51 protein-coding genes and 3 pseudogenes are annotated in these 52,410 nt (G+C 66.3%); 27 read left to right on the plus strand and 27 right to left on the minus strand.

Features of this window, described 5'->3' with window-relative positions:
• The first annotated feature begins 292 nt into the window (after positions 1-292).
• Complete coding sequence (locus tag NVV99_RS23160; RefSeq protein WP_033098744.1) at positions 293-1,471, plus strand: tyrosine-type recombinase/integrase; 1,179 nt, start codon at positions 293-295, stop codon at positions 1,469-1,471.
• A 2-nt stretch (positions 1,472-1,473) separates the two neighbouring features.
• On the plus strand, positions 1,474-2,490 hold the full coding sequence (locus NVV99_RS23165) for a hypothetical protein (RefSeq protein WP_100167943.1): 1,017 nt from the start codon (positions 1,474-1,476) through the stop codon (positions 2,488-2,490).
• A 130-nt stretch (positions 2,491-2,620) separates the two neighbouring features.
• Here the strand turns inward: NVV99_RS23165 and NVV99_RS23170 are convergent, their stop codons facing one another.
• Positions 2,621-2,821 (minus strand): hypothetical protein, encoded by a 201-nt coding sequence (locus tag NVV99_RS23170; protein WP_006553262.1) that lies wholly within the window; start codon positions 2,819-2,821, stop codon positions 2,621-2,623.
• 182 nt (positions 2,822-3,003) lie between these two features.
• Positions 3,004-3,539, minus strand: a pseudogene (locus NVV99_RS23175) (HAD-IC family P-type ATPase); the annotation flags it as partial.
• A 15-nt stretch (positions 3,540-3,554) separates the two neighbouring features.
• Between NVV99_RS23175 and NVV99_RS23180 the strand changes: the two are divergent.
• Positions 3,555-3,791 (plus strand): annotated as a pseudogene (locus NVV99_RS23180) (arsenic resistance protein); the annotation flags it as partial.
• Positions 3,792-3,875: 84 nt separating this feature from the next.
• Here the strand turns inward: NVV99_RS23180 and NVV99_RS23185 are convergent.
• Positions 3,876-4,799, minus strand: a complete 924-nt coding sequence (locus tag NVV99_RS23185) for a cation diffusion facilitator family transporter (protein WP_039958313.1) — start codon at positions 4,797-4,799, stop codon at positions 3,876-3,878.
• 176 nt (positions 4,800-4,975) lie between these two features.
• Here NVV99_RS23185 and NVV99_RS23190 point away from each other — a divergent pair, with 176 nt between their 5' ends.
• From NVV99_RS23190 to NVV99_RS23220, 7 genes are all read left to right on the plus strand, one after another.
• Positions 4,976-7,018 (plus strand): cytochrome c oxidase assembly protein, encoded by a 2,043-nt coding sequence (locus NVV99_RS23190; protein ID WP_228045308.1) that lies wholly within the window; start codon positions 4,976-4,978, stop codon positions 7,016-7,018.
• A gap of 319 nt (positions 7,019-7,337) precedes the next feature.
• Positions 7,338-8,051: a M23 family metallopeptidase gene (locus tag NVV99_RS23195; RefSeq protein WP_225623919.1), complete on the plus strand. Its 714-nt coding sequence runs from the start codon at positions 7,338-7,340 to the stop codon at positions 8,049-8,051.
• A 36-nt stretch (positions 8,052-8,087) separates the two neighbouring features.
• Positions 8,088-8,450, plus strand: a complete 363-nt coding sequence (locus tag NVV99_RS23200) for a BlaI/MecI/CopY family transcriptional regulator (RefSeq protein ID WP_033098755.1) — start codon at positions 8,088-8,090, stop codon at positions 8,448-8,450.
• Positions 8,447-9,394, plus strand: coding sequence for a M56 family metallopeptidase (locus NVV99_RS23205; protein ID WP_006553269.1), 948 nt, complete (start codon positions 8,447-8,449; stop codon positions 9,392-9,394). The genes NVV99_RS23200 and NVV99_RS23205 overlap by 4 nt, the downstream gene beginning before the upstream one ends.
• A 111-nt stretch (positions 9,395-9,505) precedes the next feature.
• Positions 9,506-11,284, plus strand: a complete 1,779-nt coding sequence (gene ctaD, locus NVV99_RS23210) for a cytochrome c oxidase subunit I (RefSeq protein WP_039958315.1) — start codon at positions 9,506-9,508, stop codon at positions 11,282-11,284.
• A 40-nt stretch (positions 11,285-11,324) separates the two neighbouring features.
• Positions 11,325-11,855, plus strand: coding sequence for a hypothetical protein (locus NVV99_RS23215; protein ID WP_085989315.1), 531 nt, complete (start codon positions 11,325-11,327; stop codon positions 11,853-11,855).
• A gap of 148 nt (positions 11,856-12,003) precedes the next feature.
• Complete coding sequence (locus NVV99_RS23220) at positions 12,004-12,639, plus strand: hypothetical protein (protein ID WP_006553272.1); 636 nt, start codon at positions 12,004-12,006, stop codon at positions 12,637-12,639.
• 106 nt (positions 12,640-12,745) lie between these two features.
• Here NVV99_RS23220 and NVV99_RS23225 read toward each other — a convergent pair whose 3' ends face one another.
• Positions 12,746-13,375, minus strand: a complete 630-nt coding sequence (locus NVV99_RS23225; protein ID WP_006553273.1) for a vitamin K epoxide reductase family protein — start codon at positions 13,373-13,375, stop codon at positions 12,746-12,748.
• Complete coding sequence (locus NVV99_RS23230; protein WP_006553274.1) at positions 13,372-14,043, minus strand: thioredoxin domain-containing protein; 672 nt, start codon at positions 14,041-14,043, stop codon at positions 13,372-13,374. The genes NVV99_RS23225 and NVV99_RS23230 overlap by 4 nt, the downstream gene beginning before the upstream one ends.
• 173 nt (positions 14,044-14,216) lie before the next feature.
• On the opposite strand from NVV99_RS23230, the gene NVV99_RS23235 reads away from it, so the two are divergent.
• Complete coding sequence (locus NVV99_RS23235; protein WP_006553275.1) at positions 14,217-14,786, plus strand: copper resistance CopC family protein; 570 nt, start codon at positions 14,217-14,219, stop codon at positions 14,784-14,786.
• 123 nt (positions 14,787-14,909) lie between these two features.
• Complete coding sequence (locus tag NVV99_RS23240) at positions 14,910-16,145, plus strand: Nramp family divalent metal transporter (protein WP_006553276.1); 1,236 nt, start codon at positions 14,910-14,912, stop codon at positions 16,143-16,145.
• 34 nt (positions 16,146-16,179) lie between these two features.
• On the opposite strand, the gene NVV99_RS23245 is transcribed toward NVV99_RS23240, so the two are convergent.
• The 10 genes from NVV99_RS23245 to NVV99_RS23290 all read right to left on the minus strand — a co-directional run bounded on the left by NVV99_RS23245 (position 16,180) and on the right by NVV99_RS23290 (position 25,387).
• The gene (locus NVV99_RS23245; RefSeq protein ID WP_006553277.1) at positions 16,180-16,452 is read right to left on the minus strand and encodes a DUF4229 domain-containing protein; all 273 of its coding nucleotides are present in this window, start codon (positions 16,450-16,452) and stop codon (positions 16,180-16,182) included.
• Between the two features lie 59 nt (positions 16,453-16,511).
• On the minus strand, positions 16,512-17,249 hold the full coding sequence (locus tag NVV99_RS23250) for a DUF305 domain-containing protein (RefSeq protein WP_033098562.1): 738 nt from the start codon (positions 17,247-17,249) through the stop codon (positions 16,512-16,514).
• Positions 17,242-17,949: a DUF3105 domain-containing protein gene (locus NVV99_RS23255; protein ID WP_033098563.1), complete on the minus strand. Its 708-nt coding sequence runs from the start codon at positions 17,947-17,949 to the stop codon at positions 17,242-17,244. The genes NVV99_RS23250 and NVV99_RS23255 overlap by 8 nt, the downstream gene beginning before the upstream one ends.
• 202 nt (positions 17,950-18,151) lie before the next feature.
• Positions 18,152-18,991 (minus strand): M23 family metallopeptidase, encoded by an 840-nt coding sequence (locus tag NVV99_RS23260; protein ID WP_033098564.1) that lies wholly within the window; start codon positions 18,989-18,991, stop codon positions 18,152-18,154.
• An 84-nt stretch (positions 18,992-19,075) separates the two neighbouring features.
• Positions 19,076-20,548, minus strand: a complete 1,473-nt coding sequence (lnt, locus tag NVV99_RS23265) for an apolipoprotein N-acyltransferase (protein WP_226950135.1) — start codon at positions 20,546-20,548, stop codon at positions 19,076-19,078.
• Positions 20,549-20,722: 174 nt separating this feature from the next.
• A complete protein-coding gene (gene ccsB / locus NVV99_RS23270) occupies positions 20,723-21,700 on the minus strand; it encodes a c-type cytochrome biogenesis protein CcsB (protein WP_006554179.1) in 978 nt (325 codons plus the stop codon).
• 3 nt (positions 21,701-21,703) lie between these two features.
• Positions 21,704-23,320, minus strand: coding sequence for a cytochrome c biogenesis protein ResB (locus NVV99_RS23275; RefSeq protein WP_006554180.1), 1,617 nt, complete (start codon positions 23,318-23,320; stop codon positions 21,704-21,706).
• Entirely contained in the window at positions 23,317-24,132 is an 816-nt protein-coding gene (locus tag NVV99_RS23280) for a cytochrome c biogenesis CcdA family protein (RefSeq protein WP_033098587.1), read from the minus strand. Before NVV99_RS23280 ends, NVV99_RS23275 begins: the two co-directional genes overlap by 4 nt.
• A gap of 2 nt (positions 24,133-24,134) precedes the next feature.
• Positions 24,135-24,758: a TlpA disulfide reductase family protein gene (locus NVV99_RS23285; RefSeq protein ID WP_051121670.1), complete on the minus strand. Its 624-nt coding sequence runs from the start codon at positions 24,756-24,758 to the stop codon at positions 24,135-24,137.
• Entirely contained in the window at positions 24,755-25,387 is a 633-nt protein-coding gene (locus NVV99_RS23290; RefSeq protein ID WP_006554183.1) for a TlpA disulfide reductase family protein, read from the minus strand. The genes NVV99_RS23285 and NVV99_RS23290 overlap by 4 nt, the downstream gene beginning before the upstream one ends.
• 458 nt (positions 25,388-25,845) lie before the next feature.
• On the opposite strand from NVV99_RS23290, the gene NVV99_RS23295 reads away from it, so the two are divergent.
• From NVV99_RS23295 to NVV99_RS23330, 8 genes are all read left to right on the plus strand, one after another.
• The gene (locus NVV99_RS23295; protein ID WP_072740577.1) at positions 25,846-26,355 is read left to right on the plus strand and encodes an iron dependent repressor, metal binding and dimerization domain protein; all 510 of its coding nucleotides are present in this window, start codon (positions 25,846-25,848) and stop codon (positions 26,353-26,355) included.
• 109 nt (positions 26,356-26,464) lie between these two features.
• On the plus strand, positions 26,465-26,842 hold the full coding sequence (locus NVV99_RS23300) for a BlaI/MecI/CopY family transcriptional regulator (protein WP_033098566.1): 378 nt from the start codon (positions 26,465-26,467) through the stop codon (positions 26,840-26,842).
• Positions 26,839-27,756, plus strand: coding sequence for a M56 family metallopeptidase (locus tag NVV99_RS23305; protein WP_231782155.1), 918 nt, complete (start codon positions 26,839-26,841; stop codon positions 27,754-27,756). Before NVV99_RS23300 ends, NVV99_RS23305 begins: the two co-directional genes overlap by 4 nt.
• A 196-nt stretch (positions 27,757-27,952) precedes the next feature.
• Complete coding sequence (locus tag NVV99_RS23310; protein WP_006554188.1) at positions 27,953-28,552, plus strand: cadmium resistance transporter; 600 nt, start codon at positions 27,953-27,955, stop codon at positions 28,550-28,552.
• A 58-nt stretch (positions 28,553-28,610) separates the two neighbouring features.
• On the plus strand, positions 28,611-28,973 hold the full coding sequence (locus tag NVV99_RS23315) for a helix-turn-helix transcriptional regulator (RefSeq protein WP_081263498.1): 363 nt from the start codon (positions 28,611-28,613) through the stop codon (positions 28,971-28,973).
• Positions 28,970-30,928, plus strand: a complete 1,959-nt coding sequence (locus NVV99_RS23320) for a cation-translocating P-type ATPase (protein WP_033098567.1) — start codon at positions 28,970-28,972, stop codon at positions 30,926-30,928. Before NVV99_RS23315 ends, NVV99_RS23320 begins: the two co-directional genes overlap by 4 nt.
• Positions 30,925-31,440 carry a signal peptidase II gene (gene lspA / locus NVV99_RS23325; RefSeq protein WP_051121673.1) on the plus strand — a complete coding sequence of 172 codons (516 nt, stop codon included), beginning with the start codon at positions 30,925-30,927 and terminating at the stop codon, positions 31,438-31,440. The genes NVV99_RS23320 and lspA overlap by 4 nt, the downstream gene beginning before the upstream one ends.
• Positions 31,437-31,784, plus strand: a complete 348-nt coding sequence (locus tag NVV99_RS23330; protein ID WP_033098568.1) for a DUF3703 domain-containing protein — start codon at positions 31,437-31,439, stop codon at positions 31,782-31,784. Before lspA ends, NVV99_RS23330 begins: the two co-directional genes overlap by 4 nt.
• A gap of 447 nt (positions 31,785-32,231) precedes the next feature.
• Here the strand turns inward: NVV99_RS23330 and NVV99_RS23335 are convergent, their stop codons facing one another.
• The 6 genes from NVV99_RS23335 to NVV99_RS23360 form a co-directional block, all read right to left on the minus strand.
• Positions 32,232-33,044: an SURF1 family protein gene (locus NVV99_RS23335; protein WP_039958570.1), complete on the minus strand. Its 813-nt coding sequence runs from the start codon at positions 33,042-33,044 to the stop codon at positions 32,232-32,234.
• Positions 33,032-33,586, minus strand: a complete 555-nt coding sequence (locus NVV99_RS23340) for a DUF6308 family protein (protein WP_006554193.1) — start codon at positions 33,584-33,586, stop codon at positions 33,032-33,034. Before NVV99_RS23340 ends, NVV99_RS23335 begins: the two co-directional genes overlap by 13 nt.
• Positions 33,583-34,590 carry a hypothetical protein gene (locus NVV99_RS23345; protein WP_119274230.1) on the minus strand — a complete coding sequence of 336 codons (1,008 nt, stop codon included), beginning with the start codon at positions 34,588-34,590 and terminating at the stop codon, positions 33,583-33,585. The genes NVV99_RS23340 and NVV99_RS23345 overlap by 4 nt, the downstream gene beginning before the upstream one ends.
• 207 nt (positions 34,591-34,797) lie before the next feature.
• Positions 34,798-36,594: an arsenical pump-driving ATPase gene (gene arsA / locus NVV99_RS23350; RefSeq protein WP_006554195.1), complete on the minus strand. Its 1,797-nt coding sequence runs from the start codon at positions 36,592-36,594 to the stop codon at positions 34,798-34,800.
• A gap of 54 nt (positions 36,595-36,648) precedes the next feature.
• Positions 36,649-37,044 carry an arsenite efflux transporter metallochaperone ArsD gene (arsD, locus tag NVV99_RS23355; protein WP_006554196.1) on the minus strand — a complete coding sequence of 132 codons (396 nt, stop codon included), beginning with the start codon at positions 37,042-37,044 and terminating at the stop codon, positions 36,649-36,651.
• A 29-nt stretch (positions 37,045-37,073) separates the two neighbouring features.
• Complete coding sequence (locus tag NVV99_RS23360) at positions 37,074-37,490, minus strand: low molecular weight phosphatase family protein (protein WP_006554197.1); 417 nt, start codon at positions 37,488-37,490, stop codon at positions 37,074-37,076.
• Between the two features lie 64 nt (positions 37,491-37,554).
• On the opposite strand from NVV99_RS23360, the gene NVV99_RS23365 reads away from it, so the two are divergent.
• Genes NVV99_RS23365 through NVV99_RS23380 form a run of 4 tightly spaced genes read left to right on the plus strand, consistent with a single transcriptional unit; the run spans position 37,555 to position 40,215 of the window.
• Positions 37,555-37,962, plus strand: coding sequence for a helix-turn-helix transcriptional regulator (locus NVV99_RS23365; protein WP_006554198.1), 408 nt, complete (start codon positions 37,555-37,557; stop codon positions 37,960-37,962).
• 35 nt (positions 37,963-37,997) lie between these two features.
• Positions 37,998-39,038 (plus strand): ACR3 family arsenite efflux transporter, encoded by a 1,041-nt coding sequence (gene arsB / locus NVV99_RS23370; RefSeq protein WP_006554199.1) that lies wholly within the window; start codon positions 37,998-38,000, stop codon positions 39,036-39,038.
• A gap of 25 nt (positions 39,039-39,063) precedes the next feature.
• Positions 39,064-39,714 carry an arsenate reductase ArsC gene (locus tag NVV99_RS23375; protein WP_006554200.1) on the plus strand — a complete coding sequence of 217 codons (651 nt, stop codon included), beginning with the start codon at positions 39,064-39,066 and terminating at the stop codon, positions 39,712-39,714.
• 45 nt (positions 39,715-39,759) lie between these two features.
• On the plus strand, positions 39,760-40,215 hold the full coding sequence (locus tag NVV99_RS23380; protein ID WP_033098575.1) for an arsenate reductase ArsC: 456 nt from the start codon (positions 39,760-39,762) through the stop codon (positions 40,213-40,215).
• A 28-nt stretch (positions 40,216-40,243) separates the two neighbouring features.
• Here NVV99_RS23380 and NVV99_RS23385 read toward each other — a convergent pair whose 3' ends face one another.
• The 4 genes from NVV99_RS23385 to NVV99_RS23400 all read right to left on the minus strand — a co-directional run bounded on the left by NVV99_RS23385 (position 40,244) and on the right by NVV99_RS23400 (position 43,356).
• Entirely contained in the window at positions 40,244-41,221 is a 978-nt protein-coding gene (locus NVV99_RS23385; RefSeq protein ID WP_064061720.1) for an arsenic resistance protein, read from the minus strand.
• Between the two features lie 83 nt (positions 41,222-41,304).
• Entirely contained in the window at positions 41,305-42,072 is a 768-nt protein-coding gene (locus tag NVV99_RS23390) for a MerR family transcriptional regulator (protein ID WP_039586197.1), read from the minus strand.
• A 60-nt stretch (positions 42,073-42,132) separates the two neighbouring features.
• A complete protein-coding gene (locus NVV99_RS23395; RefSeq protein WP_006554203.1) occupies positions 42,133-42,450 on the minus strand; it encodes a hypothetical protein in 318 nt (105 codons plus the stop codon).
• 18 nt (positions 42,451-42,468) lie between these two features.
• Positions 42,469-43,356, minus strand: coding sequence for a metalloregulator ArsR/SmtB family transcription factor (locus NVV99_RS23400; protein ID WP_064061719.1), 888 nt, complete (start codon positions 43,354-43,356; stop codon positions 42,469-42,471).
• A 100-nt stretch (positions 43,357-43,456) separates the two neighbouring features.
• On the opposite strand from NVV99_RS23400, the pseudogene NVV99_RS23405 reads away from it, so the two are divergent.
• Together NVV99_RS23405 and NVV99_RS23410 are read left to right on the plus strand one after the other, a co-directional pair.
• A pseudogene (locus NVV99_RS23405) lies at positions 43,457-44,670 on the plus strand (NAD(P)-binding domain-containing protein).
• A gap of 176 nt (positions 44,671-44,846) precedes the next feature.
• Positions 44,847-45,230 (plus strand): hypothetical protein, encoded by a 384-nt coding sequence (locus tag NVV99_RS23410; RefSeq protein WP_065996612.1) that lies wholly within the window; start codon positions 44,847-44,849, stop codon positions 45,228-45,230.
• Positions 45,231-46,150: 920 nt separating this feature from the next.
• Here the strand turns inward: NVV99_RS23410 and NVV99_RS23415 are convergent.
• Together NVV99_RS23415 and NVV99_RS23420 are read right to left on the minus strand one after the other, a co-directional pair.
• A complete protein-coding gene (locus tag NVV99_RS23415; protein ID WP_052040179.1) occupies positions 46,151-47,128 on the minus strand; it encodes a hypothetical protein in 978 nt (325 codons plus the stop codon).
• Entirely contained in the window at positions 47,125-48,114 is a 990-nt protein-coding gene (locus tag NVV99_RS23420; RefSeq protein ID WP_006554208.1) for a hypothetical protein, read from the minus strand. The genes NVV99_RS23415 and NVV99_RS23420 overlap by 4 nt, the downstream gene beginning before the upstream one ends.
• Before the next feature lie 1,679 nt (positions 48,115-49,793).
• On the opposite strand from NVV99_RS23420, the gene NVV99_RS23425 reads away from it, so the two are divergent.
• Entirely contained in the window at positions 49,794-50,051 is a 258-nt protein-coding gene (locus NVV99_RS23425) for a hypothetical protein (protein WP_019287437.1), read from the plus strand.
• Positions 50,052-52,410: the final 2,359 nt, after the last annotated feature.

Raw genomic sequence — 52,410 nt, forward strand, 5'->3', positions numbered from 1 at the left:
ACATCGAGTGGGAACACCTACTGACATGGATGGGAAAACCCCAGCTCACGGCACTGACATCCCGATGGGAAGTCTCAAGTTAATCTGCCCCGTCCATCTCGCTAATCTTCGCCGCATCTCGACACAAACAACTGGATAAACCGGGCGGATTTTCGCCCTGGTGCTATGTCAGTCATGGTTTGTGCGGGGTCAGTGCCGATAATTGCCATTAGCGCACCATCGCCCCCGAAACACCTGTTGAGCGCCTTTTCCTGCTCGAGAGCGTCGGTGCGGGACGGTAGGCTCCTGTTTCGTGCCCGATGACCTGATCAGCCACCGTCCGGACGACGTTTCCGTGCCTGTGCCGACCGAGTCGGCCCCAGCTGCGCCGTCGGTGCCGGTGTTGCCGACCGAGACCCTCGTGCAGGTGGCCGGGACAGCGGGGCGGTCGCGGTCGGAGTCGACCCGCCGCAACTACGCCGCCGACTGGCAACGCTTCACCGCCTGGTGCCAGCGCGAAGGACACGCCCCGCTGCCGGCGCATCCGCTCACCGTCGCCGCCTACCTCCACGACGCGGCATCGACGGTGTCGGAGGTGGGGGAGCGGGCCTACTCACCCTCGACGTTGGCCCGCTGGGTCGCCGGGATCGGCTTCCACCACCGCCGCGCCGGCCACCCCGCCCCCGGAGCGGACGAGCTGGTCACCGCGACCCTGTCCGGGATCCGCCGGGACTATGCGGCGGCGGGGGAGCGGCCCCGCACCCCGCGGGCGCCGTTGCTCACCGCCGACATCGTCACCATCGTCGAGAAGATGCGCGCCGATACCGGCAGTTGGGCCGCGGAGGTCCTCGAACGCCGCGACTCCGCCATCTTCTTGGTGGGCTTCGCCGGGGCGTTTCGCCGCAGCGAACTCGTCGCGCTCACCTGTAGCGACGTGTCGCTGCACCGGCTCGACGGGCTGCACATCAAACTCCGGAAATCGAAGACCGATCAGGAAGGGCGGGGGAGTATCCGGGCCCTGCCGTTCACGCACAGCCACGTCAGTTGCCCGCCGTGTGCGTGGATGCGGTGGGCGCAGGTCGTCGCCGCCTTCGACACCGGGGGCCGCCCCGCCGTCATCCGGCTGCTCCGCACCGCCGAACCCTTCGAGGCGCACGTCTGCCGGGGATCGCGACCACGCATGGCGCCGTCCTCGCCGTGGTTGCGGGCGATCCGCAAGCACGGCAACCTCTCCGACACTGTCCTGTCGGGGGCGGCGGTACACAAAGCGATCCGGCGCCGCGCCGAACAGGCCGGCTACGACCCCGACATCGTCAAACAGCTCGGTGGTCATTCGTTGCGGGCCGGATTCGTCACCCAGGCCTTCCGCAACGGCGCCTCCGCGCACGCGATCATGCGCCAGACCGGTCACACCACCCCCGCCATGCTCGAGACCTACGCCCGCGAACACGCACCACTCATCGGCAACGCCGTCACCAATCTCGGCCTGTGACCGTGAGCGCCAGCGCCGGACGAGAGTTCTTCCGCAGCACCGATGTTCACGATGCCGACCTCGACCTGCGGATCCCCGCCCGCTACCGCCATGACTGGGCCCTGTTCACCGACTGGTGCACCGCCGCCGACCACCATCCCATCCCCGCCGCACCCGAATCCCTGGCGTTGTTCCTGCACGAGCACCCGGCCGTGGTCGCGACGCAGCGGCGCCGCTTGTCGGCGATCAACGCCGTCCACACCGGGCACGGCTATCCCGCCCCGGGGCGGACCGAGATGGTGCGCCGGCACCTCGACACCACTCGTGCTTCGCGTCTCGACCGGCTCGGGCGCCTTCTGGTGCAGCGGGCGGCCGAACTACCTGTCGAGGGATGGCCGAGCGGACTGTTCGGCCGCCGCGACGCGCTCCTGCTGGTCCTCGCCGCCACCGGCATGACCTTCACCGACCTCACCCGGCTGCGCCGCCGCGACCTCCGCCTCGACGGCAACACCCTCGTGGTTACCACCCGGACCGGCGAAAGATTCCGTCTCCCACCGGATTCCGAGACCGGGGACAACCCCGCGGTCGCGATCTACCAGCGGTGGGCGCAGATCCAGGCGTTCCTCGACCAGTATCCCGGCACCCATCTGCTGCGCCATCACCTCACCGACCCGAGCGAGATCATCACCGATCCGCTCGATGCGGAACAGGCTCGGCAACCGCTGTTGTGTCCGATCGACCGCTGGGGACACCTCCCACACGCGCAGCCGATGACCCCGCAATCGGTGTCGGCGCTGACCCGGGCGCACCTGTCCGGCCGGGCCCCGGTACGGAAGGTGTTGCCCGTTCCCCCGCAAGACGATGTCGACGCTTGGGTCGAGCCTGAGATCGACCTCGACGCCGGCTACTACGACCGCGGTACCACCGCCCGCCGCCGCGATCACCAGACCCTCGAAGACCTCACCGACGTCTTCGACGAGATCGAAGCCCGCACCGATGCGCTCCTCGAGGACCTGATGGGGGTGCTTGAGGGACTGTGAAGGGAGTCTGATGGAGTCGCCCGCTGGACGTGCACGCATGCCGTGCATTCATGCAGTTGTCGTCGGTCTTGATTCTCTCCGACGCATCCCACAGGAGTGCGCCAGAGCCACAGTTAACGAGCGCCGTCGATCAGGACAAGGCAGAACCGGATCCCGCCGAGCCGGTCGCCACGCCCGCCAACCACAGTGCAATGCACTCCGGCGTAAAGCGCTCCCACTTGCACAAGTTGAGGGCAGGCACGGGTGGGGCGGTGTCCGCAGCAGCGGTACCCATCGAACCCGCTCCGAGCGCGGCGGTCACAGCGGTCACGACGACGAACTTGCGCAGCATCAGGTGCCTTCCATAGACGTACATTCTGTGACATCGGAGATGGAGCACTTCGTTACCACAGTATCGATGCGGTCACCGAGGGAAAACCGATGCCATGCTCTTCGAAATCGGTGACCACCTGAAGCAGATGAGACAGGTGAGCGTCGAAGGTGGATTCGGCCAGATGACTAACGGTGGCGAGGTCACACGTGCGCAGCGGAACTGTGTCGGTCTGTGCGGACAGCACGGCGCCATTCGGTCTCTCGCAGCAATCGCAGTCCGTTGAGACCGACGAGGATGGTGGAGCCTTCATGACCCGCCACTCCCAGCGGCAGCGGCAGCGTGCCGACAAGGTCCCAGGTCACCAGGACCACGATGACCGAGGCGGCGATGACGAGGTTGGCGATGACCAGGCGTCGAGCCCTCCGGGCCAGGTGGATCACCGCAGGGATGGCGGTGAGGTCGTCACGGACGACGACCGCGTCGGCGGTCTGCAAGGTCAGATCCGATCCCGCGCCACCCATGGCGATACCGACATGCGCAGCGGCCAGCGCGGGAGCGTCGTTGATGCCGTCTCCGACGACGACCACTTTCGCTCCGTCGGCCTGCAGCGCGCGTACGGCGGCGACCTTGCCGTCGGGCAGCAGCCCGGCCTGCAGGCGCAGCGGCTCAGCGATCAGATCGGCGACCTCGGAATAGGTCTAGCTGCCGAAGAGCGTGTCGAACTGGCGAGTGCTGCCTCTGTCGACCGGCTGGGCCGTGGACGCTGTACGGGTTGCTGTTCACGATCGTGCTCCTATTCGCGCTCCAGGGCGAACAGATCACGTCGCAGCCATGGGACGTCGTGCGCATCGCTCTGCCTCTGCTCACCTATTTTGTCCTCATGTGGGGCGGCGGGTTCCTGTTCGGCGCCGCGATCGGTCTGGGCTACGAGCGCACCACCACCCTGGCGTTCACCGCCGCGGGCAACAACTTCGAACTGGCCATCGCAGCCTCGGCGACAGTGACCGTAGGATCGAAGGAGCTGCAGCGTGCGCCGTGTTCGTCCCAGGGACTCCTGGTGGGTCTGTGGAGGTCACCACGAGAGTTCGCGACAGCGTCCCTCGCCGTCGTGGGGTTCGACCTGCAGGGTGGCGTGTTCGAGGCCGAAGCGTTCCGCCAACAAGGTTTGTGCCGCTGTGAGCACGGCTGTGGAGTCCGCGTCGGATTCGGTGACCAGATGTGCAGAGGCCACTTCCATGCCCGAGGTAAGAGTCCAGACGTGCAGGTCGTGGGATTCATGGACTCCAGGAAGGGCATTAAGGGCGGCGTTGACCTCGGTGATGTCGATACTCTTCGGGGCTTGTTGGAGCAGTATGCCGATCGCGTGTCGGCCGAGATTGTAGGCCCGGGGCAGGACGAAGAGTCCGATGGCGACACCGATGAGCGGGTCGGCGTACCGCCAGCCGAACACGATGGTCACCACACCGCTGATAAGCACGCCGACCGAACCGAGCATGTCGGCCAGGACTTCGAGGTAGGCCCCGCGGACGTTGATGCTCTCCTTGGCGCCGGCGCGCAACAGGAGAAACGAAATGACGTTCATGGTGAGGCCGACCACGGCAACGATGGTGACGGGCAGGCCGGGGACTTCGGGTGGGGCGGACAGTCGTTGGAGGGCTTCGTAGAGAATCCAGAGGGCGACGCCGAACAGCAGGAGTGCGTTGAGCAGGGCGGCGAACACTTCGGTGCGGTACAGGCCGAAGGTCCGGTCCGGTCGGGTGCGGGCACGCTGGGCGACGGTGATAGCGGTGACGGCCATCAACACGCCGAACACGTCGGTGAACACGTGCGCGGAGTCGGAGAGCAAGGCCAGCGACGAGGTGGAGAGTCCGACGACGACCTGGAGCACAAAGGTCACCAGGCCCAGGGCCACGGCGATCCACAACCGTCGGACGTGTCGGCCGGAGGCGCTGGTGGCTTGGGCGGGCGAGAGGCCGTGTCCGTGTCCGTGGCTCATCGTTTTCCTTTCTCAAGACACCGACATCATATAGTCATATGCGCATGAATATATAGGATGGTCGCGAAAATTGGATCGGCACGATCAACTATCCTTCATAGTATTTCGGCGGCGAGGCGCGGCCTGCAGGTTCGGCCGGCGGGAACGGGCGAACAACGGACGAGGTGAGGTTTTCCGTGGCAGGTACCAGTAGAGCTGTAGTCGGCATGATGGTCTCTTGGACGGCAGGCGCGGCCCTGGTGGCGGCCGCCCTGGCGGCCGTGTCGAGCAGCGAGGTTCTGCGGTTGCTCGGGCTGCCGGATCCAGGAGTGCTCACGAGATACGGACTCCCGGCCGCCACCGCGATAGGGGAAGTGGCGGCGGTGGTGATGATCGGGTCGTTGCTGGTGGCGGCGGTGCTGGTACCACCACAGCGTTCCGGGCTGCTCGATGTCGACGGTTACCGCGCGGTGCGGACTGCGGGCGCGGCTGCAGCGCTATGGGCAGGATCGGCGCTGGTGCTGATTCCTCTGTCGTTGTCGGACACCTCCGGCCAACCACTGAGCACCGTGTTCGCCGATCCGGTTCCGTTCGTGCAGTCGGTGGGGCAAATCGAGGCATCCACCGCCTGGCTGTGGACCGCGTGTATGGCTGCCGCGGTGGGGCTGGGATGCCGCCTCATTCTGCAGCACCGGTGGACACCGTTGTTGCTGGTCCTGGCGGTAGGGAGCCTGATGCCACGCGCGTTGACGGGACATTCCGCCGGGGGCGGATCGCATGATCTTGCCACCAACAGCCTGATACTTCATCTGGTGGCGGCCGGACTGTGGGCCGGGGGATTGGCAGCGTTGGTGTTGCACGCCGTGCGTGGTGGCGGACATCTCGATGTCGCCACACGCCGGTTCTCCGCGCTGGCGACGGTGGCATTCGTGGTGATGGCTGCGTCGGGAATAATTAATGCTCTGGTGCGGGTTCCGCTTCGGGAGTTTCTGTCCGGCCCCTACGGACTTGTGGTCCTGGCCAAGGTCGTCGCACTCGGTGTAGTGGGGTGGCTGGGCTGGCGCCAACGGACGGTGGCGATCACGGCTCTGGCCGCCGACGCGTCGAATCGGGGGACGTTCATACGCTTGGCGGTAATCGAATCTGCGGTCCTGACGGCCACGATTGGACTCGGGGTGGCGTTGGGCCGTACTCCGCCGCCATTGGGCGAACGTCGCGAACCCAGCCTGGTCGACGAAGTCTTGGGGTACGGGTTCGATGGTGCCCCGACGCTGGGCAGGTTGCTGACGGAGTGGCGGTTCGATCTGTTACTGGGAACCGCAGCGGTCGTGCTGGCAGCGCTCTACCTGCTGGGAGTGCGGAGGCTACGTGCAGTGAGGCAGCCGTGGCCGGTCCGGCGCACCGTGTCCTGGCTTCTCGGCTGTCTAGTGTTGCTTCTGGTGACATCCTCCGGGGTCGGGCGCTACGCCCCGGCGGCGTTCAGCGTGCACCTGCCCGCATCCGCAGCGCTGGCGATCGTGGTGCCCATGTGCTTGGTTCTGGGCGCTCCGCTCACCTTGGCGGCCCGCGCGGTTCGCTCCGGCCCCAGCGATGCAGTTCCAGGAGCCCGCGACTGGATGCGGGCGATTTTCGCCAGCACCGCACTGCGATGGGTGACCCATCCCCTGGTGGCCGCGGTGGTGCTCGTGGGCACCTTCTACCTGTTGTATCTCGGAGGACTGTACGACGGCGGCTCCTACCCGGGACGCATGGTGCTCGATATGTGGTTGCTGGCGGTGGGGTTGGTCTTCTTCTGGGTCACCGTCGGGATCGATCCTGTCCCCGTGCCGCAGGGACCGTTGACGCGCGTGGGAGCAGTGGCGGTCGCGCTGGCCGGCTACGCGTTCTTTCTGGTCGCCCTGATCATGGCGGATTTTGTGATCGCCGCCGAGTTCTATACCTCACTGCAACTGGGTTGGTTCGACGACTTGGCTGCCAATCAGCGACTCGGTGGAAACCTGGCGTGGGCCGTCGGCGAGCTACCGCTGCTACTGGCCACCGTGCTCGCGCTCGTGCGATGGAGTTCGATCGAAAACCAGCGTGCCCGGAAGCGGAACGACCAGGTCGACCGCGAGGGAGATCGCGAACTGGCCGCGTACAACGCGATGCTGAACGGACTGCACCCACACTCTCGTACCGCGGCAGCAGCCGACGCCGCTGACTCCGGCCACGACCCCAAGCGCGAATCGGAGACCGGGTAACGATCCGGTATTGAAACTATGCAGAATAGTAGTAACGTGTCGGTGTCCGTCACCGTTTCGTTATCACGCGAGCGGGTGCCTTCTTGAGGATGCGATCTTGGCCCGACACCGTAAACCAGAGCCCCAACTCGTCGTTCCCCGCCGCTCTGACTGTAGTACTGCAGCGTGGCCTGTTCCCGAGCCGACCGATCCCATCGACGCAGGTCGCGATGACGCTGCTTTCCCGACGACAGTGGCTGTCCTGGACCCGGTAGAACGTCTCGATATCGAGCATCGGGATGCCCTTGCCGAGCATGCGGACGCCCTCGCCCCGAGGCCGATCCGAAGCAAAGGCGCGCATCGCCGAACGAGCCCAGGAACCAGCGGACGCGTGCTGGCCGTGTCGGTAGCGGCAGGCGCGCTGCTGGCAGCAACGACCTCGAGCGCCCATGCCGCCTCGGTCCCTCCCACGGTCAGCGACGAGATCGAGGCCGCGTCGCAACCCTCAGCCCCTACGGATGTGCTACCCCAGGCCCCCCAGGTGTTGCAGGCCGTGCAGGTGCCGATGCTGGCAGACTTCGCGGATCAACTCGACCGGGCACGGATCCGGGAGGAGCGCCGACTCATGCAAGAGGCCGAGGCGCGCCGCCCAAAAACGCTGATGCCTGTCAGTGGCACGCTCACGTCGAACTTCGGACCCCGCTGGGGCACGAGCCACTACGGGCTCGACATCGCCAACTCGATCGGCACCCCGATCGTCTCGGTGACCGATGGCACGGTACTCGAGGCCGGTCCCGCCTCCGGCTTCGGACTGTGGGTACGAATCCTGCAGGACGACGGCACGATCGGGGTGTTCGGGCACATCGATCAGGCCTTGGTTTCTGCAGGTCAGCGCGTGCGAGCCGGGGAACAGATCGCCACCGTGGGCAATCGGGGACAATCGACCGGGCCACATCTGCACTATGAAGTGTGGGGACCGGACGGCCAGAAGGCCGATCCCATGGCATGGTTGAACGCACGAGGGGTTCAGATCGCGTCAGATGCACGCACATAGATAAGGGATAATCGGCGAATGTCTGCGAGGGAAGCCATACACAGGTTGGGGGGTCTCGAAGCCGAGGTGATGAACGAACTGTGGTCGACCGACGAGCCACAGTCGGTCCATGGCCTGGTCGAACGGCTTCGCGATCGCAAGGAATTCGCCTACACCACCATTTTGACCGTGGTCACCCATCTGTATGAGAAGGGCTGGGTGCAGCGAGAAAAACGCAGTCGCGCCTACTACTATTCGCCCTCACGCAGCCGGGAGGAAGCCACCTCCGAGGCACTGCGCGCCCTGCTCGACAGCAGCACCGACCCCAGCGCGGTGCTGCTGCATTTCGCCAAGACGGTCAGCGACCGCGAATACGATGCCCTGCGCCGGGGCTGGACGGGCCGGGCCGCCGACCAATGACATTGGCCCTGGTCCTGTTGCTCGGCGCCGCCCTGATCTCGATGGCGGCCCCGCGAATGCTCGGTCCGCTCGCCGCCACCTCCGTGCCTCCCGGAGTCCTGCTGGCGGCGTGGCTGGGCAGCATAGCCGGGGCCTTGTTCTTCGGCGCCTCCGCGGTGGTCACCTTGGCCTGGCCCGACCATGCGCCTGCCGAGACCGCGGTCGAGGCCGTGGTGCGGTGTCTGTCCGCGGTTTCCCACGCGATGCAGCCGTGGATCACCGAAACCCTGGCCGCTACCGGAGCCCTGGCCCTGCTCACCATAACCGTGCGAGCCGTGATCCTGGGTCGGCGGTACACCAGAGAACAAACCCGTCTACTCGACTACCACCGTGATGTGGTCTCCATCGTCGCCCACTCCCGCGACGACGGTGTGATGTGGCTGGCGCACCCGATGCCAATGGCCTACAGCGTGGCCGGCCGACCCGGATTCGTGGTGGCTACCGACGGGCTCTCGCAGTGTCTGAGCGGTTCCGAACGCGATGCTGTCCTGGCCCACGAGCGGGCACACCTGCGAGGCAGTCACCACCTGATCGTCACCACATGTGACATCTTGGCCGCGGTGCTTCCGGCAGTGCCGTTGTTCGCCGCCGCCCCGGCCGCGGTCAAAACCCTGGTCGAACTGACCGCTGATCAGCACGCTGCCCGCGCCACCAGCACGGCGACGGTGTGCTCGGCGCTGACCGTGGTCTCCGCTTCGACATTGCCGCAGCCGGCCGGGACCTTGGGGTTGAGCAACGAGATCTCGCTGCGACTGCTCAAGCTGCGCGTGAGCTGGCGGACGCGGTGCCCGAAGGTGTCGTACGCCACAGCTGCGGCGTTGTCGATGGCTATGCCTGTCGCTACCGCGCTGGTCGGGCTGGCGGCGACCTCCGCGGCCGTGTGCCTGACCCTCGCTCAGGCATGATCCGGCACGGGCGACCGAACCGACCCTAATTACTATGCAGCATAGTAATTAGGTACGCTCGAGGGCGTCTCATCACCGTGCGCTCGCGCGAAACTTCGGATCGGACAGCACATGACCGCTCTCGCCCCGCCACCCTGGCCTGCCGCTACCCGCCCCATGCCGGCGCGGCGCGGCCCCAAGGGTGCGTTCATCCACAAAATGATCACCACGACCGACCCGAAAGTACTGGGTCAGATGTACCTGGTGACCGCGTTCGCGTTCTTCGCTATCGGAGGCCTGATGGCCCTGATCATGCGCAGCGAACTGGCCGCGCCGGGTCTGCAGTTCCTCTCGAATGAGCAGTACAATCAGCTGTTCACCATGCATGGCACGATCATGCTGCTGATGTACGCCACTCCTGTGGTGTTCGGCTTTGCCAACTACATCCTTCCACTGCAGATCGGCGCGCCCGATGTCGCATTCCCCCGGCTGAACGCCTTCAGCTACTGGCTGTATCTGTTCGGATCCCTCGTTGCAGTCGGCGGCTTCATCACCCCCGGCGGCGCCGCCGACTTCGGCTGGACCGCGTATGTGCCTTTAAGCACGGAAGTGCACTCCCCCGGCATGGGCGCAAATCTATGGATCGTGGGCCTGGCCATCTCAGGACTGGGCACCATCCTGGGCGCAGTCAACTTCATCACCACCATCGTGTGTATGCGAGCCCCCGGCATGACGATGTTCCGGATGTCGATCTTCACTTGGAACATTCTCGTCACCTCCATCCTGATCCTCATCGCCTTTCCGCTGCTGACCGCAGCGTTGATGGGGCTGCTATACGACCGGGTACTCGGCGGTCACCTCTTCGATCCCGCCACCGGCGGAGTGATGCTCTGGCAGCATATGTTCTGGTTCTTCGGTCATCCCGAGGTCTACATCATCGCGCTGCCGTTCTTCGGCATCGTCTCCGAGATTTTCCCGGTGTTCTCCCGGAAGCCGATCTTCGGTTACACCGGCCTGATCTACGCCACCCTCGGCATCGCGGCCCTGTCGATCGCGGTGTGGGCGCACCACATGTATGCCACCGGCGCGGTGCTGCTGCCGTTCTTCTCGTTCATGACCTTCCTGATCGCCATCCCGACCGGAGTGAAGTTCTTCAACTGGATCGGCACCATGTGGAAGGGGCAGTTGACTTTCGAATCACCGATGTTGTTCTCCGTGGGTTTTTTGATCACCTTCCTCTTCGGCGGCCTGTCGGGCGTGATCCTGGCCTCCCCTCCTATGGACTTCCAGCTGCACGATTCGTACTTCGTGGTGGCGCACTTCCACTACGTCGTGTTCGGCACCGTGGTGTTTGCGACCTATGCGGGTATCTACTTCTGGTTTCCGAAGATGACCGGTCGAATGCTCGACGAGCGCCTAGGCAGGTGGCATTTCTGGTTGACATTTCTGGGCTTCCATTCCACCTTTCTCGTCCAGCACTGGCTGGGCAATGAAGGCATGCCCCGCCGGTACGCCGACTACCTGCCCTCGGACGGATTCACCACCCTGAACACGATTTCGACGATCGGATCTTTTGTCCTCGGTGCCTCGGTGTTGCCATTCGTGTGGAACATCTTCAAGAGCTACCGCTACGGGCAGATCGTCACTGTCGACGACCCCTGGGGCTACGGCAACTCGCTCGAATGGGCGACTACCTGCCCGCCGCCGCGACACAACTTCACCGAACTGCCGCAGATCCGCTCCGAACGGCCGGCGTTCGAGCTGCACTACCCGCACATGGTCGAACGCATGAGGGCCGAGGCACACGTGGGTTTCGGTGGTGCGCCCAGGAGCACCGAAATCGCTAAGCGTGAGCTTGCCGAACCGCGGAGCACCGGCGAGGCCTCGGCACGCACCGATACGAAGGAATAAATCGTTCGCCGTCTCGGCGCCGAAAGATCGGAAAATACCGTTGAAGACCAACATGCCGGTGGTGACCGTGCCGGCAACAGACCGAGCCACCGCGGCATTGGCCGACTGGCTCATCCGAGACCTGACCGCCGTGACGCTCGAGCATGCAGGGCTTCCGGATCCTCAACGGTTACGTCGCCTGCCGCCGATCACCGCCGCGCACATCGGCAAGCCGGGTAAGTTGCGCCGACATGTGCGTGCGTTGGAACATGTTCTCGGGCAGGTGGATCGGCATCTTCGTGCCGGTGCGCACCTGCGCGAGCATGGCCTAGGAACCGAGTCGGTACCGGCCGTGCCGACAGAGCTCTTCGACGTGGCGGCGGACCTGGCCGGCACCGTCGTCGAGCGTGGCAGTCCGGCTGCGGCACTGGCCAATCGGGCGGTGCTGCTCGCGGCCGGAGTTATCGGCCGGGGGCTGGGGGTAGTCGATGCCTCCGCGACCTGGTCCGCTACCGCGGGGTCGTATTGCGCGATCATTGCGCAGTTGTGGCGGGACGAGCCCCAGGCACAGGTGCTGGTCGATCCCGGGTAGAGGGCTGGTGCCTGGTCCGAGGGGTGCGGGTACCTGCGCCGGTCGGTCCTCGGACGGATCGGGCTGGATCCATCCGAGGGCCGACCGGTCTGCTCCGCTTTGGACGGTCGCGGTCACCGGAACATTTTCCCAGGGCGGAGGTCGAGTTATGAGCGAGTCGGGTGACCGTAGTGATCCGGACGAGGTACAGCCCGGCGACGAGTCGACTGTCTACCCCGATCCGGTCCACCGTCGACAGGAGCTGGCGGCCGCCGAAAAGAGGGTCGCCGGACAGATCGATCCCGGGATGCGTGCGGTGGTGGTCGCTGCAGTGGTGGTGGTGGTGGCGGTCTCGTTCTCACTTCCGCACAACGGTGGCGCCAACGGCTGGCAGGTGCTGGCCGGCTCTACGGTGGCACAGGCCGAAACCATCACCCTTCCTTCGCGGATCTTTTTGGTGCTGGCAGCGGTGTTCGGGATCGTGCTCTCGATGCTGGCGCTGGTGACCCGACGATGGGTGCTGGCCTGGTTTGCCAGCGCCGGGTGCACGCTGGCGATCGTGTTCGGTGTGCTTGCCGTGTGGTCGCGGCAGACCCTCGATCCCGTCGCCGGTGGGGCCGGCCCGGGCATCGGCTTGTTTTTGGGGTGGGGAGCGATGACCGTCCTGGCGTACCACTGGATCAAGGTGGTTTGGGCGCGGTCGTCGCAGATGGTCGAGGCCGAGGCTGCCCGTCGGGCTGCCGAATCCGAGCTGCCCGAGCAGTACCTGCACCGGCTTCCTCCACCACGCGAGGACGGCACGTAGTCGTCCGAGCATTCCCGCGCGCCTCGCAAAAGGTACCTCGCGATGGGGAGAATATCGCTCGATGCGCCGTGAGTGAGCGGAGGCTGCCGCTACCCGGAAACTTTTGTCAGATCAGGGTCTGCCAGTACGGCCAGAAGGCGTGCGCTACCAGGGCGGATACAGTCAGCGTCCAGACGGTGGGGACCACTGCATGCAGCCGGTGCAGCCGCTGCCATGACCGCAACGGTCGATGTTTTTGCACCGCCTCGAGGTGCAGCAGGCAATACCACCAGCCGAGCACGCTGACCAGCCACACCACCATGCAGTACGGGCACAGCGCTTCGATCCGGTAGAGGCTCTGGAAAATCAGCCAGTGCACGAAGGCGACCGCCGCGGTCAGGCCGGCGAACAGGCCGTTCCAATACCAGCGGGGCACGCCGGCCCCGGCCAGGACCGCTACGGCGGTGGTCAGTACGACCGTGAAACCGATGACGCCCAGCAACGGATTAGGGAAGCCGAACAGTTCCGCTTGCCACGAGGTCATGATCGACCCGCAGCTGATGACCGGGTTGATGCTGCACGAGGGCCGATAGGCCGGATCGGCCAGCACGGCGAACTTTTCGACGGTGAGTACCAGCGAGGCTAGTAGCCCCGCTGCGCCGCAGACAACGAGGATCCAGCCCACCCCCGTGCTGCCGAGCGTCCGACCCGACGCCTCGTCGGTGGCAGGCGCCGCCGGACGCGTCGGGGCGCTCACTCGGCCAGCGCCGCGTCGATCCGGGCCCGTAGCTGTTCGTAGGTGGGCATGGGGGGCAGCTCGACGCCGTTGAGGAACAGGGTGGGTGTGCCTTGTACACCGAGGGTAAGACCGTCGTCGAAGTCCCGGTCCACGCGCGCGCTGACGGTGGGATCGTTGACGTCCCGCTCGAATGCGGCCATATCCAGGCCCAGTTGTTCGGCAAAACCCCAGAATACTTTTTCCTGGGACTGGCTCGACTCGCCCCACTGTGCCTGGGTGTCGTACATGAGCTGATACATCGGCTCGAGACGCCCTTGCCGGGCCGCGGCTTCGACGACCCGTGCGGCCAGATGGCTGTTGGTGTGGCTGGGAATGGGGAAGTAGCGGATCCCAAAGTCGATCCGCCCGACGTACTCGTTGCGGATTTGTTCCATCACCGGGTACAAGGCCCGGCAGGACTCGCATTCGAAATCAAGGAATTCGACGAGTTGGACCTTGTCGTCGGGGGCCGTGGACAAGGTACGGATATCTGGGGTCCACACCGGTGCCGTGGCAGCGCCGGGCGCCTCTTGGCCAGTCGTCCCGGCGTTCGTCCCGGCCCTATTGGTGTAGAGCAACACCGACAACAACACCACGAACAGGGCGACCAGAGCCGCGGACACTTTCACATTGGTCGTCAGTTTCATATTCTCGTCCGTCTCGGTGTCTGAGCGAGCCGGTAGCGTCACCGACCAACCGTAAAACTACGGTACATAGTAGATGGGCTAGGGTAGACCCCGATCAGCACCCTTTGCGTTCTCTCGACAGGCCACCGCGCCGGACGCTGCGCCGGGGTAGGGAGCCGAGAAAGTATGTTCCCATGACCAGACTCATCACGATCTTCGCCGCGGCCGCCGCGGTGCTGCTCCTCGGCGTCGCGCCCGCGCAAGCTCACAGCATGTTGATCGGTTCGACTCCCGCCGCCGACGCCACGGTGGCAAGTTCCCCGGACGGAATCGAACTCGAGTTCAACCAACCCATCAACACCGCTTTCGCCACCGTGACACTTACCGACAGTTCGGGCACTCAACGGGGAAGCTCCGAGGCGATTGTCGACGCAGAACGGGTGCGGCTGGCCATCCCGGAGCCCTTGACCGCAGGGGAGTATACCGTCGGCTACCGGGTCGTCTCCGCCGACGGCCATCCCATCACCGGTTCCTACGCCTTCACCGTCACCGCGGCGGCCGGGCAGACACCGACCTCCGAGGCTCAGGAGGCGTCCCCCTCGTCGGGCGCAGCCGAGCCCGAGACCACCGAAGCGCAGGTTGCCCCTGAGGACTCACAGTCCTCAGGCTCGTCGATTCCGTTGCTGCTGGGGTTCGCAGTACTGGGGGTGCTGGTCATCGCCGGGGGCACCTGGGCGGCAATGCGCGCCTTCCGGAAGAGCTGACACCGGACTCGGCGAGGAGGTGCTGCCCGCAGTCATCTCCTCGCCGGGACTCTGTGCACACCGCGACTTCTTGAAATTTCGGTTCCCCTGACTTTTAATTCAGGGAAACCTTTTGGAGGGCGGATGACGCTGACGCGCAATGTCGGGCCAGTGCAACGGTGGCGCCGTGGGACTCTTCTCGGACCGGCATTCGTCGCCTCTATCGCCTACGTCGATCCGGGCAACGTGGCCTCCAACGTCAGTGCCGGGGCCCAGTTCGGTTATCTGCTGGTGTGGGTCATCGTGGTGGCCAATGTCATGGCCGCGCTGGTGCAGTACCTGTCCGCCAAACTCGGTCTGGTCACCGGCAGGTCGTTGCCCGAGGTGCTCCGCGAGCGCATGTCCCTACCGGCGCGCTTGGCGTACTGGGGACAGGCGGAACTGGTCGCCATGGCTACCGACCTGGCCGAGGTCATCGGCGGCGCCATCGCCCTGAACCTACTGTTCGATCTCCCGCTACTGACGGGAGCGTTGATCACCGGAGCGGTCTCGTTGCTCTTGCTGCTGGTGCAGGACACGCGTGGTCAGCGCGGTTTCGAACGGGTCATCACCGGTCTGTTGCTGGTCATCGCGATCGGGTTCGTCACCAGCCTTTTCGTTGCCCCGCCCCCCGCCCACGCCGTGGCCGCAGGACTCGTGCCGCGCTTCGACGGTGCCGAATCGGTGCTGCTCGCGGCGGCCATGCTCGGTGCGACCGTGATGCCGCATGCGGTGTACCTGCACTCGGGACTGGTCCGGGATCGTCACGGTCATCCCGAGCCCGGTCCGCGACGGGCCGTGCTGCTGCGGGTCACACGCTGGGATGTCGGACTGGCCATGGTGGTGGCGGGCACGGTGAATCTGGCCATGTTGCTCACGGCCGCGACAACGTTGCAGGGCCGGGAGGGGGTCGATTCGATCGAGGAGGCGCACACGGCGCTGGGCCTAGAACTCGGCTCGACGGTAGCGCTGCTGTTCGCGCTGGGCCTGTTGGCCTCCGGGTTCGCGTCGACCTCGGTGGGTGCCTACGCTGGGTCCTTGATCATGGACGGGCTGCTGCGCAGACGGATACCGCTGCTGGCGCGGCGCTTGATCACCCTGGTGCCGGCGTTGGTGGTGGTCGCGCTCGGGACGGATCCGACCCGGGCCCTGGTGCTCTCGCAGGTGGTGCTGTCGTTCGGTATTCCTTTTGCGTTGATCCCTCTGGTGCGTCTGACCAGCGATCGGGCGCTGATGGGCATCGACGTCAACCATCGGCTCACCACCATGGTGGCGTGGGTTATTGCTGCCACGATCACGGCGCTCAATTTGGTGTTGATCTATTTGACGGCGCGGCCTTGACTGCGTCCGTTCCGAAACATCGGATTGATGAGGATCAGGGCCGGGGCCGTTTCGGTGGGTATTTTCGCTGGTTATCGATGATGCGGATCTCGTCGTTGATCCGGGTGCGCAGCCGATGCAGGGCTACCAGCGACACTGCTATCCCGGCGAGTACACCGACAAGGAGCGTCCACGTCAGCGACACCTCGAGTCCGAGAAGGTGGACGCCGGCCACCGCGGCGCCGGCGCAGCCGGCGACCACCGCCAGACGGACTGCGGTGTAGAGGAACACCAGGCGGGACACCCGCATGGTCGACGACTGTTTCATGATCGCTCCTGAGCGCCGACCCGGGACGGTGCCGGTCCGGGTCCTGGCAGTTTCGCCGGTCAGTTCATCGGTAAGGGTGCGGCGCCGTGGGCCGTAAGTAGTTGCTGCATCGTCGTCGATTCGGCTTGCTGGGTGTCGGCGATCTGTCGGGCCAGCGTCGTGACCACTTGTTCGGTGGCGTTGGCCGCGGCGTAGCGTGCCATCGGCAGGCCGCCTTGATGGTGCCGAAGCAGCAGTTGCAGGTACAGGGTGTCGAATGCGGGGCCGGTGGTGCGTCGTAGCGTGTCGAGTTCGGAGGTGGTGGCCATCCCGGGCATCCGTGGTCCTTGGATGGCCGATCCGGGCGGCATCGCCGCGTGCTCGGTCATACCTGCCGCCGTCCCGGCGCTGTCCTCGGTAGCGCGCATCCAGGTCATCGGTTCCCCGGCCGCCTGCAGCGGTCGGTCCCATACGGCCAACCAGCCCTGCATCGTGCCCCATTGGCCCTGCTGGGTGGTGAGCACGTCGTAGGCGAGGGTGCGGACCGCCGGGTCGGTCGCGTTGGTCAGCGCCATGGCCGACATTTCTACCGCCTGGCTGTGGTGCACCGACATGTCCTGGGCGAAGCCAACCTCGACCGAGTCCTGTGCAGGTGGCTCGGGATGACCGCCTCTCAGTCCCGAGGCACCGATACCCAGATAGAGACCGACGACGAGCGCGAACACACCCACGGCGAGCGTGCGGCCGAGCCTGGCCCATCCACCGGCAGCGGGAGCGGCGGGGGCAGTGAGGACGGGAGTGTCGTCGGACTCAGCCATTGCCGGGTCCGAGGTTCGAGCCTGTCGCCGGGGCGGCGGGGGCAGACTGCTGGCCCACGGTCATGGGGACGGCGTCCGGCCCCGGCGCGGACGCATCGAACGGCGGCGGAGCGCTCGGATCGAAACTGCCTGGAGTGGTGGAGCAGGTGGCACCTGCCTCGGGGTGGGTGTTGGGGTTTCGGCGCAAGGCAGTGATGAACTGGGCGAGTCGATCGTCTTCGGAGTCATCGAGCGCGAGGCGGTGGCCCCAGGACTGCACCGAGATCGGGGATGGCAAGCCCGGATAGGGCGACATCAGGGTGTAGGGCTGGCCGTCGACCTTCGCCTCCAATGTTGACACCTCGTCCCCGGTGACCTTCTGCGGGTCGTACGTAATCCACACCGCGCCGTGTTCGAGCGAATGCACCGCGTTCTCGCTGCGGATCGGTTCGGAATAAACCGTGCCGGTACAGGTGGCCCAGTACTGATCGTGTGGGCCCCCCATCGGGGGAGTCTGGTCGTAGGCCACCCGTTGCGGTGCCTGCACATGCGTTCCGGCCGGGTAGTCGATCTTCTCCACCCCGTCGATCACCGCAGACGGATCGGGGTTGTCCGCACTGGGCACGTACTTCTGGGCCTCGGTGCGTTCGGAGATCTTCGGGACGAGGTTGTACGCGATGGCCCCGATCAGGGCGATGATCACCACGGCAGCGCCGATCATCGGCCACGGCACCCGGTGCGAGTCGGCTAGGAGGAGCGGTCCCGGTCGCTTTCGGGGCGTCTGCGACTTCGGTTTGTCTGAGCTGTTCACCGCGTTTGCCTTCCTCGGCACCGATAGGCCGTCGCCCTACCGTAAATACTATAAATCATAGTTTTCCACGTGGGGGCCGTCGGAGGCTGCCATCGCCGAGCCGACGCGGCGGCTATGCCATCCGCGACAGGTCTGTCGGGGGTACACCCCGTTGCTGCAGCCACTGGGTCGGATCTACCTTCGTACCGGCCGGATCGGTGGTTTCGAAGTGCAGGTGCGGACCGGTGGACTGACCACGATTGCCGACGGTGGCGATCTGCTCACCGGCTTGCACACGCTGATCTACCTCAACCAGCGTTTCGTTGATGTGGCCATAGGTGCTGGTGGACCCGTCATCGTGCCGGACCTGGACCCACAGACCGAACCCGGAGGCCGGGCCGGAGTCGATCACGGTGCCCGAGGCGGCAGCATAGACCGGGGTGCCGATGCTGTTGGCGATGTCCAGACCGGCGTGGGACGAACCCCATCGCGGTCCGAACGCGGAGGTCAAGGTGCCCGAGACCGGAGCGACGGCGAGGGGCTGCAGTGTCGGTGTCGCCCAGGAGGCTGCGTTTGTCGGCACCGCTGAGCTCGACGGCAGGGCCGGAACAGTGGCGGCAGGGGACACTACCGCGGGAAAACCCGGAACCGCGGCGAGTTGGTCGAGCGCCGCCTCGACCTCCGGCAGAGCGGCCAGTGCTGCGAGTTCGGCTGGCAACGGGACCGGTGCAGGCGCGGCGGCATGCACACCACCCGAGGTCGGCTGGGCAGCCGCGGTGCCCGGAGCGAGAATCTGAGATCCCACGATCAGCAGTGCGCCGGTCGCGACCGACGATGCACATGCCCCGGTCGTGGCGCGGTTCGTCGGCGCCCGGTGCCGCCCCCGGCGTCCTTCGGATCCTGGCGCGGAACCCGGTTCTATATCGGTAAGGTAACGGATTTGGTTCCGGGTTGATGCATGGTGCCGTCCCACAATAACGCTCCTGACATGCTCTTTCGATGTAGATCCGCCGTTGCCGCGACGGGTAAGATAACGAAACGATATACTAAGAAGGCGCTAAAAACTACCTGTCTTAGTAATTGGGTGGGTGTGGGCCTTCTGGCGACCGATGAGCAGGATCCACATCACGGCCGCGGCGGCGAGCACCTCAGGGCCCGAACCGAGCCGGGTCGCCCAGGTCAGTCGGGTACCCAGGGGCAGCTCACCGACGAGGACGTCGGCGGTGAACATCGCACTGCGGTTGGTGACCGCGCCGTCGGGAGTGATCAGAGCGCTGACGCCGCTGGTAGCCGCGACCACCACGGACCGCCCGTGCTCTACCGCCCGTAGCCGAGACATGGCCAGCTGCTGGTAGGTCATCTCGGTGCGGCCGAAGGTCGCGTTGTTGGTGGGCACTACCAGCAACTGGGCGCCTGCCCGCACCGACTCGGCAACCGCATCGTCGAAGGCAACCTCGTAACAGGTCGCCACCCCCACCGGTACGCCGTTGAGCTCGACCCGGCCGGTACCGTCTCCGGGGATGAACCGGCCTGCCTGCGCGGCCGCCGGCCACAGGCGCTCGATCACCGGGCGCAGCGGCAGATATTCCCCGAATGGCACCAGGCGCCGCTTGAGGTGCCGGGCCCCGGGACCTGTCACCGGATCCCACACCAGCGCACTGTTACCGCTGGTGCCGTCCCCGTTGTCGAGCACGGCACCGACGAGGATGGGCACGCCGATGGCGGCAGCGGCCTCATCGAGCTCGGCGTGGGCATCGGCCTGACGCAGCGGATCGATGTCCGAGGAGTTCTCCGGCCACACCACCAGCTGCGGCCGGGGCGCGCGACCCGACGCCACGTCGACGGCAAGTCGTTCGGTCGCCGCGACGTGATTGTCGAGCACGGCCCGACGCTGGGCGTTGAAATCGAGCCCCATTCGCGGCACGTTGCCTTGCACGGCCGCGACCGTGACCGTCGATGCCGGGAAGCGGGCGGAGTCGCGCATCCCGACGAGCGGTGCCGCCGCAAATGCGACCGCTGCCAGCAGCATCGAACCCATCGCGACCGCAGGCCGCCGCTCGCGCGCAGCGATCACGGTTGTGACCACCGCGGTGCCGATCACCGCGACGGCGAAGCCCACACCGGCAGGCCCAGCAAGGGAAGCCAGCTGCAGAAGTGGCCCCTCGGCTTGCCCGAAGGCCAGCCGTCCCCACGGAAATCCTCCGAACGGAATCCGTGCGCGTATTGCTTCGGTGACCACCCAGGCGGCGGCAATCGATACCGGGGCCGCCGGGCGGCGGCTGAGCGCCGCGGCCAGGGCGCCGAATATCCCGACCGCGAGCGCCTCGATCGCTGCAAGCGCCAACCAGGGCACTGGTCCGACGTAGACACCGACCCAGGGCAGCAAGGGCAGAAAGAACCCCAACCCGGCCAGGTAGCCGTAGCCGAAGCCGGCGCGCCTGCGTCGGCCGTGCAGTACGGCGGTGAGCACGGCAATGGCGAGCGGGGCCAACCACCATCCCGTGCGGGGTGGGAAACTGGCATAGAGCATCAGCCCGGCCAGAATCGATGCCGCACTACGCACCGGCACCGACAACTCCGGTCCGCGGCGGCGCACCGAGGTAGGGAGCGCCACGGTGGTGGCCCCCTCACTCATCGACGAGTTCCCTCCTATTAGGCGGACGCGCAGACCCCTGTACACACAGGTACACATGCCCAGGGTGTGTCAGTTCAGTCCGGCATAGGAGTGCAGCCCCGAGACCACCATGTTGATGATGAACAGGTTGAACAGCATAGATACGAACCCGGCAATGTTGATCCAGGCCGCGCGGGTTTCCCGCCAGCCGGCGGTGGCCCGGGCGTGCAGGTAGGCGGCGTAGATCACCCATGCGATGAACGAGACGGTTTCTTTCGGGTCCCAGCCCCAGAACCGGCCCCAGGCGGCTTCGGCCCAGATCGCGCCGAGGACGACCCCGGCACCGAACAAGGGGAACGCGAAGATCGTCGTGCGGTAGGCGAGACGGTCGAGGGCGCGGGCGTCGGGGAGCCGTTGCATGAGTCGGGCCAGCCGGGTATCCGGGCGTTTTTCGGCGTTCAACGCCAGCAGAAACAGCGTGCTGGCCACCCCGGAGACGAGGAAAACTCCGCTCGAGACGGACACGACCGAGACGTGGATCGGCAGCCAGAAAGACTGTAGCGCCGGCACCACCGGGGCGGCATCGGCGTAGAGCACGGTGCCAGCGACGAACAGCAGGATCAGCACCGGGATCAGCGCGAATGCCCACAGCACGCGCAGCGCCGGGCGGCGCAGCACGATCAGCCCGGCAAGTACGCCCACCGCGCAGGTGACGGTGACGAACTCGTACATGTTGCCCCAGGGGAAACGCGCGGTGGCCAGCCCGCGCAGCACCATCGAACCAACGTGCAAGATCAGGGCGATCACGAGGACGCTGACGCCCATGCGGCCGAGCCGGTCCGAAAGGTCCCGCCGGGGTGGCTCGGCGACCCGGCCCGGCCTGTCGGCGGGGACCGCAGAGGTGGTAGAAGTGGCAGAGGTGGTGGCGGCCGCGAGGATGGGTGCGGTACGGCGCACCCGCACGGCCGCGAATTCGGCGATGAACAGCACCAGCGCCAGTAAGTAGATGGCGAAGGCTGTTTCGAAGCTCAGGTCGGAGTAGCGGGCGAGGGTGTCGTCAATCGGCATACGCTATCGGTCTTCCTTCGGAGCAGAGGGCACATCGGGTAGCAGGCGCTGACAGATGTCGGTGAACTCCGAACCCCACCCGGCCTGGTCGGTACGGGCCAATCCCCCCAGTTCGAGGGCGGTGCCGGCGCCGTCAGGGCGCAACCGCACCCAGATCCGGCGGCGCTTGATCACCAGCGAGGCCAGAAGTCCGCCCATCATGGTGATTGCGAAGACCAGCACCCAGTTCTGCGCGGGATCATGAGAGACCTGCAGGTAGGCGAATTCCTCGGCGCCGTCGAACCGTACCGCGGTACCGTCGGCCAGGGTCGTGGACTCGCCGGGCTTCAGGTTGACGCGGTCCTGTTTGACCAACCGGCCCTGATTGATCATTTCGGAGTTCAGCTTGAAGATCGACTGCGGAATGCCGGTATCCAGGCCGGTATCGCCCTTGTAGATGTCGATGGCCACGGCCGGATCCAACATGTCGGGGAACACCGAGGTCAGCAAGGTGCCGTCGAACGCTGCGGTGGGCGCGAACAGCCCTTCGAGCGCGATCTGGTTGCGGCGGCGCTCGTCCGGATCCGGGTAGGTGCCGCCGGGCGGATCGAAACGCAGGGCGCCGCTGCTGAGGAACGTGGTGGCGTCCTCGGGGGCGAACTGCAATGTTTCGGTGCGCGATTGTCCGTCGGGGAAGGTCACGGTGAACCGGGGCGCGTAGCCGTGGCCGGTGAGGTAGACCCGTTCGTTGCCCAGGCGCAGCGGTTCGTTGACCCGCAGTCGGTGCTGCTGCCAGCGGTCGGTGCCCAAGTCCTCTCCGTTTTGGTAGGAGATGTTCGAGGTGAACATCTTCGCTTGGCCGTTGTCGAGGTAGTCGGCGGAAAAGTCCTCGACCCTGACGCAGAAGGGCTCGAGTCCGGTGCCGTCGGTGGCGGTACCGGCTCGGAACGAGTCGTACACCGCCGGGGAGGTGTTGCAGAACCCGGGACCGCCGTCGGCGATGACGATCACCGCGCCCTCGTACCCGAACAACCGGCCGGTGGCCACCGCCACCAACAACCCCACCAGGGAGAAGTGGAAGACCAGGTTGCCGGCCTCGCGCAGGTAGCCCTTTTCGGCGGAGATCGACCGGTGCCCGTCGTCGCCGGTGCGGGTGACCGTTCGCCACCGGCGCAGCACGGTCTGTACCTGCTCGAGAGTGTCGTCGATGGGAGTGTCGAGTTTTCCCTGGTGGTGGTGCGGCAGCCGGGACAGATTGCGCGGTACCGCGACCGGCTCACTGCGCAGCGCCCGCAGATGCTCGCGCAGGCGCGGGAGCAGACATCCGATGAGCGAGATCATCAGCAGCGCGTAGATGGCGGTGAACCAGAAGCTGGCGAACACGTCGAACATTTCGAGTCGGTCCAGGAGCGGGCCGAGAACCGGGCGGGCGGCGATGTACTCGTCGACCTTGCCGACGTTGAGGTTGCGTTGCGGGAGCAGCGCCCCGGGGATCGCGGCGACCGCGAGCAGGAACAGCAGCACCAGGGCGGTGCGCATCGAGGTGAGCTGACGCCACAGGTTCCGGGCCTGGGCGAGGGCGCGGCGCCACGGAGGAGGACTCGGTAGCGGTGGTGCCGGATTCCGGTCGGTGAGGGTCATATCGGTAGCACCACGCTGGTGACGAACTCATCCCGGATCCACGCGATGAACAACTCCCATGCCCCGGTCAGCAGAGCGATGCCGACCGCGAGGAGCATCACGCCGCCGACGATTTGAATGGTGCGAGAGTGGCGGCGCAGCCATCCGACACCGCGCAGGGCCGAGGACGAACCGAACGCCAAGGCGATGAACGGCAGTCCCAGTCCCAGGCAGTACGCGACGATCAACAGCACTCCGCGGGCGGCGGTGGTGCCTTCGGTGCCGGCCGCCACAGACAGCACCCCGGCCAACGTCGGGCCCAGGCACGGTGTCCACCCCAGCGCGAAGACCCCACCGAGCAGCGGGGCGCCGGCGAGTGAGGAGATGCGCCGGGGCGCAAAACGGGTGTCCTTCTGCAATGCCGGAATCAGGCCGATGAAGGCCAGGCCCATCACGATGGTGATCACCCCGCCGAGGCGTTGGAGCAGTTCCTGGTTGATCCGCAGTGCCCCGATCACCCCGAATACCGAGGCGGTGGCCAGCACGAACACCACGGTGAAACCGGCGACGAACAGGCCGGCGGCGCCGGTGACCCGCCACCGGCCCGTGGTGTGTACCCCGGCGGTGCCTACACCGGCAGGGGTCAGGGCCGGTGCTTCGGCGCCGGAGACGCCGGCCAGATACGACAGGTAGCCGGGCACCAGGGGCACCACGCACGGAGAGGCGAACGAGATCAACCCGGCCAACAGACAGGCGCCCACCGCCAACAGCAGCGGCCCGGACGCGGCCGCGGTCTGGAAACTCGCCCCGATTCCCTGCGCGAGCACAGTCACGGTCACTGTTCGGCCGCCACGCGTTCGATGACCGGTTGCAGGTCCTCGGTCAGCAGGGCCCGCAGGAACACCGCCGCGACGCGATGCTGCCGGTCGAGGACGAGCGTGGACGGGATGACGCTGGTGGGAAAGGCGCCACCGAGGGCGGTCAAGGTCGCCATCGGCGGGTCGTAGATCGATGGGTAGGACACATTGTTGTCGATCACGAAGTCCTGGGCCTTGTCGCGCTGGGGATCGCGGACGTTGATACCGAGAAACTGCACTCCCAGATCCTGGGTGGCTGCGTAGGCGCGCTCGAGATCGTCGGCTTCGCTGCGGCACGGGGCGCACCACTGTCCCCACAGGTTGAGCACGACCACCTGGTCGGCGTAATCGGCCAGGTCGACGGTGACGCCGTCGGTCATCAGGTCCGGGCCGGAGAGCGCGCCGAGGGTGCCGCGGTCGGCCGGCGGATCGTAGAAAATGTCGGTCTGTCCACCGGGGGCGACGAAATCGAAGGTACCACCCTGGGCGACGGCGTCGGAGCCGGTGCCGCAGCCGCTCACCCCCACCAGCACCACCACGGCCAGGACCACTCGGCCCAGCAGTCGAGACGGCCGGCCGCCTGTCGGCTTTACGCCGGTCATCGCAGCAGCCCGTTCACCGCGGCACGGACCTGGTCCGGGCCTGTGAACACCGCGGGCTCGGCGATCCGGTCCACCGAACCGTCGCGCTGCAGAAGGAAGGTCAGCGGCAACACGGGTGGGCCGGCCAGTGCCTGCTGTGCCCGGTCGTCGGTGTCGACGAACGAGGGGTAGCCGATGCGCAGGTCGGTCATCAGCGTCGCGGCGGAGCCCGCGGTGTCCTGCACGTTGATCCCGATCACCCGCACCGCGCCGGGCTCGCGGGCGTAGGCATCGAGCACGGGCATTTCTTCCCGGCACGGTCCGCACCACGAGGCCCACACGTTGAGCAGGGCCGGTTCCCCGGCCAGGGCGCCGCCGAGATCGACGGGGCGGTCCGAACCCAGGCACCGCACCGTCACCTCCGCCAGGGGACCTGCAGCCCCGATGCCCGTGCCGGTCGGGCAGGGCGGGGTCGCGCCCGGGTCGGGCAGAGCGTTGCGTGCCGGGGCGGGGCGGGCGGATACCGCGGTCGGCTGTAGCCCGGAATCGGCTGGGGTCACGGTGTCGTCCTCCCGTTGGGGCCACAGCGCCACCACGAACGCGACGATCACGAACAGACACGTGATCGACCATGCGGCTCTGGTAGACATGTGGCCCCTCTCCGTTGTCGTCCGACCGAAATACTACGCGAGATAGTATTTCGATCGGACGACCGGTCGGGATCAGCAGCACATCATCGACGCACACATCTGGCATGCGCCGCTGAGCATCATCACGTGGCAGTCCCACAGCGCCTGCAAATTCGCAATCATTTCCTGCATGTTTCACCTCCTCCTCGATCGCGATGCGCCGCTTTCGCGCATCTACTATCTCCGTACGTAGATAGTAGATGTAGACGGGAACGCTGGTCCTGGGCTCGTCCAGCAAGGAAGCGTTCATGCCGAAAACGACCGGTTCACCTCCGCTGTGGCGCCCGTGGCGGGTTCACCACCTCGAGGCGGTGGAGGACTACCTTGCGAGCCTCTACCGTCGGAGCGGCCGCTGCGAAGAAACCTCGACCACGGCGCGGGCAGCCCGTCTGGGCTGGAGGCTGTCAGCAGTGTCAACCATGCACCGACGCCAGGGGGCCGCCGATCTGATCGTCCGCCCCACGGCGCACCGAGCGGAGTTGACCGGCCACGGCCGACAACACGCGAGAAACGTGGTGCGGCGGAACTGCCCGGTGAAGACCTTCAGGGCACCGGAGTTGTCCCTGCTGTGGATCGAACTCCCGAGAGAGGCCGACCGGCTCGAGCATGTTGTCGGCATACTGTTCGAGGTCCGACTCGTCCGGGTCCTGGGATATCCGCGGTCGAACCCGTTCGGCAGTCCCATCCCGTTCCCGACCGAAGACCGCGCCGAGTCGTGGCCCGATCTTCTGACCGCCGTCCTGCCCTGTCGACGATTCACCGTTCGGCGCATCGCCGATCACGACTCGGTGGCGCTCGGACTGCTGACCGGAGTCCACATCGGCCTGCACACCGTCCTGACCGACGTGGTGCTCGATCCGGTCACCGACCTGGTGCACTTCGACACCGCCGGCCACCGGCACATCCATCCGCTCGGTTGCGCTCAGTAGGTGCACGGTCGATCCGGGTGATCGGGAGGGTCAACGGCGGTGACCGGCCGCGGACGCATCCGGCCCGCCTTACCCTGGGAGAACGGCAGACACGAAAGCGGAGGCAACGGTGCGGGTGAAGGGGTTCGGTGAACTCGAGGCCGTGGTGATGGACCGGATCTGGGAGCGCGAGGGCACCACCACGGTCCGGCAGATCTTCGACGCTCTCGCCGCGCACCGCGACATCGCCTACACCACGGTGATGTCGACGATGGACAACCTGTACCGCAAAGGGTGGCTGGCACGGGTCCGCACCGGCAAGGCATTCACCTACTGGCCGACACTGAGCCGGGAACAACACACGGCTCGGCTGATGCGCGAGGTGTTCGACGCGGGCGGGCAGACCGATCTGGTCTTGACCCACTTCGTCGAGCAGATGAGCGCGGAGGAGTCGGCGAGCCTGCGCCAAGCACTGCGTCGACTGTCCGGCGGCGAGGACACCGCGTGATCCCCGTCCTCTGCCTGCTGCTCTACGCCGCCGCCGTCGCGGTGTTCGGTCCCGTGGTCCTGGCACGGCTGACCGCCGCCGGGATCGCCCCGCGCCTGGGCGTGGCCGCCTGGCTGAGCGCAATCACAGGTGTGTCCGTCGCCGCAACCGCTGCCGTGGCGATTGCCCTCGTCGACGTGCTCGGCAGAGGTGGTGACGCCGCTCGATGGATCGTCGACTGTGTCGGCGCGCTCTCGACAAGCGTCGGCGAGCACTCCGGCGCAGACATGCGTCTGCTGTCGGGAATCGTATTGTCCGGGGGGGCGGCCGTGGGGGTCGTCGGGGCGTGGCGGATCTGCCGGGGTGTGCAGCGCCGCCGAGCCCGCACCCATGAGCACGCCCACCTGGCCCGGATGGTCGGACGTCGCATCCCCGATCTCGACGCAGTGGTGATCGACTCCGAGGAACGAGTGGCGTACTGCATAGCCGGACGCGAAAGATCGGTGGTGATCACCCGTGGCGCGTTGGCGGTGCTCGATCCCCGGCAGCTCGCCGCCGTCCTCGCGCACGAGCGAGCCCACCTCGGCGGCCGCCACTCGCTGGTGCTCGATGTCGTCCACAGTGTGGCAGCGGCACTGCCCGGGGTTTCCCTGTTCCGGGTCGGCGCCACCGAGATCGGGCGTCTGTTCGAGATGTGCGCTGACGACGTGTCGGTCCGCGGACAGGGAAGGCGGGCCCTCCTCGGCGGTTTGCTCGCCTTGGGTGGGCATCCGGCCCCGGAAGGTACCCTCGGCGGCGGCGGTGGGCTCACCGCCCGCGCCGCGCGGCTGGTCAGCCCGCCTCCGCCGCTCGTTCGTCTCGGCGTCACCGTCCTGCTCGGGGCCGTCATCGTCACTGTCCTTGCGGGGCCGTTGATGTGCACCTTGATGGATTGAGGCGTTGGGCGGCACCCGAGGTCCCGGGGGCCGGGGGCCGGCGTGGCCGAGGGCGATCCCACCAGGGCGGCGACTCTGTCATCGTCGAAACCCGATATAATCCCCTTCAATCGATTATAGGTGTGCGCCGAAGCGTTGCTGTCTTCCCGGATCGCTCGTAAGCGGACGGGTTCGGGCGCCGGGTCGAAAGGTGCTCATGAATCTGCTCGCGTCCGTCCTGCAGGCGGTCGGCCTGTTTCTCGTGACCAATATCGACGACATCATCGTGCTGTCGCTGTTCTTCGCTCGAGGAGCCGGGGTTGGGGGCACCACCACAGCGATTTTGGTGGGACAGTATCTGGGATTCGGCGCCATCCTCGCCGCCTCCGTTCTGGTCGCAGTGGGGGCGACGACCTTCTTGCCGGAGGAGGTGATCGCCTACTTCGGTCTGATCCCTCTGCTTCTGGGTGCGTACGCCGCATGGCGGGCATGGCGGGGGCGAGGGGAGGACGACGAACAGAAAACCGCCGGTAAGAAGGTCGCGGTAGGGACGGTCGCCGCGGTTACGTTCGCCAATGGAGGCGACAACATCGGGGTCTACGTCCCGGTGTTCGTCACTGTCGGAGCCCCCGCGGTGGTGGCCTACTCGATCGTCTTTTTGGCCTTGGTTGCAGTTCTGGTCATCGCGGCGCGCTACCTCGCCACCCGCAAGCCGATCGCCGAGGTTCTTGAGCGCTGGGAACACGTGCTGTTTCCGATCGTGTTGATCGGTCTCGGCGTGTTCATTCTCGCCGAGGGTGATGCATTCGGGCTGTGAGGATGCCCGCCGGTGACCCGACCTATTCATATCGTTGAGTGCCGGTTATTATCGTCATATGACGATCAATGATGTGGGTTGCCACGCCCGCGAATCCGTGGATTCGGCAGTGGCGTTGTTCCACAGCCTCTCCGACGGCACCCGCCTAGCCATCGTGCGCCGGCTCGCCGGCGGTGAAGCCCGCGTGGCGGATCTGGTGGGCGCGCTCGACTTGGCGCAGTCGACGATTTCCGCGCATGTGGCGTGCCTGCGGGACTGCGGTCTGGTGCAGGGCCGACCCGAGGGCCGGCAGGTGTTCTACTCGCTGACCCGACCGGAACTGCTCGATCTGCTCGCCGCGGCCGAAACCCTCTTGGCCGCGACGGGCAACGCCGTCGCGCTGTGCCCGAACTACAGCACCGACACCGGGGAGAAGTCGTGAGTGACGCGTGCGGTTGCGGCCACGACGAACCCCGCGTCGAGGGTGAGGAAGACCACGAGCCCGACAAGTGGTGGCAGGTCACCGAGATTCGGGCGGCCGCCGTCGCCGGGCTGCTGCTGGTTGCCGCCCTGGTCGTGGGGTGGACCGACGGCCCCCACCCGGTGAAGCTGACCCTCGAAGCCCTGGCGCTGATCGTCGCCGGCTACACCTTCGTCCCCTCCACCCTCACACGCCTGGCCCGCGGCAAGATCGGGGTCGGCACTCTGATGACGATCGCCGCCGTCGGCGCCGTGCTGCTCGGCGAGGTCGGCGAGGCCGCGATGCTCGCCTTTCTGTTCGCCATCAGCGAGGGCCTCGAAGAGTACGCGGTCACCCGCACCCGCCGCGGCCTACGCGCCCTGCTGAATCTGGTGCCGGACACCGCCACCGTCCTGCGTGGCGGTCGTGAACAGACCGTCGCCCCCGCAGAGTTGGTGCTCGGGGAGATCATGATCGTCAAACCCGGGGAGCGGCTCGCCACCGACGGCACCATCCGCACCGGCCGCACCGCCCTGGACACCTCCGCGATCACCGGCGAATCCGTCCCGGTCGAGGCCGCACCGGGCTCCGAGGTGTTCGCCGGCTCGATCAACGGCACCGGCGTTCTCGAGGTCGAGGTCACCGCCGGTGCGCAGGACAACTCGCTGGCCAAGATCGTGCGGATCGTCGAGGCCGAGCAGTCCCGCAAGGGCGAGGCCCAGCGTCTGGCCGACAAGATCGCCAAGCCTCTGGTTCCGGGGGTGATGGTTGCCGCGGCGCTGATCGCCGCGATCGGCAGCGTGTTCGGCGATCCGCTGGTGTGGATCGAACGCGCCCTGGTGGTGCTGGTCGCCGCGTCCCCGTGTGCGCTGGCCATCGCGATCCCGGTCACGGTGGTCGCCGCGATCGGCGCCGCGTCCAAGCTCGGTGTCCTGGTCAAGGGCGGTGCCGCCCTCGAAGCGTTGGGCCGGATCCGCACCGTCGCGCTGGACAAGACCGGCACCCTGACCCGCAACCGCCCCGAGGTCATCGACGTCGCCACCACCGGCGGCGCCACCCGCGGCGACGTCCTGAACGTCGCCGCCGCCCTCGAGGCCCGCAGCGAACACCCCCTCGCCGCAGCGATCCTCGCCGCCGTCGACGACTACACCCCGGCCGAGGACGTCGATGCGGTCCCCGGGGCCGGACTGACCGGACACGTCGGCGGCATCCCCGCCCGGCTCGGCCGGCCCGGCTGGATCGATCCTGGCCCCCTGGCCGCGGATATCGAGCGGATGCAGCACGCCGGAGCCACCGCGGTGCTCATCGAATGCGACGGCGCCCTGATCGGCGCGGTCGCGGTGCGCGACGAACTGCGCCCCGAAGCCCGCGACGTCGTCGCTGAGTTGCGCCGCGACGGTTACACCGTGGCGATGCTCACCGGCGACAACGAGCGCACCGCACGAGCGTTGGCCGCCGCCGTCGGCATCGACGAGGTCCACGCCGATCTGCGTCCGGAGGACAAGGCCCGCATCATCGACACTCTCCGCGGTACGCGGCCGACGGCGATGGTCGGCGACGGCGTCAACGACGCCCCGGCCCTGGCCACCGCCGACCTCGGGATCGCGATGGGCGCGATGGGCACCGACGTCGCCATCGAAACCGCCGATGTCGCCCTGATGGGTGAGGACTTGCGGCACCTACCCCAAGCCCTGCAGCACGCCCGACGCTCCCGGACGATCATGTTGCAGAACGTCGGCCTCTCGCTCGCGATCATCACCGTCCTGATGCCCCTGGCCCTGTTCGGGATACTCGGGCTGGCCGCCGTCGTCCTGGTCCACGAGATCGCCGAGATCATTGTGATCGCCAACGGGGTGCGCGCCGGACACGCCCGGAGCCTGACCGCGACAACAGAATCGACAAAGTCATCCGTGCCGGTCGCCGGAGCTCGGTCATGACAGATAAGGACAACTCCGTGTCGTCCGTAGTGCCCGTGGGCAGGCGGCGTTGCGGCCGAGGTATTCTCGTCGTGCTGGTGGGTGCCCTGGCTGCGGTCGCGTTGGCCCTCGATCCGGTGGCGCGCGACGCGCTGTCCGGTGGGCGGGCAATCGATTTCGGGTTGTTGCAACTACGGTTGGCCTACAACACCGGGGTCGCGTTCAGTCTCGGTGACCAGCTCCCCCCTACCGTCGTTCTTGCCGTCACCGCTGCCCTCACCGTGACGATCGGCGTGTTCGCCTGGCGCACTGCACTCGACAGTCCACTGATCCAGACCATCGGCCTGGCCGCGATCGTCGCCGGCGCCACCGCCAACGTCGTCGACCGCTTCCTTGATGGCAAAGTCACCGATTATTTCCACACCGGGTGGTGGCCCACCTTCAACCTCGCCGACACCTACATCACCTGCGGTGTTGTCCTCGTCGTCGGCGCCCTGCTTCTCGCAACCTCCAACAGGGACCACATCTCATGAGTCGAATGCCCGAACAGCTGCGCACCCTCTACACCGCGGAGATGACCGCCGCTCGACATAGCAGCGACGATGTCAGGCGCTGGCGCCACCTCGAACGCGCCCACATCTTGTCCCAGCCCTACCCGTGGCCGCACACCCGCAACCACCTCGCCATGTTCACCTTGGCGCTGCGCCAGCGTGATCGCCGCGAGGCTGTGGGCCAGGTCGTGCGGATTCTGCTCGCCGCTCCCGGCTCGGCGCTGGGCCGCTACCCTCAAGGCAACACCGGGCGTACTTCGGCGGGGCTGATGACCCCGATGCAGGTCCCGGAGGATCTGGTTTCGATGCTCACTCGACCCACCTGACACCGCGCCTCTCGCTGCGATTGAGTCAGACGGAACAACAAGTCCGGTAGTGCACCGTCTTCCTCATCTACTACTTGCTGTCCGAGTTCGAAAGGGGCCAGTCAGGGACCACCCGCACGTTGTGCTGCGCAGACACGGATTATGTTGAGGTCCGGGCAATCATGTGGCGGCCAGAATCGCAGGACTCGACTTGCCCTCATACCGTCGAACCGAGGTGAACGAGTCCTGCGACCTGACTCTCCCTTCCCTCAGAAGGGAAGAAAACCTTCCGTCTCATTCTACAGAGCAGATCCCGAAACCGGCACGGCACTTTGTGTGCTGGAACTTTTTTGCTCGAAGCATGAGGAACCGCTGGGCGTTGATGCTGAAATGTGCGCGGTCCAAAGATGGCCGTCGCTGCCCGCGTAGCTCGTGGACTGTCGAATCGGAGCACAACGTTGGGCTCGGTTACCGCGGCCGGCCGTACCGGGCGGCGAGACTCTCGCTCGCGGAGAGCGGCGTCTCGTCGTCGGTTCGGGTGGCCTTCACCTTGCGGCGTTCCCTCAACTCCGCCCACACGAAATACCCCAGTCCCATTGGGGCCATGATCCCGAACGCGAGCCACTGCAGCCCGTACGACAGATACGGACCCGCATCAAGTTGGGGAAGTGGGATGACTCCGAGCCCGCCCGGCTGGTGAGCATCGAGTTGTAGGTAGACGTCTTCGAGTTCGAGACCCGTCACAGCCGCGACCTGCGGCGCGTCGATAAAATACACTTGCTGATAGCCCGCGTCAGTGAAGGGCTCCTTGCCGTCCATTGTGCCTTGGGACTTGCGGATCCGAGCATCGAGCGAGACATTTCCGCCCGGTGCGGCGGGGATTGCGGGGACCTCGCTACCGCGTACCGGACGCACATAACCTCGATTGACGAGAATCGTCCGACCATTACCCAGCGCAAACGGCGTGAGCACTTCGTACGCGGGTTGGGATTCGACGCTGCGCAACCGGACGAGCACATCAGAGTCGGGCAGATACGAGCCCTGCGCGACGACCCGCCTCCACTCGTCGTCGATCGTCGCACTGTCACCGCCGAGCAGCTCGGCGACAGGGACCGGGTCCTGCGCCATCGATGCCGAGATCCGCGCATTCCGATCCTCGGTGCTCGTGTTCTTGCTCAGCTGCCACGGGGCGAGCAGGGTGAAGCACCCATACGCGAAACCGACTACCACCACGGCCAGAATGAACCAGCTCGGACGGAGAAGAAACATCACACGGCGCACTTGTTCACGGTAGACCCCAGAGTGGACTCTTCTGCCATCGCATCCCCTCTCGACGCGCTCAACGCCCAGCTGCTGCGGCGCCTCCACCTCGACCTCACCCACCTGACCTTCGAGTCGAGGATGGGGAACAATCCGGGGCGTTTGAGGTGGAGCACCTTGCTGATCTTGGCTACCCCCACGCGCCGGGGCGCGGCCGTGCGGAAATGGTCGTAGAGGGCTTCGGCCCGGTCGTAGAGCTCGCCGCTGATGTTCGGGTCGGCCTCGACCAGTTGTGCTTCGATCGGCGCCGCCGCCCACGGGGCGTCGACGGCGGTACGGATGAACCAGTCGAGTTGGGCGTGGCTGATGCGGGAGCGCACCTTGTGGGTGCGGGCGATCTCGTCGGCGGTGATCTCCTTGAGTGCTCCGGGTCCGGGCAGGTCGTAGCGGGCCACGGTCACCGCCGGATAGCCGTGGGCCTTGGCGGTCGCGGTGTCGATGTCGATGCTGCGTCCGGCGATCACCAACACGGTGGCCCCGTCCTCGCCGCGGGTGCGGTTCATGGCTTCTGCCGCCCGGCCGGGTCCGGGTCGGTGTCGTTGATGCCTCCCAGATCGGTGTATGGAGTCGCAGCGGACGTGTCTGCGGTCGTCGCAGCGGCGATTTCCGTCGGGTCCGGCCGGCTCGAGATGCGGATCGTGCGAGCGAGTGCCCGCAGGTCCTGGAGCGAGCGGATTCCGTCCGGGACGCTGTCGTCACCGGGTGACCGTAAGGCGTTCGAGTTCAGCGGGTTGGTGGCATGCCGCTCTTCTCCATCCTCGTCCGCGTACGGAGAACGGTCTCCGAGCATCTGGCGGCTCAATTCGCGCATCTGGCGACATTCCTCGATCTTTTCGACGGCCTGCTGTGCTCGGATCTTTTCGGGCTTGAGGTACTCCTCGATCCGTCCGATGTCCGTGGCGAGGTGCGCCATCGCGGGGGCGATCTTCTCCAATGCCTGTATTGAGCGTTTCTGCAGGGAGTGCAGTGAGTCCGAGTGCGTCGAGAATGTTCCCCACCTATGAACGCTCATGTCGAGCACGAACGTGTCGCTGTAGGTATCACGCTCGTTGGGGGCAGATCCGTAGGTGATGGTCACGGTGACTCGATCGGGGATCTGTTCATCGTTGCGGATGGACCGGTCGGGGTCGTCCGGGTCCTCTTTGCCGATGAAATAGATGTTGAACAGTTCGTTACCGGGCATGAAGGTGGGGATGGGGTCGGCGTAGCGCTTGAGGAGGAATGCGATGATGCTCGGCTGGCCGCTGTGGGTAGGTTGCTCAGCCAGTGGTGGGTCGAATTCAACCTTGACGTTGTACGCCACCGAGGGTCCGAAGTTGCGTACGACCAGAGACGCCGTCCGAGCAGATAGTTGAGGATCGATCACCAATTCAGCACCGACCATCGGCCGTGATCGGTCCCGACTGTCACGCTTCGTCGCCCGCAACGTGCGAACAGCCACGAAAGCTGCGGCGACCGCCGCCGCTGCGGCCACGACCGTCGCACCACCACCGACAGCCGCACCCACCGCGGACACAAGATCGGTGGTGTCGGACGCAAGGACAGTCGGCACAGTTCTTCTCCACGGGTATTCAGGCGGCAGGGTGGGCGATAATGTCCGATACATCGTCGCAGCATCGAGTTTCAATACTCGAGCGGCGAGTAGCTCCCGATTCTGGGTAGACCTGTGGACGGACTTCCGCGGGAGAAGTTCCGCTGAATCCTCTACAGGTAGCTACTGCACCGGCGACGGTTCCGGACGCAGTTCGGCCAAGGATCCCACCGCGGTGATTCCGACGGGTTCGGTGGTGGATAGCGGAATCACCGCGTACCGGTCGGCAAGCTCACCCCGGACCTTGTCGATCTGCTCGAGTTCGGCTACGGCCCGCCGGCGGAGCAGCGGTGCGGTGGGCTCCGCTGCGGCAAGAGAGTTGTTGACCACCCACGCCCACGGCTCGATACCGGCGCGTCGCAAATCGCCCTGCAGACCGGCGGCCTCGAGCACCGGAGTGGTCTCGGCGAGCGTGACCAGCACAATCTTGGTCTGTGCCGGGTCCTGCAGCCGCATCAAAGGAGTGGTGAAGCGTCCGCCGTCGCCCATCTGCCGGGCGATCTCACGGTGATACGAGCCGGTCGCATCGAGCAACAGCAAGGTGTGACCCGTGGGGGCGGTGTCGACGACGACAAACTTGCGGCGTGATTCGTGGATGACCTTCGAAAACGCCTGGAACACCGCGACTTCTTCGGTGCAGGGGGACCGCAGATCTTCGGCGAGGGTGGCGCGGCCGGCGTCGTCGAGCCCGGCGCCCTTGGCGGCCAGCACCCGGTTGCGGTAGGCCTGACTGGCCTCATGGGGGTCGATGCGGGAGACCTCAAGATGGTCGAGTTCCCCGGCGAGAGTGTCGGTCAGGTGCGCGGCAGGGTCGGTGGTGGTCAGGTGCACGTCATGGCCACGGCGGGCCAGTGCCACCGCGATCGCGGCGGCGACGGTGGTCTTACCGACCCCGCCCTTGCCCATGCACATCACCAAACCGTGCCCGTCGGACTCGATCTCATCGACCAGATCCGCCAGGGAAGCATCGGTGACCGCCGCGACGTCCGGATCGACGCCGACGGCACTCGAGGCCGTGGTGATGTCGAACAGGGTGGCCAGAGCGTCGAGACCGACCATGTTCACCGGCTTGAGGGCGACCAGATCCGTGGGCAGCGCCGCGATCGCGGCGGGAACCGCGGCGAGCGCCGCCTGTTCGCGGTGATGCACGGCGGTGGCCAGCTGATCGGTGTCGTCGACGGGGGCGGGCAGCACGCCGTTGACGACCACATGCTGTCTCGTCATGCCGATCGCGGCGAGTTCGTCGTGGGTGCGGGCGATTTCGGTCAGCGCAGAGCGGTTGGCGCGGGCGACGAGCACCAGGCGGGTGCGACCGGGATCCGACAGCGCCTCGACCGCGCCGGCGTACATGGCCTTCTGCTTGTCGAGGCCGGCGAGCGGCCCGAGGCAGGACGCGTCGCCCTTGCCGTTATCGAGGAATTCGGTCCAGTTGCCGGGCAGCTGCAGCAGCCGGATGGTGTGGCCGGTGGGGGCGGTGTCGAACAGCACGTGATCGAACCCGGCGACCCGGTCGTCGGGATCGGTGAGCAGCGAGGTGAATTCGTCGAACGAGGCCACTTCGGTGGTGCACGAGCCGGACAACTGTTCGGTGATCGACGCGATCTCCGCGTCGGGCAGCAATCCGCGGACCGGGCCGACGATGCGTTCACGGTAGGCGGCGGCGGCCTGTTCGGGATCGATCTCGAGCGCCGACAACCCCGGCACCGCGGGGATCTCGGTGATCGTGTTGCCGATGCTCAGACCGAAGACCTGCCCGACGTTCGACGCGGGGTCGGTCGAGACCAGCAGCACCCTCTTGCCGGCTCGGGCCAGGCGCAGCGCCGACGCGCACGCGATGGAGGTCTTGCCGACCCCGCCTTTGCCGGTGAAGAACACGAACCTGGGTGGGTCGGTCAGGAACGTCGGGTCGGTGGCAGTCATGGCAGCAGATACTCCTCGTCGGACGGATCGGCGGGCGGGTGCGGATCTGGGTGGTCAGCAGCAGGTGGACTCGTCCGGTGTGCAGCACGAGTCGTTGTCGTCGGCGAGCCCGAGCATGGTCACCCCGGACGGCGCTGCGGCGGGAACATCGAGTCCGGCCCACGTGGCGAGCTCGGCGCGGGTCGGGTAACGCCCGGTGGCGACGGTGACGTCGTCGACGAGCACCAGCGGAAGACCGTCCGATCCGGCAAGTTCGAGGAACTTTGTGACGGTCTCGTTGTGCGCGAACGCGAGCGGGTCGTTGGCCAGATTGTGGCGGGTGATGGTGGCGCCCTGCCCGGTCAGCGCGGCCATGTCGGCGGTGAAGGTGACCAGGTTCTGGTCGAGGTCCTCGCCGCACACGCCGGTGTTGCAGCACAGGGCCGGTTCGAAGACTGCGATCGTGCTCATGGTGTTCTGCTCCTGGTTGGGGTAGGTGCTCAGCGGGTCGCGTCGAGTAGCCGGGTGGCGAGTTCGTCGACGCGGGTGGCGATGTCGCCGCGGACCAGACGCATCCGCTCGATACCGTCGACGCCGCGCTCGGACGGCTCGTCGATGTCCCAGTTCTCCACGACTACGCCGGCGGGCGCGTCGACGTGGGCTTCGCCGCCGAGGGTGACGACGAGGTCGACCTCGGACAGCAGCTGCGGATCGATCGGCTTGGGGTACTCGCCCGCGGTGGGTGCCCCGACTTCCTCGAGAACCTGCATCGACAGGGCGTTGAGCGACGAGCCGGGCGTGGTGCCGGCCGAATGGACAACGATCCGGTCGCTTGCGGTCTTGCGCATGAGGGCGGCAGCCATCTGGGATTTGCCGCCGTTTTTCACGCACACGAACAGCACCGAGGGTGTGGGCACGAGGGGTGGTCCTTTCCGACGGACTCGGGTTGACGATTGAATTGATAGAAGTCAATATAGACGTATGTCGAATCAGATGTCGAGCGAGGCCGAGCTGTGCTGCCCTCCACTCTCGCGTGAGCCCCTGACCTCCGATTGGGCCGGCGACCTGGCCCGCATGTTCAAGGCCCTCGGCGATCCGGTGCGCCTGCGCATGCTCAGCATGATCGCCAGCCACCAGGGCGGCGAGAGTTGCGTGTGCGACATCAGTCCCGCCTTCGACCTGTCCCAGCCCACCATCTCGCACCACCTCAAGGTGCTGCGCGAAGCCGGACTGCTCGACTGCGAACGCCGCGGCACCTGGGTGTACTACCGGGTGATCCCTGCCGCGCTCGAGCAGTTGTCCGCAGTGCTGGCCACCGAATCGGGGGTGCTACCCGGATCGACCTGTGCGTGCACCCCGGCCGAACCTCATCAGGAGACCGTTTCGTGACCACCACCACCGAAAACCGTTCTGTGGCAGGAAAAATGTCGACCCTCGACCGCTTCCTGGCCGTGTGGATCGGCATCTCCATGGTCGTCGGCCTGCTGCTCGGCCGGATGATCCCCGGGCTCGGCGACGCTCTGAGCGTCCTCGAGATCGACAACATCTCGCTGCCGATCGCCCTCGGTCTGCTGATCATGATGTATCCGGTGCTCGCGAAGGTGCGCTACGACCGTCTCGACACCGTCACCGGCGACCGCAAACTGCTGATCTCGTCGTTGATTCTGAACTGGGTACTCGGCCCGGCGCTGATGTTCGCCCTTGCGTGGTTGCTGCTGCCGGATCTGCCCGAGTACCGTACGGGTCTGATCATCGTCGGCCTCGCACGCTGCATTGCGATGGTCATCATCTGGAACGACCTCGCGTGCGGCGACCGCGAAGCCGCCGCGGTGCTGGTCGCGATCAACTCGGTGTTCCAGGTGATCATGTTCGCCGTCCTCGGCTGGTTCTATCTCTCGGTGCTGCCGGGATGGCTCGGACTCGAGCAGACCGCTTTCGACGTCTCCCCGTGGCAGATCGCCAAATCGGTGTTGATCTTCCTCGGCATCCCGCTCGTCGCCGGTTTCCTGACCCGGCACTTCGGTGAAAAGGCCAAGGGCCGTGACTGGTACGAAGACACATTCCTGCCGAAGATCGGACCGTGGGCGCTGTACGGGTTGCTGTTCACGATCGTGCTCCTGTTCGCGCTCCAGGGCGAGCAGATCACGTCGCAGCCGTGGGACGTCGCGCGGATCGCGTTGCCGCTGCTCGCCTATTTCGTCCTCATGTGGGGCGGTGGGTTCCTGTTCGGCGCCGCGATCGGTCTGGGTTACGAGCGCACGACCACCTTGGCGTTCACCGCTGCGGGCAACAACTTCGAACTCGCTATTGCCGTGGCGATCGGCACCTTCGGTGTCACCTCGGGTCAAGCTCTGGCCGGTGTCGTCGGTCCGCTGATCGAAGTGCCGATCCTCGTCGCCCTCATCTATGTCTCGTTGGCGCTGCGCAAGCGTTTCAAGAGTTCAAATACCCCTGCTGTGCAGTAAAAGTCGATACGCCAGGAGGCGACCGATGTCTTCACACCCCGCACAACCGGAACTGCTCATGCCTCAGGCGGTGCTGCAGCGTTCCGCCGAGCACCTCGCCGACAAGTACGCCGGGGTGTTCTCCCCGCAGACCGTGGAACGGATGGTGTTCGAGTCGTACGCTGCGCTGCGCCGCACCGCCAAGATCCACACGCACCTGACCGCCCTGGCCACCCGGTTCGCCGGCGAACGCCTCACCGCGCTGGCACAAGCCGACGGTGCGATCACCAAGGACGTACCGGAGGTGCTGTTCGTGTGCGTGCGCAACAGCGGCCGCTCCCAGATGGCGGCGGCGTTGCTCGCCCACCACGGCGTCGGACGCGTGCATGTGCGCTCCGCCGGATCGGCGCCCGCATCGTCGATCCATCCCGTTGTCGTCGAGGCGATGGCCGAGATCGGGCTCGATCTCGGCGCCGAATACCCCAAACCGCTCACTGATGATGTGGTGGCGGCCGCGGACGTGGTGGTCACCATGGGCTGCGGTGACGCCTGCGCGGTGTATCCGGGCAAGCGCTACCTCGATTGGTCGCTGCTCGACCCGGAAGACGAGTCGCTCGAGGCGGTGCGCGGCATCCGCGACGACATCGATGCCCGGGTCCGTGTCCTGCTGACCGAGCTCGGCGCTGTCTCTGTCTGATCTTGTCTCTGCCTGACCTTCCTCTACGAAAGGACGTTCCACTTCATGACCACCCACTCCGCCACCGATCGCACGCCGTCGGTGCTGTTCGTGTGCGTGCACAACGCCGGCCGTTCCCAGATGGCCGCCGGGTTCCTCACCGCCCTGGCCGGGGATCGGATCGAGGTCCGCTCCGCCGGCTCCGCTCCGGCCGCGCAGGTCAACCCCGCTGCGGTCGAGGCGATGGCCGAGGTGGGGATCGATATCTCCACGCAGAATCCGAAGATCCTCACCGTCGACGCAGTGCAGGCCTCCGATGTGGTGATCACCATGGGGTGCGGCGACACCTGCCCGGCATTCCCGGGCAAGTCCTACCGGGACTGGGTGCTCGAGGACCCGGCCGGGCAAGGGGTCGAGGCGGTGCGGCCGATCCGCGACGAGATCAAGGCCCAGGTCGAGGCGCTGATCGCCGAGCTCGTTCCAAACGTCGCCCGCGCATCAGCGTCCCCGCACTGTCGATGACCTGATCATCGACAGTGCGAGCGATGCCTCACGGCAGAGATGCTGTCGGTGTGTCGGGAACCATGCGTGGCACGAGCCGGACGTAGAGGACCATGCCGACGAGCTCGACCAGGGTTTGCGTGACGACGATGACGGGGGTCAGGGCATAGCCGGCCGGTAAGGCGAGCGCGAGCGGAAGTACCACGAGCGAATTGCGGGTGGCACCACTGAAGATCAACGCACGTGAGCGGCCGACGTCGAACCGGAACACTCGTGCCGCGATGAATCCGAGTCCGGCCATGAGAATCAAGAAGGCGGCGTAGACGGGGATGACCGTGCCGACGTGGTGGAGTTCGTCGCGAATTTTCGGGATCTGACCAGCCACGACGACGAACAGGGTTCCGGCCATCAGTGGAACCATCGCCGCGGTGAACGCGGTGGTGAGCACGACACCGACACGGCGCCGTGCAGCCAGGGCCTGCGTGACCCACGCCAGGGCGAGCGGTGCGACGATCAGGATGAGAAACGCCTCGAGGAACGGTGCGACGTCGACGATATCGGTGAGCTCTGATCCCATGAACAGCCACAACAGCAGCGGCAGTGCCGCCATCTGGGCGAACATCAGCAGCGGTGAGGCGGCAAGCAGTCGCCTGCTGTCACCTCCGGCGAGACCGGAGAACACGATGACGTAGTCGATGCAGGGCGTGAGCAGGGTCAGCAGGATGCCCAGCAGCACGGCCTGCGGGAATGTCACCACCAACGTCAGGGCGGCGACGACGAGCGGGACGACGACGAAATTGAGAACCAGGGCCGCGGTGAGGAACCGGCGGTCGCGGACGGCCTCGGCCAGTGTGGTGAACGGCACCTGCAGGAAGGTGGCGTAGAGCAGTGCCCCGAGCAGCGGGTAGATGCTCGCTTCGAACACCGACGAGGAATCCGGCAGGGTCAGTCCCACGACGGCGCCGGTCACCAGGGCACCGAGGTAGACGAGGATCTGGTGGCGTTCGAGCCACTGGGTCGCGGACATGCGCTGGTAGAGGCCTTTCGAGGCGGGTCGAGCGAGGCAGCAGTGGGGACCGGCTGTGAAAGCCAGGGATGTGGGACCGGTGGTCAGCGAGCAGGTGGGGCGCTCGTGCCGTCGCCGAACAACGCGCGCACCATTTCTGCAGCCGCTGCCGGTGCCCCCACGTCGAGGATCACTTCGGTACCGCGCAGATGCAGGTCGAATTCGTAGAACGGGCAGCAGTGCTGCTCGGCGGCGGCGAGTTCGGCGAGTGCACCGACTCGGTCGATGGGCAGGCGCAGTCGCACATCCGCCGGACCGGGTTCGCGGACAACGTCGACGAGTACCTGCTGCCACCGGTGCACACGTTCCCCGTGGTCGGCGGCGTCGAGGGAGCAGGCAATCGGCGGGTCGGCCGGCACGGTGATCGCCGCGCCAGGCGCAGCGAAAGGAGGGTCGACGACCTGGGTGCGGGGCTGCGGCGCAAGGAATCCGCAGCCGGCATCGCACGGCTCGGCGCGATCAGGCAGGTCGTCGAGCTGGGCAAGAGCATGCCGAAGCGTGTCGGTGAAGGCGGCGAGTTCCGCGGTCCGGGTGGCGGCCTCGTCCAGGCGAGCGGCCATCTTCGGGCGTAGCTGCGCACGGACCTCGGCGCAGGGATCGTGCTCCCACACCGCCAGTAGTTCGCGGATCTCACCCAAGGGGAGTCCCACGTGCTTGGCCGCCTGGATGAACGCAACGCGGTCGACATCCCGATCTCCGTAGACGCGATATCCACTGTCGGTGCGCCCCGCCGGGACCAGTCCTGCGGATTCGTAGAACCGCAAGGTGGTGGCCGGGACACCGGTGTGTTCGGCGAACTGGGAGATCAGCATCGTGCTCACTCCTCGACGGTAAACCTTCGAGTCGACTCGAAGGTCAAGCCCGACACCGGCTCAGCCCTGCCGACCTTCGACCCGGCGGAGCACGTCGATCAGCTCCGCGGTGCTCGGGGCGCCGCCGGGTCCGTCGGCGGTGCGGTAGACGCGGCAGGTCAACCCGACACCCTCGGTGGGACCGAACGGGTCGATCCCGTCGATGCGGATCGTCGGGGAGCCCGCGAAGGCGGCGCGCTCAGCAGCCTCCGGGGTCTCGATACGGCGCAGCCGGATCGGGGTGCCGGCGTTGCCGGTTGCGGCCAGGGCCTCGGCGAGGCGGTCGCGGGCGAGCTGCCAGTTCGGGCAGCCGTCGAAGTACAGCAGTTCGATATCCATGGCGGTCGGTCCCGTTCGTCAGTGGTTGTCAGCGGCGGGAACGGACTCGGAGCGGCGTTCGAGCAGTACCGTATCGCGCCACACCCCGGCGAGTTTGCCGATGCGTTCGCGCACACCGACGGTGCGAAACCCCGCCGAATGGTGCAGGGCGAGGCTGGGACGGTTCTCCGGGAAGATGGAGGTCTGCAGCGTCCACAGTCCGGCCTGATCGGCGGCGATGACCTGGGTACGCAGCAGCGCTTTGCCGACCCCGCGTCCGCGCATGCCGTCGCCGACGTACACCGAGTTCTCGGCCACCCCCCGGTAGCACTCGCGCCCCGACACCGGGCTCAACGCTGCCCAGCCGACCACCTGGCCCTCGATCTCGGCGACCCACCGATGCCCGGGCAGCCACTGGTCCTCGAGGACCTCGCGGGTGGGAACCTCGGTGGTGAACGTTGCGGTACCGGTGGCGATGCCCTCTCCGTAGATGCGGCGCACCGCCTCCCAATCGCGGTCGGCGAGCGGGCGCACGCTCACGTCGGCCGGGACGTCCTCGGGGCAGCACGGCCGTGCGGTGAGCACACCCATGACCGCGTCGGCGGCACTGGGTAGGTCGCTGCAGCAACTCGGGTTGACCATCACCACGGTGCTGGTGCCGTGTTTGCCGGTGGTGACGAAGCCGACGTCGGCGAGCTTGCGGACGTGATGGGAGATGGTGGGCTGGCCGATCCCGAGGATCTCGGCGAGTTCCCCGACGGTGATGCCGGCCGGGCGGGCGGCGACGTGGTGCAGCAGCCGCACCCGGGTGGGCTCGGCCAGGCAGGCGAACCACCCGGCGTAGGTGGCCGCGTCCTCGGGGCTCAGGGCGTCGATGTCCACCTCCGCGCCGGGGATGGCCGGGGTCGGCAGGCCGAGTGATGTCATACCCCCACTATATCGATCGGCATCGATGGCTGCATTCATCGATGCCCATCTATATTCTGGCGGCAGCTTAGATCGATACCCATCGATGAAAGGATCTGTTATGAGCGAGTTGCCCGTCGTCGTGGTGGGAGCCGGACCGATCGGCCTGGCCGCCGCCGCTCACCTGCGTGAAGGCGGCCTCGAGCCGCTGGTACTCGAGCGGGGTACCAGCGCCGGAGCCGCCATCACGCAGTGGCACAGCGTCCACACCTTCTCCCGCTGGGCCGAACTGATCGACCCCGCAGCCCGCGTCTCCTCGACACCACCGGCTGGAGCGCCCCCGGCGTCGACTCCTACCCCACCGGCCAGGACTGGGCCGGCCGGTACCTGACCCCGCTGGCCGACGCCCTCGGCGACGCGGTCCGGCTCGACCACCAGGTCATCGGCATCGCCCGCCGCGGCCGCGACCGGATCGTCGACGCCGGACGCGACACCGAACCGTTGTCGGTGCACGTACGCCACCGCGACGGCACCGAATCCCGCCTGCTCGCCCGCGCCGTGATCGACGCCTCGGTCACCTGGGACACCCCCAGCCCCCTCGGCGGTGAAGGACTGCCCGCCCTGGGCGAGCGCGCCGCCGCCGAGAAGATCACCTACCGCGTCCCGGACCTGGGCGAGGACGCGGTGCGCGCCCGCTACGCCGGCCGGCACACCGTCATCGCCGGTAGTGGCCACTCAACGCTCAATGCCATCGTCGCGCTGGCCGAACTCGCCCGCACCACCCCCGGCACCCGGCTGACCTGGGTGCTGCGCCGCGGCGACGTCGGGCTGCGCGCCAAGACGGCCGTCGACGCCGGACTCCTCGAGGTCGTCACCGGCTTCCGCACCGCCGCCGTCGAACCCACCACCGACGGTCAGCTCACGCTGGTCTCTGACACCGGCGCCCGCATCGACGCCGTCGGCGAGGTCATCGCCTCGACCGGGTTCCGCCCCGATCTGTCGTGGCTCTCGGAAATCCGCCTCGACCTCGACCCGGTCCTGCAGGCCCCGACCGCGCTGGCCCCGCTGATCGACCCAAACGTGCACTCCTGCGGCACCGTCTATCCGCACGGAGTCGCCGAGCTCTCCCACCCCGAACCCGGCTTCTACGTCGTCGGCATGAAGAGCTACGGCCGGGCCCCGACGTTCCTGGCGATGACCGGATACGAGCAGGTCCGCAGCATCGCCGCCGCCCTGGCCGGTGACCACGACGCCGCGGCCCGGGTCGAGCTGACCCTGCCCGACACCGGGGTGTGCGGCGGCGCCGGAGTCTTCGACGAATCGACCAATCCCTGATCCCCCGCTCCCAAGGCCATCACTCGTATCGCAGTCAGATGCGGCGCCGACGCATCGATGCCCGCCTCGTACATGTCGGTGACTGATCGAGCGCTGTGCGTGCGCCTGTAGCTTCCACCGCCGACCAGCTGTCCGAAGGAAACCTCCAAGTCCCGGTTCCCGGTTATCCGGAGATAGTGACCGAAAAGCCGGGTGAACTGATCCGGGGAAAGGCTGATCGCTATGTCGTTGTCGGCTACGTCGTGTCGTCCAGCCGTGCGAGCACCCGTGACAATTACATCGGCGCCCAGTGTGCCTGCGGCACTGGCCAACGCAGCCGCTCGATGGCGGTCGGCGATCGACAACTCATCGTGGCCAGCGGCTACCTCACCACGGTGATGGTCGAGCTGCGAGTAGACACCGAAGAAGTGTCCTGTGGCGCCCAGCACCTGGTCAACGCCAACAAACCCCTCCACCCCCACGACCGAGGAGTCACCCCTTCGGGGAGCCTCGTCCACGGTAGTGAAGTGAAAGCGGTACCACCGGTCGATGCCGAGAGCATTCATCCAATCGGATGGTGAATCGTCGTCGTTCTGAACGACAAGGCAGGACTCGATCTCGCTCCTCGTCAAGAGCGCTACCAGCGCCTCCACCGAGGATTGTTCGAGGGTGCCAGTGTCAACGAGAACTCTGATCTGACGAGTCGCCGGTTGTAGGGGATACAGCGGAACGCTCTCGCGTCCAGGAGAACTGACAGGTGGTCGAACGTAGCGGACGAAACGATGATTGGGGAGACCCCGGGGCACAATCAGCGGCACGATATTAGATTCGCATCTCCTGGCCCCGGGACCATCCAGCGACATCGCCGTCGGCGGCACATCACGTGAATAATCTGTGATCACCTGGTGTAAGTCGCTGGACCTGGCACCTGACGTAAGTGTCGATACTGATGGTGACAGTCCGGAGGCACGGGAGTGTCCGAGCGGGCGGGGATGTCGTCCCCATATCGTGCCGCCGCCGGTTGATGTCGGTGTCTGGTTCACCGGCTCCACGACCGTACCGACAAGGCGTTGCAGAAGCTCGCGGTGCCGGCCGGATGCTGCGCGAGGCAGGTGGGCAATGGGCTACGCCGCCGCAGCGTGCTGGCACGAAGTGGACGGGGAAGGGATCGGGTGCATTCGGTCGCCTCTCGGCGAAAGGCGCAACACGGCTCCAGCCGAACGGAACTCCGTGAAGGCAAAGGGTTGAGCCCGGGGGACACGGAAACGCACCCGATCCGGACAGTGCAACGCGCCCCTGCCTCCGGCTATTCCCGGCGCGAGTTGTCGTGGGCACGATAGCGTGAACTGCACCAGTGGCTCGGACCCAGGCTTTCTGATCCGCGTCGATACCGATGCGTGCAGTGCGTGCGATGCGTGCACGCATCGCGAGCCATGCATGCACCGTGGGTCGCGGACAGCGTGCGAGGTCTGGGGCTCCTCTCGAACAAGGAATGCCGGGCTTACAGCTCCAGGTCGGGGCCAGCCTGGGGACTGTGGTCGGGTGGCTCCGGCTGGGCCGGGGTCGTACTACCGCCGGGTGTACCGGGCTTCGAGCGTGGTGGGTGACCGGACACGGCGGCGCGCAGAGCCGACAGCAACGCCTCCTGTCCGCTGGGATCACGAGCGATCTGCTGCGCGGTGCCGGTGTCGCTTGGCGGTCGGGCCGTGTGGGGGTCGACCACGTAGCGGCGAATGAGACCGGACAGACGCGCCGGGGCGATAGTCAGTCCGTCGATGCGCTGGCCGCGGTCGAGCATGGCGACCAGCTCGTGCAGAGCCCGGGCTGCGTCCTTGCGGGCACCGGTACGGGCGGTGTGCAGCTTCCAAGCGGGAAACCGGTCTCGGTGTTCATGGGTGATCGACAACAGGGTGCACAGGTCGGCGACATCCTTGGCGGCGAGGCGGCTGCGCCAGGCGAGCGCCTTGAGCACCACCGCCTGCTCGACGCCGGGCACCGGCACCCCGAAACGCACGGTCTCGCCGGTCGTCAGGCGTGCCCGCACCCGCACCCGAATCGGGTCGGCGGCCAGCGCGAGGGTCAGACCGGGAATGGCGTCGAAGCCGCGCCCGGCGTACTCGACGCGTTCGATCCGGCGACCACCGGTGCCGGGAACCAGGAGATCAACCGACAGGGGAGTGCCGTCCCCGGAGGGTGCCTCGTAGTGGTTGCCGGTCACCAGCCGATAACCACGGGCAAGTAGCGCGGTGTGGAAGGTGGCGTCGGCCGCGGCGACAGGGTCCATGCCTGCATCGGCGTCGGCGGTGACCCGGGCAGCGGTGTCGGTGGGGTAGAGGCGACCGAGCAGGTGCACCATGTGCCCGCCGACGACCCGATAGTTGGCCCCGGCCGTGGCCGCGGCGAGATCGGCCAACGCCCGCAGGCCGCGGTCGGCGGCATTCGACGCGGCGAGGATCTCCACCTCGGTCGTATCAGTCACAGAGCAGCCTTCTGACGGATCGTGGCGAGCACATGATCGGCGGCTTCGGCGGCATCAGCGCCACCGGTGCGCAGCACATCGCCCGCAGTGATCAGCGGATCGGCCAACAGCACTGGCTCGCTGATCTCCGCGGTGCGCCACAGGGTCGGATCGGCGGGGACCTGCACGGCCATGGTGTGTTCGGCCTCGGTGGCGGGACTGAAGCCCGCGGCGGCGAGGTCGACGAACCGATCGGTGTAGAGCATCGCCCGGGTCGGCAGCCGCCATGGGGCGTACACATCGGCCGCGGCATCGCCGCTGACCAACACTGCCACATCCTGCCGGGCGCAGAAGTCAACAACGGCGGTGGCCTGGGCAATCACTGGATCCAGGCCGTACCAGTAGGTCACGGCGCCACCGGGACCGGGATAGCCGGCCAGATAGTCCGCGAGCAACTCCTCGGGGGATGCGGCGAACCAGCCGTGCTCGGTGCGCCGCGCCGCCTGTAGCTGTTTGAGGGCGAATGAGACTGCCTGCTGGGAGACCTCCAGTGTCTCGGCGAGCCGGTGTTGGGTTTGCGCCCTATCCGAGAGCAGCAGGACCCGGGCCAGAGCCCAGCGCACCCAGGGTTTGCGGCCCCGGGCAGCAGATGCGGCAGGGGATGTAGGGGTTGCGTTTTCGGTCACGTCGTAGCGCGCGCCGGCGAATACGAGTAGGTCTTCGTCCACGGCGATGAGATCGATTTCGCCGTTTGTCGCGAGAGTGCGCAGATGCGCCGTGGCGTGTGGGGTTACCACGAGCACGCGCCGGGCTGGGCCCGGTTCGGCGAGCAGCCGGGCGAGGACCGTGGGGGTGGGTGGCCGCCGGGATATGCGCACCCGGGTCGGCAATTCCCGGCCGTCGGGCAGAGTCAGGTCCCAGGCGTCGAGGGAACCGGAGACAAGGCGGATGCCGGCACGACGCAGCAGCGCGATCGCGCCGGAGAGAAGCTGTGATGTTTCGGCCATGCTCGTCCCCTCGACGTGTACAAGCTTAGATGAGAAATCCTACTTTATCTTGTATTAGCTGCTAGAGCGTATAAGAATGTCGAAGTTCGCCCGGTCGCTGGTCGACTGGAGGCACGAGCGGGCACCGAACGGTGGAGCGGCTCGGCGCCGGCGTGCCTAACGTGACGGTGTCCGGTTCTGGTCCACCCTTCCGTGACGATCCAGCGGCGGGGTCGGTATCACCGGTTGTCGGGGTGAGACGGTCGCCGGGTCCCGATCCAGTGAATACCGTCGGGGCCAGGCGAATACGGGTGCGGCAGGTAGCTGGGACAGAACTCGCCGGTGTGCCAGGCGCTCGCGACTGTCTCCGGATCGTCGGGTGCGAAACCTGCTCGGATTGTGGGCAGGTGTTCGCGCCAACCGACCAGGCCGGAGTCATCGCGACCCCATACCCGCACCACCAACGTCATGACCGAATCCGCCCAGCTCAGCCGTTCGATCTCGTACACCCCAGTGTCCCAGGATCGTGCCGACAGATGTCTGGTCAGCGCGGACAAAAAGCGCATATCCTAGTCCGCTTGTTCGAAGTCACCGTGCCGGACGGTCGGCAGTTCCTCACCGACGTCGCTGGTGCTGTAGTACTCGTGGCGACCGTTGTTTCCGGTGCCTCGGTTCCGGTCCATGGCCGAAGTCTGCCAGGCGGAATTGCCAGGATCCCTACCCTGAGTCGCAGTGTCGCACCATCACACACAGTGGTCCAGAACCCGGTTTCCGACCCCACAGAGGATCCCCGGTAGCAACTCGCACGTGCCAGCGGGCTTGACGGCCTCTCGACGTGGCGTCCTTCGGATCGCAGGATGGCGCTGATTGGCGGGGTCACCCTTGCGCAGTTCCGCCACTGCGATAAATCATGGATAACCCCGATTATCCATCAAATGTGGAAGAGGCGAGAAGGGGCGATCGGTGGTCGCAGCACCCCGGGGGACGGGATGATCCCGCGCCACCAACATGCGCATCGTCCGCGCGATCTGCGGCGCGCAACGCGCACGCGACGACCACACGGTGCTGCCGCAACGCCGCATCGGTGAACCGTGGGTCGGTGCAGTGTGCGCGTCGCTGCGGCATGGCACCCGATGCATGAGCAGCCGAACGCGCGTCGAGCGGATCGGCGGCTCGATCCGGCACGGGCGCCGGCAGGCCGGTCGCAGTCCGGAGGTGGGCCGGACTCGAGCCAGAGGCCGAGTGACAGGTGGGGCCCATCGCATCGATTCGGGCGAACCAGGGATCTCCGAACGCCTCGGACGCCCTGCCGCACCTGTCCGGAGGAGGTCCGGTTCCACTCTAGTTAACATAACTTAGGTTATCGGCAATCCTGCGACCTGCGCCTTTGCCGTCTATCTTGAGATTTGCGCGACTCTCGCTGCTTCGGCACCTCTCGCAGGCTTGTAGTGAGGTCGCTTGGGATCGTTCTACAAACAGGCTGCCGTGCGGAGGGTATAGACAGTAATCCTCGATGTGCAATCTGGTATCAATGACGCACTGTCGTAGCATCACTCGACGGTTTCCCGTCGCTTCGGCGTCCGATGGCAAGATCACTGCCCGCGCACGCTTAGCTCGTGCACCTAACTCTCTACTTCGTAGGTAGCAGAAAATTTCTGCAAGTCCGGCGTGTCTAGAGTGAAAGAACAAGACGAACTGTCATGATCGTCGGCATGTCCGATTGTGTCCGTCGCCGCAGAGTGGGCCGTCCCGCGCTGCCGTATACGCCTGTGCAGATGAACCTTCGTGTGCACCCAAGCGTGCGTCGGTTCCTTCATACCGAAGCGGAACGGCGTGGGCTCAACGCCAACACGCTGCTTATGGAGATCGTTGCGGACGCTATGGGGACGACAGTCGCCGACCTGACCGCCGCAGGGCTGCAGGAAGAGGAGGACACCCAGATCCAACGAAGCGCCTGACCGCGTAGAGCAGGCCTATACAAAAACGAAACCCCCGGCGTGCCGGCCAGGGGCTTCGAAATAAGTCACGTAGAGGAGAAGCGCCAACTTCTTGTTCCTCTACCTCCCCGAAGGGACACTCTTGCCTGAGTGGTCTCAGGGTATCGCACACCCTGAAGAAGGTTCAATCAAATCACCGCGTGTCGCCAGCGATTTAAGTACGGCCACTAAATGCTGCGGTTCGAACACGTCACAGATAAGTGACCCGCGTCTCATAGAGCGCTTGTTTGAGGTGTGTACTCGTAAATGGTCACCGCGACCCCGAGTACGTCTCGACGTGCAGCAAACGCATGACTACCTGGCCACATCAGCGATGCCTGCGACTGCACCGGCCGTGCCGTGGGCTATTCACCTCACTGATACACAGCGACGATTCCGGCTACTCGCGTTCGACTTCGATAGCAGTCGGCACGGTACTGAGACTGCCGTCAGTGATGCAGATCGCCTGTGCAATGTGCTTGATGACCTGGGAGTCGCATATCTGCGTACAGTCTCCGGTCCGACGAAGGGCCAGCACATATGGGTCCGGCTCACCGAACCGGGCACTTCTGCGGACAGTGTGCGCCGCTTAGCGCACGTACTACGCCAACACTACCCAAGTCTCGATCTGTCCCCGCTCACCAACTCCGCCACTGGCGCGGTGCGACCTCCTGGCGCTCCCCATCGTCACGGTGGCTGGTCCCTCCCCCATCTTCGTGGGCAAGCACTGATCGACACGTTGGTGCGCATGGATGCAGGTACTTCGCCCGAGGTGGTGCAATGGCTTCTCGCCCAGCATCCTCACACCGAATCTCATTTGCGAGACCCCCGTCTTCAGAGGGTCCGCATCGTCAAGGACCAGGCCGGACCGCATCTCGATCGCCCGCGCCGACCACTTACCGCCCGAACTCGCGCGCTTCTATCTACGACTCCCCCGCTAGGCACCGACAGATCGGCCCTCGCACACAGCATCCTGCTCGGGATGGCGAAAGCTGGTCGTACCCTGGCAGATGTCGAAGCAGTTGTCGGTTCAGCCCCGGGTCTTGTCCGCCTACGCGAAGACCGTGACCGGGGCCGAGATGAGACGGTTCGCCAGTGGCGGCGTGCCCTCGATACCGCCGCTCGGTTTACTCCGCCCAGTGTCACCGAACGCGAAGTTATCGATGACGAGCTCGACCAAATCGAAGCCGCTATTACAACAGACCCGACTCGTTGGGCACGCGCCGGCGGAGCGAGCGACGAACGAATCCTGCATGCCCTGGTCGTCCTGGCACGTACGGCCCGCACACGGACGCTGGACATAGATGTACGCCGATTGGCCGAAGCAGCCGCCGTTGATGCTTCCACGGTGTCTCGACGCCTGCGAGTGCTTGCACAGGAAGGCTGGATTTCTCGAGTTCGAGCAGGAGCAGGGACTCGAGCCTCCACCTGGGAGTTGAACATTCGGTGTTCTACTGCAACACAAGGGGAACCCGCCCCCCGCTCTGGTTCAGGGCTATCCCTAGAACTGTTGGACCACCACACTCACGATGTCTGGTCGAACGGAGCAGGGCTCGGTGGTGTGGGTGCCCGTGTTCACTGGGCAGTTCTCAAGTTCGGAGAAACCTCAACTTCCGCTTCCTTCGGAAATGACATAATTTCCTGGGTTACATCCTTTACTGGCTACACCCGAAGCACCGTGTCCCGGATCGTAGGAAAACTCTATGAGAAGGGGCTGCTTCCGAAGTTGTCGACTTCAAGAAATTCGCAACAGATGGACCGAGTGGCTGCCTCGCTCGGAGTTAGAGGCGTGGCAGCACAGAGAGCTCATCGGCACCTTGTCGACCGTGAACTGCATCGGTGGTGGCTCGAAGAAATTGAGTGGAGAAGCCGCCGCGGTAAGAAGCACGGCGTCCCTAGGACTCCCCCATCGAATCTGGCCCTCCCCATGGACGCAAGCGCTCGGATGCGATACGGACGATTTCCTGCCAGGGCCAATGGCCGTGCGGACTACCGGTCGGCGCGCCTGATCGTCACAGAAGCGCTTGCTGCGACGTCGTCCAACAGAAAGGCCGCATAAGTCTTGGAGAGGCCGAGCTTTCCCCTGGCAACGGATTCACCTATTACTATTGTAATATCTCCGGCAGTCCTGCGGATGAAGGGGGCGCTACGCCCAGAGTCGGGGGCAGTCGAGGAGGTCGCGTGACGGGGGAAGACGCCCAGCAGGGGGCATTCGGTTCCGAGGATCAGGGAGGACAGGGCGGTGGCGCAGAGCGAGGAATTCACGACACAGGTCGAGGGGATCGACCTGACGATCGCGGCCGAGACCAGGCGGATTCTGGTCGAGTGGCTGGGCGTCGAT

It is taken from the genome of Rhodococcus sp. PAE-6, assembly GCF_025290685.1.
Taxonomy (GTDB): domain Bacteria; phylum Actinomycetota; class Actinomycetes; order Mycobacteriales; family Mycobacteriaceae; genus Rhodococcus; species Rhodococcus pyridinivorans.

Excerpts from the sequence above, each read along its gene's own strand:
- NVV99_RS23220 (WP_006553272.1), top strand. The coding sequence starts at position 12,004 with ATGAGCGAGTCGGGTGACCGTAGTGATCCGGACGAGGTACAGCCCGGC.
- ccsB (WP_006554179.1), bottom strand. The coding sequence starts at position 21,700 with ATGCCGATTGACGACACCCTCGCCCGCTACTCCGACCTGAGCTTCGAA.
- NVV99_RS23290 (WP_006554183.1), bottom strand. The coding sequence starts at position 25,387 with ATGTCTACCAGAGCCGCATGGTCGATCACGTGTCTGTTCGTGATCGTC.
- NVV99_RS23230 (WP_006553274.1), bottom strand. The coding sequence starts at position 14,043 with ATGAAACTGACGACCAATGTGAAAGTGTCCGCGGCTCTGGTCGCCCTG.
- arsB (WP_006554199.1), top strand. The coding sequence starts at position 37,998 with ATGTCGACCCTCGACCGCTTCCTGGCCGTGTGGATCGGCATCTCCATG.
- NVV99_RS23420 (WP_006554208.1), bottom strand. The coding sequence starts at position 48,114 with ATGGCCGAAACATCACAGCTTCTCTCCGGCGCGATCGCGCTGCTGCGT.
- NVV99_RS23205 (WP_006553269.1), top strand. The coding sequence starts at position 8,447 with ATGACATTGGCCCTGGTCCTGTTGCTCGGCGCCGCCCTGATCTCGATG.
- NVV99_RS23365 (WP_006554198.1), top strand. The coding sequence starts at position 37,555 with ATGTCGAATCAGATGTCGAGCGAGGCCGAGCTGTGCTGCCCTCCACTC.
- NVV99_RS23295 (WP_072740577.1), top strand. The coding sequence starts at position 25,846 with ATGCACCGACGCCAGGGGGCCGCCGATCTGATCGTCCGCCCCACGGCG.
- NVV99_RS23275 (WP_006554180.1), bottom strand. The coding sequence starts at position 23,320 with ATGACCCTCACCGACCGGAATCCGGCACCACCGCTACCGAGTCCTCCT.
- NVV99_RS23235 (WP_006553275.1), top strand. The coding sequence starts at position 14,217 with ATGACCAGACTCATCACGATCTTCGCCGCGGCCGCCGCGGTGCTGCTC.
- NVV99_RS23395 (WP_006554203.1), bottom strand. The coding sequence starts at position 42,450 with ATGGATATCGAACTGCTGTACTTCGACGGCTGCCCGAACTGGCAGCTC.
- NVV99_RS23315 (WP_081263498.1), top strand. The coding sequence starts at position 28,611 with ATGACGATCAATGATGTGGGTTGCCACGCCCGCGAATCCGTGGATTCG.
- arsA (WP_006554195.1), bottom strand. The coding sequence starts at position 36,594 with ATGACTGCCACCGACCCGACGTTCCTGACCGACCCACCCAGGTTCGTG.
- NVV99_RS23185 (WP_039958313.1), bottom strand. The coding sequence starts at position 4,799 with ATGAGCCACGGACACGGACACGGCCTCTCGCCCGCCCAAGCCACCAGC.
- NVV99_RS23385 (WP_064061720.1), bottom strand. The coding sequence starts at position 41,221 with ATGTCCGCGACCCAGTGGCTCGAACGCCACCAGATCCTCGTCTACCTC.
- arsD (WP_006554196.1), bottom strand. The coding sequence starts at position 37,044 with ATGAGCACGATCGCAGTCTTCGAACCGGCCCTGTGCTGCAACACCGGC.
- NVV99_RS23245 (WP_006553277.1), bottom strand. The coding sequence starts at position 16,452 with ATGAAACAGTCGTCGACCATGCGGGTGTCCCGCCTGGTGTTCCTCTAC.
- ctaD (WP_039958315.1), top strand. The coding sequence starts at position 9,506 with ATGACCGCTCTCGCCCCGCCACCCTGGCCTGCCGCTACCCGCCCCATG.
- NVV99_RS23285 (WP_051121670.1), bottom strand. The coding sequence starts at position 24,758 with ATGACCGGCGTAAAGCCGACAGGCGGCCGGCCGTCTCGACTGCTGGGC.
- NVV99_RS23390 (WP_039586197.1), bottom strand. The coding sequence starts at position 42,072 with ATGCTGATCTCCCAGTTCGCCGAACACACCGGTGTCCCGGCCACCACC.
- NVV99_RS23380 (WP_033098575.1), top strand. The coding sequence starts at position 39,760 with ATGACCACCCACTCCGCCACCGATCGCACGCCGTCGGTGCTGTTCGTG.
- NVV99_RS23425 (WP_019287437.1), top strand. The coding sequence starts at position 49,794 with ATGATCGTCGGCATGTCCGATTGTGTCCGTCGCCGCAGAGTGGGCCGT.
- NVV99_RS23250 (WP_033098562.1), bottom strand. The coding sequence starts at position 17,249 with ATGGCTGAGTCCGACGACACTCCCGTCCTCACTGCCCCCGCCGCTCCC.
- NVV99_RS23330 (WP_033098568.1), top strand. The coding sequence starts at position 31,437 with ATGAGTCGAATGCCCGAACAGCTGCGCACCCTCTACACCGCGGAGATG.
- NVV99_RS23375 (WP_006554200.1), top strand. The coding sequence starts at position 39,064 with ATGTCTTCACACCCCGCACAACCGGAACTGCTCATGCCTCAGGCGGTG.
- NVV99_RS23170 (WP_006553262.1), bottom strand. The coding sequence starts at position 2,821 with ATGCTGCGCAAGTTCGTCGTCGTGACCGCTGTGACCGCCGCGCTCGGA.
- lspA (WP_051121673.1), top strand. The coding sequence starts at position 30,925 with ATGACAGATAAGGACAACTCCGTGTCGTCCGTAGTGCCCGTGGGCAGG.
- NVV99_RS23340 (WP_006554193.1), bottom strand. The coding sequence starts at position 33,586 with ATGAACCGCACCCGCGGCGAGGACGGGGCCACCGTGTTGGTGATCGCC.
- NVV99_RS23400 (WP_064061719.1), bottom strand. The coding sequence starts at position 43,356 with ATGACATCACTCGGCCTGCCGACCCCGGCCATCCCCGGCGCGGAGGTG.
- NVV99_RS23255 (WP_033098563.1), bottom strand. The coding sequence starts at position 17,949 with ATGATCGGCGCTGCCGTGGTGATCATCGCCCTGATCGGGGCCATCGCG.
- NVV99_RS23240 (WP_006553276.1), top strand. The coding sequence starts at position 14,910 with ATGACGCTGACGCGCAATGTCGGGCCAGTGCAACGGTGGCGCCGTGGG.
- lnt (WP_226950135.1), bottom strand. The coding sequence starts at position 20,548 with ATGCTCTATGCCAGTTTCCCACCCCGCACGGGATGGTGGTTGGCCCCG.
- NVV99_RS23310 (WP_006554188.1), top strand. The coding sequence starts at position 27,953 with ATGAATCTGCTCGCGTCCGTCCTGCAGGCGGTCGGCCTGTTTCTCGTG.